Source organism: Actinomadura formosensis NBRC 14204, from assembly GCF_001552155.1.
GTDB lineage: Bacteria > Actinomycetota > Actinomycetes > Streptosporangiales > Streptosporangiaceae > Spirillospora > Spirillospora formosensis.
This window is the reverse complement of record NZ_BCQQ01000028.1, coordinates 1-57,671: the sequence shown is the minus strand read 5'-3', so window position 1 is coordinate 57,671 and position 57,671 is coordinate 1. Positions and strand designations below refer to the sequence as shown.

50 protein-coding genes (1 of these 50 running past the window's edge) are annotated in these 57,671 nt (G+C 72.3%); 36 read left to right on the top strand and 14 right to left on the bottom strand.

Annotated elements, in window-relative coordinates; translation table 11 throughout:
- Positions 1 to 317, bottom strand: partial view of a hypothetical protein gene (locus AF1_RS10170; protein WP_131732650.1) — the 5' portion only. Its footprint begins 205 nt before the window's first position; the window shows 317 of its 522 coding nt (coding positions 1-317); the start codon lies at positions 315 to 317; its stop codon lies off the left edge, out of view.
- Positions 318 to 479: 162 nt separating this feature from the next.
- On the opposite strand from AF1_RS10170, the gene AF1_RS10165 reads away from it, so the two are divergent.
- Entirely contained in the window at positions 480 to 2,246 is a 1,767-nt protein-coding gene (locus AF1_RS10165; RefSeq protein WP_207394053.1) for an HSP90 family protein, read from the top strand.
- Positions 2,243 to 4,903 (top strand): hypothetical protein, encoded by a 2,661-nt coding sequence (locus tag AF1_RS10160; RefSeq protein ID WP_131732649.1) that lies wholly within the window; start codon positions 2,243 to 2,245, stop codon positions 4,901 to 4,903. The genes AF1_RS10165 and AF1_RS10160 overlap by 4 nt, the downstream gene beginning before the upstream one ends.
- On the opposite strand, the gene galK is transcribed toward AF1_RS10160, so the two are convergent.
- Both galK and galE read right to left on the bottom strand, forming a co-directional pair.
- Complete coding sequence (gene galK, locus AF1_RS10155) at positions 4,884 to 6,044, bottom strand: galactokinase (protein WP_067795631.1); 1,161 nt, start codon at positions 6,042 to 6,044, stop codon at positions 4,884 to 4,886. The two genes, AF1_RS10160 and galK, sit on opposite strands and share 20 nt — an antisense overlap.
- Positions 6,041 to 6,994, bottom strand: a complete 954-nt coding sequence (gene galE / locus AF1_RS10150) for a UDP-glucose 4-epimerase GalE (RefSeq protein WP_067795628.1) — start codon at positions 6,992 to 6,994, stop codon at positions 6,041 to 6,043. The genes galK and galE overlap by 4 nt, the downstream gene beginning before the upstream one ends.
- A gap of 83 nt (positions 6,995 to 7,077) precedes the next feature.
- Between galE and AF1_RS10145 the strand changes: the two genes are divergently transcribed.
- The 4 genes from AF1_RS10145 to AF1_RS10130 are packed head-to-tail and all read left to right on the top strand — an operon-like array spanning position 7,078 to position 10,944.
- Positions 7,078 to 8,067 (top strand): hemolysin family protein, encoded by a 990-nt coding sequence (locus AF1_RS10145; RefSeq protein WP_067795625.1) that lies wholly within the window; start codon positions 7,078 to 7,080, stop codon positions 8,065 to 8,067.
- 18 nt (positions 8,068 to 8,085) lie between these two features.
- Entirely contained in the window at positions 8,086 to 9,159 is a 1,074-nt protein-coding gene (gene trpS, locus AF1_RS10140; RefSeq protein ID WP_067795688.1) for a tryptophan--tRNA ligase, read from the top strand.
- A gap of 34 nt (positions 9,160 to 9,193) precedes the next feature.
- Complete coding sequence (locus AF1_RS10135) at positions 9,194 to 9,811, top strand: 2'-5' RNA ligase family protein (protein WP_242608829.1); 618 nt, start codon at positions 9,194 to 9,196, stop codon at positions 9,809 to 9,811.
- Between the two features lie 53 nt (positions 9,812 to 9,864).
- The gene (locus AF1_RS10130) at positions 9,865 to 10,944 is read left to right on the top strand and encodes a YihY/virulence factor BrkB family protein (RefSeq protein WP_084262731.1); all 1,080 of its coding nucleotides are present in this window, start codon (positions 9,865 to 9,867) and stop codon (positions 10,942 to 10,944) included.
- A 15-nt stretch (positions 10,945 to 10,959) separates the two neighbouring features.
- Here the strand turns inward: AF1_RS10130 and AF1_RS10125 are convergent, their stop codons facing one another.
- On the bottom strand, positions 10,960 to 12,198 hold the full coding sequence (locus tag AF1_RS10125; protein ID WP_242608828.1) for a D-alanyl-D-alanine carboxypeptidase family protein: 1,239 nt from the start codon (positions 12,196 to 12,198) through the stop codon (positions 10,960 to 10,962).
- A gap of 484 nt (positions 12,199 to 12,682) precedes the next feature.
- On the opposite strand from AF1_RS10125, the gene AF1_RS10120 reads away from it, so the two are divergent.
- The 9 genes from AF1_RS10120 (at position 12,683) to AF1_RS10080 (ending at position 24,397) form a co-directional block, all read left to right on the top strand.
- Positions 12,683 to 13,849: a glutamate--cysteine ligase gene (locus AF1_RS10120; RefSeq protein ID WP_067795677.1), complete on the top strand. Its 1,167-nt coding sequence runs from the start codon at positions 12,683 to 12,685 to the stop codon at positions 13,847 to 13,849.
- Between the two features lie 145 nt (positions 13,850 to 13,994).
- The gene (locus AF1_RS10115) at positions 13,995 to 15,443 is read left to right on the top strand and encodes an amidohydrolase (RefSeq protein WP_407642215.1); all 1,449 of its coding nucleotides are present in this window, start codon (positions 13,995 to 13,997) and stop codon (positions 15,441 to 15,443) included.
- A 244-nt stretch (positions 15,444 to 15,687) separates the two neighbouring features.
- Complete coding sequence (locus AF1_RS10110) at positions 15,688 to 16,749, top strand: BMP family lipoprotein (protein WP_242608827.1); 1,062 nt, start codon at positions 15,688 to 15,690, stop codon at positions 16,747 to 16,749.
- 160 nt (positions 16,750 to 16,909) lie between these two features.
- Positions 16,910 to 18,448 carry an ABC transporter ATP-binding protein gene (locus AF1_RS10105; RefSeq protein ID WP_131732648.1) on the top strand — a complete coding sequence of 513 codons (1,539 nt, stop codon included), beginning with the start codon at positions 16,910 to 16,912 and terminating at the stop codon, positions 18,446 to 18,448.
- On the top strand, positions 18,445 to 19,701 hold the full coding sequence (locus AF1_RS10100) for an ABC transporter permease (protein WP_084262729.1): 1,257 nt from the start codon (positions 18,445 to 18,447) through the stop codon (positions 19,699 to 19,701). The genes AF1_RS10105 and AF1_RS10100 overlap by 4 nt, the downstream gene beginning before the upstream one ends.
- Positions 19,698 to 21,053, top strand: a complete 1,356-nt coding sequence (locus tag AF1_RS10095; protein WP_067795619.1) for an ABC transporter permease — start codon at positions 19,698 to 19,700, stop codon at positions 21,051 to 21,053. Before AF1_RS10100 ends, AF1_RS10095 begins: the two co-directional genes overlap by 4 nt.
- 86 nt (positions 21,054 to 21,139) lie before the next feature.
- Positions 21,140 to 21,544 (top strand): cytidine deaminase, encoded by a 405-nt coding sequence (locus AF1_RS10090; RefSeq protein WP_067795617.1) that lies wholly within the window; start codon positions 21,140 to 21,142, stop codon positions 21,542 to 21,544.
- A 3-nt stretch (positions 21,545 to 21,547) separates the two neighbouring features.
- Positions 21,548 to 22,822, top strand: coding sequence for a thymidine phosphorylase (locus AF1_RS10085; protein WP_067795614.1), 1,275 nt, complete (start codon positions 21,548 to 21,550; stop codon positions 22,820 to 22,822).
- Positions 22,823 to 22,960: 138 nt separating this feature from the next.
- Positions 22,961 to 24,397 carry a M28 family metallopeptidase gene (locus AF1_RS10080; protein ID WP_207394052.1) on the top strand — a complete coding sequence of 479 codons (1,437 nt, stop codon included), beginning with the start codon at positions 22,961 to 22,963 and terminating at the stop codon, positions 24,395 to 24,397.
- Between the two features lie 63 nt (positions 24,398 to 24,460).
- Here AF1_RS10080 and AF1_RS10075 read toward each other — a convergent pair whose 3' ends face one another.
- Positions 24,461 to 25,114: a maltokinase N-terminal cap-like domain-containing protein gene (locus AF1_RS10075; RefSeq protein WP_067795611.1), complete on the bottom strand. Its 654-nt coding sequence runs from the start codon at positions 25,112 to 25,114 to the stop codon at positions 24,461 to 24,463.
- A gap of 287 nt (positions 25,115 to 25,401) precedes the next feature.
- Between AF1_RS10075 and AF1_RS10070 the strand changes: the two genes are divergently transcribed.
- The 6 genes from AF1_RS10070 (at position 25,402) to AF1_RS10045 (ending at position 30,304) form a co-directional block, all read left to right on the top strand.
- The gene (locus tag AF1_RS10070; protein ID WP_067795608.1) at positions 25,402 to 25,965 is read left to right on the top strand and encodes a hypothetical protein; all 564 of its coding nucleotides are present in this window, start codon (positions 25,402 to 25,404) and stop codon (positions 25,963 to 25,965) included.
- 132 nt (positions 25,966 to 26,097) lie between these two features.
- Positions 26,098 to 26,718: a class F sortase gene (locus tag AF1_RS10065; RefSeq protein WP_131732647.1), complete on the top strand. Its 621-nt coding sequence runs from the start codon at positions 26,098 to 26,100 to the stop codon at positions 26,716 to 26,718.
- A 33-nt stretch (positions 26,719 to 26,751) separates the two neighbouring features.
- The gene (locus tag AF1_RS10060) at positions 26,752 to 28,008 is read left to right on the top strand and encodes an MFS transporter (RefSeq protein WP_067795602.1); all 1,257 of its coding nucleotides are present in this window, start codon (positions 26,752 to 26,754) and stop codon (positions 28,006 to 28,008) included.
- A gap of 55 nt (positions 28,009 to 28,063) precedes the next feature.
- The gene (locus AF1_RS10055) at positions 28,064 to 28,423 is read left to right on the top strand and encodes a cupin domain-containing protein (protein WP_174548837.1); all 360 of its coding nucleotides are present in this window, start codon (positions 28,064 to 28,066) and stop codon (positions 28,421 to 28,423) included.
- Between the two features lie 137 nt (positions 28,424 to 28,560).
- Positions 28,561 to 29,652 (top strand): adenosine deaminase, encoded by a 1,092-nt coding sequence (locus tag AF1_RS10050; RefSeq protein WP_067795596.1) that lies wholly within the window; start codon positions 28,561 to 28,563, stop codon positions 29,650 to 29,652.
- Between the two features lie 7 nt (positions 29,653 to 29,659).
- Positions 29,660 to 30,304, top strand: coding sequence for a PH domain-containing protein (locus tag AF1_RS10045; RefSeq protein WP_067795593.1), 645 nt, complete (start codon positions 29,660 to 29,662; stop codon positions 30,302 to 30,304).
- A 14-nt stretch (positions 30,305 to 30,318) separates the two neighbouring features.
- Here AF1_RS10045 and AF1_RS10040 read toward each other — a convergent pair whose 3' ends face one another.
- Genes AF1_RS10040 through AF1_RS10030 form a run of 3 tightly spaced genes read right to left on the bottom strand, consistent with a single transcriptional unit; the run spans position 30,319 to position 33,218 of the window.
- Complete coding sequence (locus tag AF1_RS10040; RefSeq protein WP_067795590.1) at positions 30,319 to 31,941, bottom strand: phospho-sugar mutase; 1,623 nt, start codon at positions 31,939 to 31,941, stop codon at positions 30,319 to 30,321.
- A complete protein-coding gene (locus tag AF1_RS10035) occupies positions 31,938 to 32,738 on the bottom strand; it encodes a purine-nucleoside phosphorylase (protein ID WP_067795586.1) in 801 nt (266 codons plus the stop codon). The genes AF1_RS10040 and AF1_RS10035 overlap by 4 nt, the downstream gene beginning before the upstream one ends.
- Positions 32,739 to 32,765: 27 nt before the next feature.
- Positions 32,766 to 33,218 (bottom strand): gamma-glutamylcyclotransferase, encoded by a 453-nt coding sequence (locus AF1_RS10030; protein WP_067795664.1) that lies wholly within the window; start codon positions 33,216 to 33,218, stop codon positions 32,766 to 32,768.
- Between the two features lie 213 nt (positions 33,219 to 33,431).
- Here AF1_RS10030 and AF1_RS10025 point away from each other — a divergent pair, with 213 nt between their 5' ends.
- Together AF1_RS10025 and AF1_RS10020 are read left to right on the top strand one after the other, a co-directional pair.
- Positions 33,432 to 34,817: an NAD(P)H-quinone dehydrogenase gene (locus AF1_RS10025; RefSeq protein WP_067795583.1), complete on the top strand. Its 1,386-nt coding sequence runs from the start codon at positions 33,432 to 33,434 to the stop codon at positions 34,815 to 34,817.
- A 126-nt stretch (positions 34,818 to 34,943) separates the two neighbouring features.
- Entirely contained in the window at positions 34,944 to 35,603 is a 660-nt protein-coding gene (locus tag AF1_RS10020) for a response regulator (protein ID WP_067795581.1), read from the top strand.
- Here AF1_RS10020 and AF1_RS10015 read toward each other — a convergent pair.
- The 3 genes from AF1_RS10015 to AF1_RS10005 form a co-directional block, all read right to left on the bottom strand.
- The gene (locus tag AF1_RS10015) at positions 35,600 to 36,637 is read right to left on the bottom strand and encodes a HAMP domain-containing sensor histidine kinase (RefSeq protein WP_067795576.1); all 1,038 of its coding nucleotides are present in this window, start codon (positions 36,635 to 36,637) and stop codon (positions 35,600 to 35,602) included. The two genes, AF1_RS10020 and AF1_RS10015, sit on opposite strands and share 4 nt — an antisense overlap.
- 162 nt (positions 36,638 to 36,799) lie before the next feature.
- A complete protein-coding gene (locus AF1_RS10010; protein WP_067795574.1) occupies positions 36,800 to 38,206 on the bottom strand; it encodes a hypothetical protein in 1,407 nt (468 codons plus the stop codon).
- A gap of 122 nt (positions 38,207 to 38,328) precedes the next feature.
- Positions 38,329 to 40,098 (bottom strand): acetyl/propionyl/methylcrotonyl-CoA carboxylase subunit alpha, encoded by a 1,770-nt coding sequence (locus AF1_RS10005; RefSeq protein WP_067795570.1) that lies wholly within the window; start codon positions 40,096 to 40,098, stop codon positions 38,329 to 38,331.
- A gap of 206 nt (positions 40,099 to 40,304) precedes the next feature.
- On the opposite strand from AF1_RS10005, the gene AF1_RS10000 reads away from it, so the two are divergent.
- From AF1_RS10000 to AF1_RS09965, 8 genes are all read left to right on the top strand, one after another.
- Entirely contained in the window at positions 40,305 to 41,351 is a 1,047-nt protein-coding gene (locus tag AF1_RS10000; RefSeq protein ID WP_242608826.1) for an SPFH domain-containing protein, read from the top strand.
- Positions 41,352 to 41,363: 12 nt separating this feature from the next.
- The gene (locus tag AF1_RS09995) at positions 41,364 to 41,693 is read left to right on the top strand and encodes a hypothetical protein (protein WP_067795567.1); all 330 of its coding nucleotides are present in this window, start codon (positions 41,364 to 41,366) and stop codon (positions 41,691 to 41,693) included.
- A 135-nt stretch (positions 41,694 to 41,828) separates the two neighbouring features.
- On the top strand, positions 41,829 to 42,371 hold the full coding sequence (locus tag AF1_RS09990) for a hypothetical protein (RefSeq protein ID WP_067795565.1): 543 nt from the start codon (positions 41,829 to 41,831) through the stop codon (positions 42,369 to 42,371).
- 194 nt (positions 42,372 to 42,565) lie between these two features.
- The gene (locus AF1_RS09985; RefSeq protein ID WP_242608825.1) at positions 42,566 to 42,874 is read left to right on the top strand and encodes a WXG100 family type VII secretion target; all 309 of its coding nucleotides are present in this window, start codon (positions 42,566 to 42,568) and stop codon (positions 42,872 to 42,874) included.
- 103 nt (positions 42,875 to 42,977) lie between these two features.
- Entirely contained in the window at positions 42,978 to 43,211 is a 234-nt protein-coding gene (locus tag AF1_RS09980; protein ID WP_067795560.1) for a hypothetical protein, read from the top strand.
- Position 43,212: 1 nt separating this feature from the next.
- Complete coding sequence (locus AF1_RS09975; RefSeq protein WP_067795557.1) at positions 43,213 to 45,378, top strand: hypothetical protein; 2,166 nt, start codon at positions 43,213 to 43,215, stop codon at positions 45,376 to 45,378.
- A gap of 176 nt (positions 45,379 to 45,554) precedes the next feature.
- Entirely contained in the window at positions 45,555 to 45,959 is a 405-nt protein-coding gene (locus tag AF1_RS09970) for a hypothetical protein (protein ID WP_131732646.1), read from the top strand.
- A complete protein-coding gene (locus tag AF1_RS09965) occupies positions 45,938 to 46,453 on the top strand; it encodes a hypothetical protein (protein ID WP_067795551.1) in 516 nt (171 codons plus the stop codon). Before AF1_RS09970 ends, AF1_RS09965 begins: the two co-directional genes overlap by 22 nt.
- Here AF1_RS09965 and AF1_RS09960 read toward each other — a convergent pair whose 3' ends face one another.
- The 3 genes from AF1_RS09960 to AF1_RS09950 are packed head-to-tail and all read right to left on the bottom strand — an operon-like array spanning position 46,454 to position 52,419.
- A complete protein-coding gene (locus tag AF1_RS09960) occupies positions 46,454 to 50,950 on the bottom strand; it encodes an FtsK/SpoIIIE domain-containing protein (RefSeq protein ID WP_067795548.1) in 4,497 nt (1,498 codons plus the stop codon). It lies immediately after the preceding gene.
- Between the two features lie 37 nt (positions 50,951 to 50,987).
- A complete protein-coding gene (locus AF1_RS09955; RefSeq protein WP_067795545.1) occupies positions 50,988 to 51,929 on the bottom strand; it encodes an NAD-dependent epimerase/dehydratase family protein in 942 nt (313 codons plus the stop codon).
- A 19-nt stretch (positions 51,930 to 51,948) separates the two neighbouring features.
- Complete coding sequence (locus AF1_RS09950; RefSeq protein ID WP_067795542.1) at positions 51,949 to 52,419, bottom strand: SRPBCC family protein; 471 nt, start codon at positions 52,417 to 52,419, stop codon at positions 51,949 to 51,951.
- A gap of 112 nt (positions 52,420 to 52,531) precedes the next feature.
- Here AF1_RS09950 and AF1_RS09945 point away from each other — a divergent pair, with 112 nt between their 5' ends.
- The 5 genes from AF1_RS09945 to AF1_RS09925 all read left to right on the top strand — a co-directional run bounded on the left by AF1_RS09945 (position 52,532) and on the right by AF1_RS09925 (position 57,524).
- Positions 52,532 to 53,233, top strand: coding sequence for a TetR/AcrR family transcriptional regulator (locus AF1_RS09945; RefSeq protein WP_067795540.1), 702 nt, complete (start codon positions 52,532 to 52,534; stop codon positions 53,231 to 53,233).
- 228 nt (positions 53,234 to 53,461) lie between these two features.
- Positions 53,462 to 54,328, top strand: coding sequence for a hypothetical protein (locus tag AF1_RS09940; protein WP_174548836.1), 867 nt, complete (start codon positions 53,462 to 53,464; stop codon positions 54,326 to 54,328).
- A gap of 2 nt (positions 54,329 to 54,330) precedes the next feature.
- The gene (locus tag AF1_RS09935; protein WP_067795537.1) at positions 54,331 to 55,212 is read left to right on the top strand and encodes a hypothetical protein; all 882 of its coding nucleotides are present in this window, start codon (positions 54,331 to 54,333) and stop codon (positions 55,210 to 55,212) included.
- A gap of 1 nt (position 55,213) precedes the next feature.
- Positions 55,214 to 56,515: a CpaF family protein gene (locus tag AF1_RS09930; protein ID WP_067795534.1), complete on the top strand. Its 1,302-nt coding sequence runs from the start codon at positions 55,214 to 55,216 to the stop codon at positions 56,513 to 56,515.
- Between the two features lie 16 nt (positions 56,516 to 56,531).
- Positions 56,532 to 57,524, top strand: a complete 993-nt coding sequence (locus AF1_RS09925; protein ID WP_067795531.1) for a type II secretion system F family protein — start codon at positions 56,532 to 56,534, stop codon at positions 57,522 to 57,524.
- The last annotated feature ends 147 nt before the right edge of the window (positions 57,525 to 57,671 follow it).

The following is a 57,671-nucleotide window of genomic DNA, read 5'->3' as shown; positions in this document are numbered from 1 at the left end:
GGCTCCGCATGCGCGTCGGCTGCCTGGAACAGGTTCGCGGTCATGACCTCCCGGCCGGTGCGCTGCAAGGTCGCGATCCGGGCACCGGAGCCGTCCTCGATCCAGAGGAGATCGATGTCCCGCGTCCGCTGCGACGGCATCCGGAACAGCAGGGTTCCGTCCGGGGACACGACCCGTACCTCCTGGGCGGAGGATCGGAACAGGTCGCGGAAGGACCACCGCGGACGTTCGATGACCGCGAACTCGCTCCCCCTCCAATCCACGAACTTGTCGCTGGTCATCAGGAATTGACGCCGGTCGGTCTCCTGGGAGGTCATCGTCCGCCTTCGGGTCGGCCCGTCCATGCCCCGATCATCCGGGTCGGCGACCGAGCATAGTGGCCTTCGCCCGGCGTGCCGGGCGAAGGCGGAAAAGCCGGACGTCCTGTCCCTGCCGCTCGTTAGGGTGTGATCGCCCAAATGGTGATCAGGAGGCGGATGGTGGCGGAACAGGCATTCCAGGTGGATCTGCGCGGGGTGGTGGATCTGCTGAGCCGCCATCTCTACGCGAGCCCGCGCGTGTACCTGCGTGAGTTGCTGCAGAACGCGGTGGACGCGATCACCGCGCGGGGTGAAGGCGGCCGGGTCGAGATCGAGACCGGTGGCGGGATGCTGCGGGTCCACGATGACGGGGTCGGGCTGACCGAAGACGAGGTCCATACGCTGCTCGCGACGATCGGACGGTCGTCCAAGCGGGACGAGCTGGGGTTCGCGCGGCACGACTTCCTCGGCCAGTTCGGGATCGGGCTGCTGTCGGCGTTCCTGGTCGCGGACGAGATCGAGGTCGTGACGCGGTCCGCGAAGGGCGGCGGCGCGGTCCGGTGGACGGGCCGGTCCGAGGGCAGCTACCAGGTCGAACCCGCTGAACGCGGCACGCCGGGCACGACGGTGACGCTGCGGGCGCGTCCGGGGGCGGCCGAGTTGCTCAGCCCGCCGGTCGTGGCCGAGCTCGCTCGCACCTACGGGTCGCTCCTCCCGGTCGATCTCATCGTGGACGGCGTCCCCGTGACCGGGGAGGGGCCGCCGTGGCGGGCGTCCTACCGGGATCCGGCCGCGCGGCGGCGGGCGCTGGAGCGGTACTGCGAGGAGCTTTACGGGTTCACGCCGTTCGACGTGGTTGATCTCGACGTGCCGGAGGCGGGGCTGACGGGTGTCGCGTTCGTCCTGCCGGAGCCGGTCTCGCCGACCGCGCGCGGTGCCCACCGCGTCTACCTCAAGCGGATGCTGCTGGCCGAGAGCGTGGCGGGCCTCCTGCCCGAATGGGCGTTCTTCGCCCGCTGCGTCGTGGACGCGGGGGAGCTGCGCCCGACCGCGAGCCGCGAGGCCCTGTACGAGGACGAGCTGCTCGAATCCACCCGGCAGGGCCTCGGTGACGTGCTGCGGCAGTGGCTGGTGAAGCTGGCCGAGACCGACCCGGCGCGGCTGCGGGCGTTCCTGCGGCTGCATCAGCTCGGCGTGAAGGCGATGGCGCTGCACGACGACGACATGCTGCGGATCGTGGACCGCTGGCTGGAGTACGAGACGTCCGCCGGGCCGATGACGCTGCACGAGTTCCGCCGCCGGCATCCGGACGGCCGGTTCACCGCGAGCGTGGAGGAGTTCCGCCGGCTGTCGGCGGTCGCGGGCGCGCAGGGCGTCGGGCTGGTCAACGGCGGCTACGTCCACGACACGGAGATCATCGAACGGCTGCCCGACCTGGACCCCGGCATCCGGCTGGCCCGGCTGGACGCGGCGGAGCTGACCACCACGTTCGGGGTCCTCGACCCGGCGGCGGAGCTGGCGCTGCGGCCGTTCCTGGCGGCGGCGCAGCGGGCGGTGGAGCGGCTGGGCTGCGAGGTGGTCGTCCGCGAGTTCGATCCCGCGTCGCTGCCCGCGCTGTACCTGACCGGCCGGGACGCGCAGTTCCGCGAGGAGCTGACGCGGGCGCGGGAGGAGGCCGGCGAGCTGTGGGCGGACGTGCTCGGCGCCGTCAACGCCACCGCCGGCGTCGAACGCCCGCAACTGGTGCTGAACCACCGCAATCCGCTGGCCCGGCGGGTCACCTCGCTCGGCGATGACGGGCCCGTCGAACTGGCCGTCCAAGCCTTGTACGGGCAGGCGCTGCTGCTCGGCCACCATCCGCTGCGGCCCGCCGACACGGCGGTGCTGAACCGTTCCTTCATCGGCCTGCTGGAGTGGGCCGTCCACTCCCCGGAGGCCCCCGAATGAGCACGGACGACGTATATACGCTGATGGCGCGGTCGCAGGAACTGCCCTACGGGGAGGCCCGCACCGTCCTGGTCGAGGACGCGCTGCGCCGCGCGGAGGCGGCCGGTGACGAGGTGCTGGCGTTCCACGTGAGGGTCCGCCTGACGGACGCCTACCGGTACGGCGGCGAGCCCGCGAAGGCGTTCGCGACGTTCAGCCGGACGCTGGCCGACCATGACCGCGACCCGGGCCGGTTCGACGACGCGCACGGCCTGCTGTGGCAGATGAAGGCGGTCGTCAGTTCCCTCACCCTGTTCCCCGAGATCCCGCTCGACCGCACCTACGCCGTCCTGGACGACATGGAGCGGCGCTACAAGGCGGGTGGGCACAGCCTTCAGGCGGTGTATCACTACCGGAACGTGGTGGCGCGGCACGTCGGGGACGGGTCCGCCGACGAGTGGTACCTCAAGTGGCGCGCGGCCGAGCGCGACGAGCTGTCGGACTGCGAGGGCTGCGACCCGACCGGCATGGTCCGCCACCTCGTGGAGGCCGGACGCCACGAGGAGGCGTTCGAGATCGCCGCGCCGGTGCTGAGCTCGCGGCTGTCGTGCAACGAGCAGCCGCAGTCCATCCAGACCGCGCTGCTGCCGGTGTACCTGCGGACGGACCGCGCCGAGCAGGCCGCCGACGCGCACCGCCGCGCCTACCGGGTGCACCGGTCCCGGCTGGCCGACCTCAGCGACATCGCCGAGCACCTGGAGTTCTGCGCGGTCACCGGCAACGAGGCGCGCGGGCTGGAGATCCTGCAGCGGCATCTCGGCTGGCTGGACCGGGCACCGAGCGCGCACGCGGACATGGACTTCTGCGCCGCCGCGGCTCTCGTCCTCCGCCGGGTCGCGGCGGCCGGGCACGGCGCGGCGACGGTCCGGCGTCCCGCCGCGGACGGCCGCCCGGCCGCCGACGTGCCGGTGGCCGACCTGCACGCCGAGCTGGCGGACCGCGCGACGGCGCTGGCGGACCGGTTCGACGCCCGCAACGGCACGTCCCACCAGGGCGACAAGGTGCGTGCCACGCTGGCGGCCGAGCCGGTCGCGGGCTTCGTCCCGCTGGCCGCCCACCATCGCCGTCCGGAGCAGGCCCCGGCTCCCGTGCCGCCGCCCGTCCCGCAGGACGACGACCTCGCCCGCGTGGACGACCTCGACGAACTCCTCGGCATCGCCGACGAGCGCCGCACGGGCGGCGACATCCCGCGGGTGCTGGCGGCGTGGCGGCGGTTCGACGTCCTCGCCGGGAAGACCGAGCCGACGCCGCTGCAGAAGGCCCGCCGCCTGGACGGCCGGGGCGTCGAGCACGCCGTGGCCGGCGACGGGCCGAGCGCGGTCGCGTGCTGGGAGGAGGCGGCCCGGCTGTTCGGTGAGCTGGGCGACGAGACGCGCCGGCACCGCACGCTCGGCCGGCTCGGCATGGCACGCGTCGACCTCGGCGACGAGGGCGGCCTGGAGCAGGTGAGCGCCGCGGCCCGGCACCTGACCGCGCATCCGGGGGAGGACGGCGACGCCGCGGCCGCGCTGCTCCGCCTCGCGACCGCGCACATCAGGCTGGAGCATCCCGCCGAGGCCCTCGCCGCACTGGACCAGGTCGTCCCGGACGAGGCGCCCGACCGCGTCGGCGAGCTGTGGTTCCTGCGGGGGCAGGCGTTCCTGCTGGCCGATCGGGCCGGCGAGGCGGTGGCGGCGCTGCGCCGTTCGGTGGCGGCGGCGCGAGCGTCCGGCGATCCCGAGCTGGTCGCCGCGCCCGCGCTGCTGCTGGCCCGGACGCTGGCGCGGCGGGACAGCGGCCCGGACGAGGAGACGTTCGCCCTGCTGGACGAGGTGATCGCCGCGCTGCGCGACGCCTCGCCGATGCGCGCCGCGGCGTACTCCGAGCGCGGCCTGGCGTTCCTCGCCGTGGACCGCCCGGCCGACGCCGCCGCCGACCTGGTGGAGGGCGTCGCGGGATGGGCGGCCGAGGGCCTGCACGAGCAGGCCGTCCACCTCCGGGTGGATCTCGCCGCCGCCTACCTGTCCACGGACCGGGCCCTGGAGGCGGCGGAGGCCGCCGAGGAGGCGCTGCCGAACCTCGACGACGACGCCGCGCGGCGCTGCCGCCTCATCCTCGCGCACGCGCAGAAGCGGCTGGGCGAGAAGGACGCCGCCACGCTGTTCACCGCCCTCGCCGAGGAGGCCGGGCAGGCCGGCCGGCACGACGCCGCCGCGCACTTTTTCACCGAGGCCGCCGACGTCCTGACGGGTCTCGACATGGACGCCCCGGCCGCCGAACGGTACGCCCAGGCCGCCGAGGCGTGCGAGAAGGCCGGCGACCCCTACGGCGTGGCCCGCACCCGCCGCCGGGCCGCGATGTGCCTGATGTGGAGCGGCAACGCGGACGAGGCGGTGACCGCGATGGACACGGCCCGCGCGGCGCTGGCCGGCCTGCCGCCGGACGACGAGCCGACCCGCGTCTGGGAGACCGCCCTGACCTCCTTCGAGCAGGCCCGCGTCCTGGCCCAGGTGGGCCGCCTCGACGAGGCCGCCTCGCACGCGTCCGCCGCCGTGGACGGTTTCACCGCCATCGACCAGACCGCCCCGGCCGAGGACGCCACCCGCCTCCTGGAGGACATCAGGGCCGCGCTCGGCTGACGCGCCGCGCCCCGTCCGACGGAACCGCCTCCAGGAACTCCGGCGGCGTCCAGCCGCGGCCGGCGTAGGCGGCGATGATCGCCTCCCGCACCTGCCCGGCGCGGGAGGCGGCCGTCAGGACGATCACGGAGCCGCCGAAGCCGCCGCCCACCATCCGGCCGCCGCGGGCGCCCGCCCGCAGCGCCGTGTCCACGGTGACGTCGGCCTCGGGCCACGACACCTCGAACTGGTCCCGCAGCGACAGGTGCGACGCGTTCAGCATCCCGCCGAACTCCGGCAGGGCGCCCGCGCGCAGCAGGCCGACGCTCGCCTCGACGCGGTGGTTCTCGGTGACGACGTGCTGGACGCGCCGGCGCAGCACGGGATCGCGCAACCTCGCCAGCGCCCCGGCCAGATCCTTGACGTCGCGGAGGGCGTCGACGCCCAGCAGCGCCGCCGCCTCCTCGCATTCGGCGCGGCGGCGGCCGTACTCGCCGCTGGTCAGCGCGTGCGACGCGCGCGTGTCCACGACCAGGAGCGTCAGCCCGGCCGCGGCCGGATCGAACGGCACCTGCGCGGACAGCCCGCTCCGGCAGTCCAGCATCAGCGCGTGCCCGGCCGTGCACAGCAGGGACGCCGACTGGTCCATCAGCCCGCACGGCATGCCGACCTGCTCGTTCTCCGCGCGCTGCGTCAGCCGCGCCAGCGCCGGGCGGTCGATCTCGACGCCGTGCAGCTCGCAGAGCGCCAGCGCCGTCGCGCATTCCAGCGCGGCGGACGACGACAGCCCCGCCCCCTGCGGCAGGTCGGAATCGAACAGCAGGGACGCGCCGCCCGTCCCGTGCTCGCGCAGCACCCGCGCCACCCCGACCGGATACGCCGCCCAGCCGCGCTCGGCGGGCCAGCCCTCGGAGACGACCGGCGGGCCGTCCACGGGCGCGGCGACGGCGGTGGCGGCCTGCCGCGACCGCACCTCGATCACGCCGTCGTCCCGCCGGGCGGCGGCCACCGAGACCCCGAGCGACGGTGCGAACGGCAGCACGAACCCGTCGTTGTAGTCGGTGTGCTCGCCGATCAGGTTGACCCGGCCGGGCGCGCGCCAGACGCCGTCCGGCGCGCGCCCGAACGCCCGGGTGAACGCCTCGGTGATTCCCTCGGTCATCGCGAGCGCAGGAACGTCCACGCGTCGCCGATCATCGTGCGCAGGTCGCGCTCGGGCTTCCAGCCGAGTTCGGCCTGGATCTTCTCCGACGAGGCGATCAGCGCGGCCGGGTCGCCGGGCCGGCGCGGCACGACCTCGGCCGGGATGTCGCGGCCGGTGACCTCGCGGCACGCCTCGACGACCTCGCGGACGGAGTAGCCGCTGCCGCAGCCCAGGTTGAAGATCTGGTGCGTGCCCGGCGCGCAGGCGTCCAGCGCCAGCAGGTGGGCGCGGCCGAGGTCGACCACGTGGACGTAGTCGCGGACGCAGGTGCCGTCCGGCGTCGGGTAGTCGTCGCCGAACAGCTTCACCGCCGCGCCGTCGCCCTGCGCGATCTTCAGCACGTTCGGGATCAGGTGGGTCTCGACGGTGTGCCGCTCGCCGAGCCGCCCGTAGGCGCCCGCCACGTTGAAGTACCGCAGCGACACGCCGCCGATGCCGTGCAGCCGCGCGTACTCGGCCAGCGCCGTGTCGATCGCCAGCTTGGACGCGCCGTAGGGGTTGGTCGGACGGGTCGGGTCGGTCTCCAGGATCGGCGTCGACTCCGGCTCCCCGTACGTCGCGGCGGTGGAGGAGAACACGATCCGGGGGACGCCGGCGCGGCGCATCGCGTCCAGCAGTGCCAGCGACTCGCCGAGGTTCTTGTCCCAGTACAGGCCGGGCTTCTCCACCGACTCGCCGACGAGGGACTTGGCGGCGAAGTGCAGCACGGCGTCGAACCCGGCTCCGGCGAGCAGGTCGGCGGCCGTGTCGCGCAGCGTGCCGCGCACCAGCCTGGCGCCTTCGGGCACCGCGTCCTCGTGGCCGGTGGACAGGTCGTCCAGCACGACGACCTCGTGCCCCGCCTCCAGGAGCAGAGCGGAGACGACGCTGCCGATGTAGCCGGCGCCTCCGGTGACGAGCAGCTTCACTGACGGACCTCCATGATGGGACTCTCGGGCCGGGCGGGGTGCGTCCAGGCTATCCGGAACCGCGGACGGGGAAGGGTGAACGTATGGACCGCACGCCGTCCCTGCCGCCGGGCGCCCTCGCGCGGCCCCTGGTGTGGCTGCTGTCGAGATCGACCGACCTCGTCGTGCGGCTGTCGGGCGGCGACCCGGAGGCGCTGCGCGAGGAGATCACCGCGGAGCGGATGCGGGCGCTGGTGGCCGGGAACACCCAGCTCACCGCGGACGAGCGGACGCTGATCGGGGAGGTGTTCGCGGCGGGGGAGCGGCCGCTGCGCGAGGTCCTGGTCCCGCGCACCGAGGTGGTGTTCCTGGACGCGGCGCTCGCGCTGGCCGAGGCGGCCCGGCTGGCGGCCGCGAGCCCGCACTCCCGGTTCCCCGTCTGCCGCGACTCCCACGACGAGGTCGTCGGATTCGTCCACATCCGTGACCTGCTGGCCCCGGACCCGCCGGAGCGCGATGCCCCGGTGGGCGAGCTGGTGCGCCCCGTGAAGTTCCTTCCGTCCTCCAAACGGGTGCTGCCCGCCCTGTCGGAGATGCGCCGCGAGGGCTGCCACCTGGCGATCGTCATGGACGAGTACGGCGGCGTGGCGGGAATCGTGACCCTGGAGGACCTCGTGGAGGAGCTCATCGGGGACATCCGCGACGAATATGATGTGCAGGACGCGCAGGCACGGCGCCTGCACGGCGGGGTTGTCGAGGTCGACGGCCTGCTCAACCTGGACGACTTCGCCGCCGAGACCGGCATCCGGCTGCCCGCCGGCCCGTACGAGACGGTCGCCGGGCACATCATGGCGGTACTGCGCCGGGTCCCCGCCGAGGGCGACTCGGTGGAGGTCGCGGGCCGCCGGCTCGCGGTGGCCCGGATGGACGGCCGGCGGGTGGCCCGCGTGCGCGTCATGCCCCGGGCGATGCCGCAGGCCGTACCGGTGCCGCCCGGCACGCCGTCCGCGACCCCGCGGGCGGTGCTCGGCGACGCCGTCGCCGGCCCTTCCAGCGGGCGGGCCGTGGGCGGCGGAGCCTCCGGTGACACCTGAGAGAATCGGTCCGTGCAGATGCCCGAAGCGCCCAACCCCGAAGCGTCCGACGCCGGAACCACCGCGGCCCCGCCGCGGGTGTTCTCCGGCATCCAGCCCACCGCCGACTCGTTCCACCTCGGCAACTATCTGGGCGCGCTCCGGCAGTGGGTCGCGATGCAGGACACGCACGAGGCGTTCTACTGCGTGGTCGACCTGCACGCGATCACCGTCGAGCAGGATCCCGCGCAGCTGCGCCGCCGCACGAAGGTCGCCGCCGCGCAGCTGTTCGCGATGGGCGTGGACCCCGCCCGCGCCACGGTGTTCGTGCAGAGCCACGTCCCCGAGCACGCCGAGCTGGCGTGGATACTGGGCTGCCTCACCGGGTTCGGCGAGGCCGGACGCATGACCCAGTTCAAGGACAAGTCGTCCAAGCAGGGCACGTCCGGGACGAGCGTCGGCCTGTTCACCTACCCGATCCTGCAGGCCGCCGACATCCTGCTCTACACCCCCGAACCGGTCGCCGGGCGCCCGCTGCGCGTCCCGGTGGGGGAGGACCAGCGGCAGCACCTGGAGCTGACCCGCACGCTCGCGCAGCGGTTCAACCACCGCTTCGGGGAGACGTTCGTGCTGCCGGACGCCCACATCCCCGAGGGCGCCGCGAAGATCACCGACCTGCAGGAGCCGGCCGCGAAGATGAGCAAGTCGGCGTCCTCGCCGCAGGGGATCATCGACGTGCTGGAGGAGCCGGGACCGATGCGCAAGAAGATCATGCGCGCGGTCACCGACACCGGCACCGAGGTCGTCTACGACGAGGAGAAGAAGGCCGGCGTCACCAACCTGCTGCGGATCTACTCCGCGCTGGAGGGCACGTCCATCCCCGATCTGGAGGCCCGCTACAAGGGCTCCGGCTACGGGCAGTTCAAGAAGGACCTCGCGCAGGTCGTCCTCGACACGTTCACGCCGATCCGGGAGCGCACGCTCAAGCTGCTGGACGACGAGGAGCACCTCGAACGGCTGCTCGCCCAGGGCGCCGGGCGCGCCTCCGAGGTCGCCGTGCGGACGATGGAGACCGTGCGCGAACGGGTGGGATTCGTGGGACGTGGTCGCTGACCGCTCACCCCGAGGCGATGCCGCGGAGGGCCGGGTGCGGGCCCCCTCCGCGGCCGAGACCACGATGGTCGGGGGCCTGCCCGGCGCCCGCCCGGCCGGGGCCCGCGCGATCGGCGTCGCCATCCCGATCCCCGACCCGCACGGGACGTTCCTGCAGTCCAGGCGCGCCTCGTTCGGCGACCCCCTCGCGCACGCGATCCCGACGCACATCACGCTGCTGCCGCCGACCGAGGTGCACGAGTCCGCGCTGGACGCCATCGAGGAGCATCTGCTCGCCGTCGCCCGCACCGAGCGCCCGTTCCCGATCAGGCTGCGCGGCAGCGGAACGTTCCGGCCGGTGTCCCCGGTCGTGTTCGTGGCGCTCGCCGAGGGGATCGGCGGCTGCGAACGCGTCCAGGCGAAGGTCATGTCGGGGCCGCTGTCCCGGCCGCTGCCGTTCCCGTACCACCCGCACGTCACGATCGCCCACCGCCTGCCCGACGACGTCATGGACCGCGCGTTCAAGGAACTCGCCGGCTACGGCGCCGACTTCCAGGCGTGGGGGTTCTCGCTCTACGAGCACGGGATGGACGGCATCTGGCGGCGGCAGTGCGACTTCGTGTTCGGGGACGGCGCCGTCCCCGCGCCCGGACACCGATCGCCCGGACGTTAACGGTTGATTACCGTCCGCGGCATCGACTTGGCGCCTCTGGGTACGTTGCGTACATGCGGCAGGTGATCAATAGGGCGCAGGGACGGATCGAGTCCCTGTTCGGCGAGGGAAAAGACCTGCTGCGGGGCGCACGCGACCGCTGGCGCTGGCTCGACCACCAGGCCCGCGCGTTCGAGCGGTACCGGGAGCGGCGCGGCGACCGGCTCGCCGCCGCCCTCACCTGCTACGCCTTCCTGTCGTTCTTCCCGCTGCTGGCGCTGGCGTACTCGCTGCTCGGCTACCTCGTCGGCGTCAGCGCGCAGGCCCGCGACTACTTCGTGCGGGCGGTCAACTCCCAGCTGCCCGGCCTCGCGGGGCAGCTCCAGGTGGAGCAGATCGCCCAGTCCAAGACGGCCGTCGGGGTCGTCGGCCTGGTCGCGTTGCTGTTCACCGGGCTCGGCTGGGTGCAGGTGCTGCGCGAATCGCTGCGCGACATCTGGGGCAACGAGCCGGACGGCGGCGGCAACTTCTTCCTGATGCGGCTGTGGGACTTGGCCGTGCTGGCTTTCCTGGGCGTGATCCTCATCTGCGGCGTGGCGGTGACGACGGTCACGACGTCCGCGACGCACACCGTCCTCGGCTGGCTCGGTCTGGAGCACGTCCCCGGCGCCGGGACGGGCCTGCGGCTGCTGTCGCTGGCCTGCGCGATCGTGTTCGACACGGTCGTGTTCCTGGTGCTGTTCACCCGGCTGTCGGGGACGCGGGCGCCGTGGCGGCGGATCATCCGGGGCGCGCTGTTCGGCGCCGTCGGCTTCGAGGTCCTCAAGCAGATCGCGACGCTGCTGCTCGGGCGGACGACCCAGAACCCGGTCTACGGCACGTTCGCCGTCCTGGTCGGGCTGATGGTGTGGATCAACATCGTGTCCCGGTTCTCGCTGTTCACCGCCGCGTGGACGGCCACCCGCCGGGTCGTCCTCACCGCCGACGCCACGAATCCGGAGAACTGCGCCGACCGTGCGGAGGCCGAAGCGCTCCAGGAGCGCGCCGAAGCGGAGCAGAACGGGGCGGAGCAGAACGGGGCGGAGCAGAACGGGGCCGGCCGGAACGGGACGGGGGCGCCTTCGGAACACCGGAAGGCGCCGTCCCCGCGCTGACGTCCCCGCGCTGATCTACCGGCCGGAGTCGTGGCCGGAGCGGGCCGCCTCCAGGCGCCGGCGGCGGCGCAGCACCACGAACAGCACCACGATCGCCAGCAGCGCCCCGGCCGCGCCGCCGCCCACGAGCAGCCACCTGCGGGTCGAGTCGTCCGAGGCGAGCGGGGCGTCCGGCAGCAGGCCGGAGTCGCCGTCCTTCTTGGCCCGCTCGGGCGTGCCGGGCGGGACGAGCGTCCCCACCGGCCGCACCTTGCCGCGGGTGGCGAAGCCCCAGTTCAGCAGCTTGGCCGCGTAGGGGGACGGCGGCATGTCCGCGCCCATCAGCGAGATCACGATGGTGTGCCCGCCGCGCCGCGCCTGGGCGACGAACGTCTGCCTGGCGGCGATCGTGTAACCGTTCTTGCCGCCGATCATGCCCGGGTAGGCTTCCCGCTCGCCCGGCATCATGTGGTTGTGGGTGTGGATCGGGTATCCGCCGACCTTCTTGCCCTTCTTGCGCTCCTTCTTGGTGGGCGGCGCGGGGAAGTGGAAGTCGATGGCCTGCATGTACCCGCGGTAGGCGGGGTTCTTCATCCCCTCGCGCAGGATCAGCGCCAGGTCGTACGCCGAGGTGTGCTGCGTGCGGACGTTCAGCCCGAGGTCGCGGTCGAGCCCGTTCGGTGACCCGGCGAGCGTGTCGCGCGCGTTGATCCGCCGGGCCTCGGCGTTCATGTCGGCGAGTGTCCTGCGCATCCCGCCGTCCGTCTCGGCGAGCGTCACCGCCGCGTCGTTGGCGGACATCATCAGCAGCGCGTGGAACAGGTCGGAGACCTTGTACTGCATCTTCGGCGTCATCCCGACCTTGGTGCCCTCGACGTCGCACGCCTTCTGCGAGGGCCGGACGAGCCGGTTCGGGTCCAGCCTGGGGACGAGCGCCAGCGCGGTCAGCGTCTTGAGCGTGCTCGCCGGCAGGTAGTGCCCGTGCGGGTCCTTGGCGGCGAGGACGTCCCCGGTGTCGGCGTCCGCGATCAGGTACGAGGCGGCCTTGATCTTGGGCAGGGGCGGCAGGCCGGGGGCCGGGTTGACGACGATGCCGCGGCCGGCGAGCTGCGGCCCGCCGACGGTCTCGGCCGGCGGTGCGGCGGCCGGGGCCGCGGCGGTGGCGGGCGGCGCCACCAGGACGGGGCCGGCGGCCAGCGAGACGGCCGTGACCGGAACCGTGATCACCGTCAGGGCGCGGCGGACGCCGGCCGGCCCTGGTCGCTCAGCTCGCAAGCTCTCGACGCTCCTTTTTCCCCTGGAAGCGCGATCGCTCCCGACGCGCATGCGCCCAACGCCCATGACTCCCCCGAAGACTAGGCGACGTGTCCGGCGAGGAGGTACCCGACCGCGCAGGCGGCAAGCTCGGGACGGGAGCGACACACGGTGCATAAGTGATCTTACGGTACGTAGGCGGCAGGCTGGATTGGTTACAGTCCGTCATTGACGGTATTTTGGGACGGGCTGACTAGTTCGATCTAGTGATGCCCTGGACGAGACCGATGATCGAAAAGGATGACGCCCGAGCTTCCGCCGACCGCCCGCATGAGTCAAATGATCCGCAAAGGGCAGGGACACCCGGCAGGGTGGCGGGCACGGGCGCCATCATGGAGCGAACACGTGACCCTGGACCGGCGTTTGTCCAGGCTTAGGGACCCGCTGGCTGAATTGCGCCACGTGCCACGCAACGACCTGCAAGGATTGTGGACGGAGGTTGGCCGTGGCCATTGACTTCAACGCATCGAACGGGGCGACGCTCGGCGTCGAGTGGGAGATCCAGCTCGTCGATGCGGGGACGAGGCACCTGCGGCAGGACGCACGCGAGGTGCTCGCCGCCTTGCCTTCGCTCAGCTTGGAGGGAGACAACCCCCGCATCCGGCACGAGCTGATGGAGTCGATGGTCGAGGTCGTGACCGGCATCTGCGACACCGTCGGCGAGGCCAAGGCCGACCTGTCCGGCACGCTCACCGCGCTGCGCGCCGCCGCCGCCGAACGCGGCATCGCGCTGGCCTGCACGGGCACCCACCCGATCAGCGACTGGCGGGACGCGGTGATGGCGCCCATGGGCCGCTACGCCAAGCTGATCGAGGAGATGCAGTGGCTGGCCCGGCGCATCCAGACGTTCGGCGTTCACGTCCACGTCGGCATCTCCGACGGCGCCAAGGCGATCCCCATCGTCAACGCGCTCTCGTCCTATCTTCCGCACTTCCTCGCGCTCACCGCGTCCAGCCCGTTCTGGAGCGGCGGCGACACCGGCCTCGCGTCCTGCCGGGCGGTGGTCTTCGGTCAGCTGCCGACGGCCGGACCGCCCCACTTGCTTGACGACTGGGGGGCCTTCGAGGATTACATGGACACACTGATGCGTTCTGGAACCATCCGGAGCATCAAGGAAGTGTGGTGGGACATCCGCCCGCATCCCGACTTCGGGACGGTTGAGATCAGGATGTTCGACGGCATTCCCACCATGCGTGAGGTGGGGATGGCCGCGGCGCTGTGCCAGAGCCTGGTCACGCTGTTCGATCAGCAGCTCGACCGGGGCTACACGCTGCCGAGGCCGGCCGCCTGGGTGGTGCGCGACAACAAGTGGCGCGCGACCCGGTACGGGCTCGACGCGATCGTCATCACCGACGACGCGGGCAACACCGCGCCGCTCCGCGACGAGCTGTACGAGCTGATCCGGGAGCTGGAGCCGGTCGCCGACCGGCTCGGCTGCGCCGAGGAGCTCAAGGTCGCGGGCGAGGTCCTGGAGCACGGGGCCCCGTACGAGCGGCAGCGCGCGATCCGCGCCGGAGGCGGCACGCTGGAGAACATCGTCGACGCGGCGATCACCGAGCTCGCGGAGGACCGGTTCGTCACACCGGGGGAGGTCGTACATGCCGGACCGTGAGAGGCCGGAGCGGACGACCCGTCCCGCGAACCCGACCGTGAACCCGAACGAGCCGAAGAGCGAACAGGGTGCAGAGAACGTTCTCGAAAACGAGGACACCAACGGGCGGACGCCGTCCGGCTCCGCCGTCGCGCAGGGGGCGCACATGACACATCCGGGACCCGGGGTGATGCCCGGCCTTGAACCACCCACCGCCGCGAGCCCCGTCGGCCGGGACGCCGGCACCGCCGACGTGAACGGCATCGCCGACGTGAACGGCATCGCCGGCATGAACGGGGCCGTGGCGCCCGGCGAGGCGGTGAACGCGGTGACGGTGCCCGGCGCGAGCCGGCCGGTGGCAGTGCCCCCGGTGCTCGGCGGCGCGGCCCTCCAGCCGCAGCTCGACGCGTTCCTGGCCGACCACGAGGACGAGCTGATCGCGTTCCGCCGCGATCTGCACATGCACCCCGAGCTGGGCTACGCCGAGCACCGCACGACCGGGAAGATCGCCGAGCGGCTGCGCGCGGCGGGCCTGGACCCGGTGATCCTCCCCAAGGGCACCGGCCTGTTCTGCGACATCGGCCCGGCCGACGGCACCACGGTCGCGCTGCGCGCCGACATCGACGCGCTCCCGCTGGAGGACGAGAAGGAGGGCGTCCCGTACCGGTCGACGGTCCCGGGCGTCGCGCACGCGTGCGGCCACGACGTCCACACCGCGATGGTGCTGGGCGCCGGCCTGTTCCTCGCGCAGCAGGCCGAGGCGGGGCTGCTGCCCGGCCGGGTCCGGCTGCTGTTCCAGCCCGCCGAGGAGACCCCGGGCGGCGCGCTGGACGTGATGGCCGCCGGCGGCCTCGCGGGCGTGGACCGCGCGTTCGCGCTGCACTGCGACCCCCGCATCGAGGTCGGCCAGCTGGGGCTGCGCACCGGCCCGATCACCGCGGCCTGCGACAAGGTGCATGTGAAGGTCACCGGGCCCGGCGGGCACACCGCCCGGCCCCACCTGACCGCCGACCTGGTGTACGCGCTCGCCAAGATCGTCACCGAGCTGCCGTCCGCGCTGTCGCGGCGCGTCGACCCGCGCTCCAGCCTGTCGCTGGTGTGGGGGCGGATCTCGGCCGGCTCCGTCGCCAACGCGATCCCCGACGACGGGATCGCCGAGGGCACCGTCCGCTGCCTGGACGACGAGGCGTGGCACCGGGCGCCGGAGATGATGAAGGCGCTGCTGCAGTCGGTCGCCGCCGCCTACGACGTGGAGGCGTCGCTGGAGTACGTCCGGGGCGTCCCGCCGACCGTGAACGAGGCGACCAGCGTGCAGATGCTCCGGGACGCGGCGGCACAGGTCATGGACGAGGACGGCGTCGTCCCGACCCCGCAGAGCCTCGGTGGGGAGGACTTCGGCTGGTATCTGGAGTCGATCCCCGGCGCGCTCGCCCGGCTCGGTGTCCGCACCCCCGGCTCGTCCGGCGAGTACGACCTGCACCGCGGCGACTTCGACGTGGACGAGCGGTGCATCGCGGTCGGCCTGCGGGTGCTGAGCGCGACCGCGCTGACCGCGCTGTGGGAGGGCGGACGTCCCGGCGATGCCGAGCCGATCGAGGGCGCGGCACTGGCCTGACCACGCGGTCACGGCACGTGACCGCCTGTCCCCCCGAACACCTCCCGTCCCCGGTGTGACCGGGCCCCACCCGCGGTGCCGACGTCGCCGCTGACCTGTGGCGATATGTCTACGCATTGGTAACGGAGCTATTGCGAATCCGTGCAAGCGGGAGGTTTGCCCTTGTTCGCGAGGTAGCGTCCGATCGATTTCGGTGATCGGATCGGTCGCCGGACCGTGGGTGGGGAACGGAAGGAGCGCTACCTTGCGCCGTGGACTGAAGACTTCGCTCGTCACCGCGACGGGGGCGGCGCTGCTGCTCAGCGCCTCCGCCTGCGGTGGCAAGAAGGCCGACGCCGGTGGCGATGGCGACGGTGGCGGCAAGAAGACCCTCAAGATCGGCCTGGCGTTCGACATCGGCGGCCGCGGCGACCAGTCCTTCAACGACTCGGCCGCCGCGGGCCTGGACAAGGTCAAGAAGGACCTGAACGTCCAGACCGAGGAGATCTCGGCCAAGCCGGACGAGCCCGACTCCGACAAGGAGTCGCGTCTGCGGCTGCTCGCCAACAAGGGCTACAACCCGGTCATCGGGGTCGGCTTCGCCTACACCTCCTCGCTGGTCAAGGTCGCCAAGGACTTCCCGAACACCAAGTTCCTCGTCGTCGACGCCGACCAGTGCAAGGTCGAGGGCGCGAACGTCAGCGGCGCCTGCTTCGCCGAGGAGCAGGGCTCCTACCTGGTCGGCGCCGCCGCGGCGCTGAAGTCCAAGTCCGGCAAGATCGGGTTCATCGGCGGCGTCAACGTGCCGCTGATCACCAAGTTCTTCGCCGGCTACCAGGCGGGCGCGAAGCAGGTCAAGCCGGGCATCAAGATCCTGCCGGCGAAGTACCTGACGCAGCCGCCGAACTTCAACGGCTTCAAGGACACCGGCCTCGGCAACGAGGCCGCCAAGGGCCAGCTCGACGAGGGCGCGGACGTCATCTACCACGCCGCGGGCGGCGCCGGCATCGGCGTCATCAAGACCGTCGGCGCGGCGGGCAAGTGGGCCATCGGCGTCGACTCCGACCAGTACAACCAGCCCGCGGTCGCCGGGGTGAAGGACCACATCCTCACCTCGATGGTCAAGCACGTGGACGTCGCGGTGTACGACTTCGTGGAGAGCGTCGCCAACGGTTCGGTCAAGGCGGGCACCAAGCAGTACGACCTCAGCAACGACGGGATCGGCTACGCCCCGACCGGCGGCCACGTCGACGACATCAAGGCCAAGCTGGACGAGCTGAAGGCCAAGATCGTCAGCGGTGAGATCAAGGTCCCGACCAAGGCCTGACCCGGCGGACCGGAAGTGCGGGGACGTCCCCGCACGGTGACGTGAGGGCCGTTTCGCCCGGCCGTAACCGCGCACCGGGAGTCACCTCGGCGGGTGGCTCCCGGTGCGGCGTCACGTTCCCCCTGTACACAGCACGTTCGAGGCAGGAGGAGGGGCACCCGTGCCTGACCAGGTGCCGGCCGTGCGGCTGACATCGATCACCAAGCGGTTCCCCGGAGTGGTGGCCAACCGCGACATCAACCTCACCATCGAGCGCGGCGAGGTGCACGCGCTCTGCGGGGAGAACGGCGCCGGCAAGTCCACGCTGATGAAGATCCTGTACGGGATGCAGCGGCCGGACGAGGGCACCATCGAGCTCGACGGCGAGCAGGTCTCCTTCCGGACCCCGGCCGACGCGATCGGCCGCGGCATCGGCATGGTCCACCAGCATTTCAAGCTGGCCGACAACCTGACCGTCCTGGAGAACGTGGTCCTGGGCGCCGAGCCCCGCGCCAAGGGCCGGCGGCGCGGCCGGATCGACTTCGCCGCGGCCCGCGTGAAGATCGAGGAGATGTCGCGGGCGTACGGGCTGCACGTCGACCCGGACACGCTGGTCGAGTCGCTCGGCGTCGGCGAACGGCAGCGCGTGGAGATCCTCAAGGTGCTCTACCGGGGCGCCCGCGTGCTGATCCTGGACGAGCCGACCGCCGTGCTCGTCCCGCATGAGGTCGACGAGCTGTTCGGCAACCTGCGGGAGTTGCGCGCCGAGGGCCTGACCGTGCTGTTCATCTCGCACAAGCTGGACGAGGTGCTGACCGTCGCCGACACCATCTCGGTGATCCGGCGCGGCACCACCGTCGCGACCCGGCTCGACCCGCGGGAGGTCACCTCGCGGCGGCTGGCCGAGCTGATGGTCGGGTCCGAGCTGCCCACCCCGGAACTGCGCGAATCGACCGTCACCGAGGAGGTCGACCTGGAGGTCGGCGGGCTGACCGTGCTGACCCCCGAGGGCCGTCCCGTGGTGGACGGCGTGTCGCTGCGCATCCGCCGCGGCGAGATCGTCGGGCTGGCCGGCGTCGAGGGCAACGGGCAGACCGAGCTCATCGAGGCGATCATGGGCATCCGGCAGCCGGACGCCGGGACGATCGTCTACCGCGGCGACGACATCACGCACTGGCCGACCCGGCGGCGCCGCGAGGCCGGCATCGCCTACATCCCCGAGGACCGGCACCGGCACGGGCTCGTCCTGGAGGCGACGCTCTGGGAGAACCGGATGCTGGGCCACCAGACCCAGCGGCCGAACGTCCGCGGCCCGTGGATCGACCGGCGCGGCGCCCGCGGCGACACGACCCGGATCGTCCGGGAGTACGACGTCCGGACGCCGGGGATCGAGGTGCCCGCCGCCGCGCTGTCGGGCGGCAACCAGCAAAAGCTCATCGTCGGCCGGGAGATGTCCGGCGACCCGCACCTGCTGATCGCCGCGCATCCGACGCGCGGCATCGACGTCGGCGCCCAGGCCGCCATCTGGGACCACCTGCGGCGGGCCCGCGCGGACGGGCTGGCCGTGCTGCTGATCAGCGCCGATCTTGAGGAACTCATCGGTATGTCCGACACCCTGCACGTGATCCTGCGGGGGCGGCTGGTCGCGGAGGTCGATCCGCGGACCGTCACCCCCGAGGAGCTCGGCTCCGCCATGACCGGCGCCGGTGGCGCCCCATGAGCGAGGAGAAGGAGCCGAAACCGGCCGGCGCCGAGCCGAAACCGCCGCCCGGCGGCGCGGCGGCCGGGCCGGAGCCGGCGGTGCCCGAGCCGGTGCCGTCGTGGAAGGCCGTCCTGCGCGGGCTCGGCCCGCGGGGGCTGGGGCTGAAGATCGGCGCGCCGGTGCTGGCGCTGCTGATCTCGCTCGGCATCACGATGATCCTGCTGCGGGTCACCGGCGCCGACCCGTTCAGCTCGATCCAGAGCATGATCGAATACGGCACGACCGAGAACTCGATCGTCGACATCGTCAACCGCGCGACCCGCTACTACCTGTCGGCGGTCGCGGTGGCGATCGGGTTCCGGATGGCGCTGCTGAACATCGGCGTGGACGGCCAGTACCGGCTCGCCGCGTTCCTCGCCGCCGCGCTCGGCGGCGCGGTCGCGCTGCCCGCGCCGTTCGGGCAGCTGCTGGTGATCGTGGCGGCGATGGCGGTCGGCGGGCTGTGGGCCGCGATCGCGGGCGTGCTGAAGGTGACCCGCGGGGTCAGCGAGGTGCTGTCCACGATCATGCTGAACGCGATCGCGACCGGGCTGATCGCCTACCTGCTGAACGACCAGCGGCTCGCCGAGGTCCGGCCGGGCAGCAACAACGTCGCGACCGCGCCGATCCCCGAGTCGGGCCGGGTCGGCGGGCTGAACGGCTTCCTGGCCTCGATCGGGATCGACCTGCCCGGCGCCGTGTACGGGCTGCTGCCGCTCGCGGTCCTCGTCGGGATCGTGTTCTGGGTCGTCATCAACTACACGCGGTTCGGCTTCGACCTGAAGATCTCCGGGCTGTCCACGTCCGCCGCGCAGGCCAGCGGCGTCAACGCCCGCCGCATGATCGTCTACACGATGATCGCGTCCGGGGTGGTGGCCGGCCTGATCGGCATGCCGGAACTGCTCGGCGCGTCGTATGAGTACTCGCTGAACTTCCCGGCCGGGCTCGGCTTCACCGGCATCACGGTGGCGCTGCTCGGCCGTAACCATCCGGCCGGCATCGCGCTCGCCGCGCTGCTGTTCGCGTTCCTCGACCAGACCTCCGACGTGCTGCAGGAGGTCGACGTGCCGAAGGAGATCGTCGGGGTCATGCAGGGCGTGGTCGTGCTGACCGTCGTCATCGTGTACGAGCTGGTCCGGCGCTGGGAGATCCGGCGGCAGCAGCATGCCGTCGCGGCGGAGCTGGCCACCGGCAACGATCTGGCCCGCGAGGCCGCTGGGAGCGCCTCATGAGCGCGGTGACCGAGACGGCGGCGCAGAAGAAGGCCGTGAACGGCGCGTTCCGGCTGCGCTGGCCGCACTACCTGCTGATCTCCGCCGGGATGCTGGTGCTGCTGTCGCTGGTCCGGGTGATCGACGACGCGGAGCCGGTGACCTCCAGCGGGACGGTCAGCGCCTCGCTGCGCCTCGCCGTGCCGATCTTCCTGGCCGGCCTGGGCGGGCTCTGGTCCGAACGGTCCGGCGTGATCAACATCGGTCTTGAGGGCATGATGATCCTCGGGACGTGGACGGGCGCGTGGGCCGGTTACCAGTGGGGCCCGTGGATCGGCGTCCTCGCCGGGATCATCGGCGGTGCCCTCGGCGGGCTGCTGCACGCCGTCGCGACGGTGTCGTTCGGCGTCGACCACATCGTGTCCGGTGTCGCGATCAACATCCTCGGGCTGGGGCTGACGCAGTTCCTCGCCGGGCTGATCTTCGACACCGGGGAGGCGAAGGCGCTGGGCGGCGGGCCGCGGCAGTCCCCGCCGGTCGACCCGATCGCGACGCTGACGCTGCCGGTGCTGTCCGGTGGCAAGGTCGGCGGCTGGCAGAGTCCCGACTGGCTCGGCTCGCTGGAGGGCCGCCACTGGTTCCTGGTGTCCGACATCGCGGGCATCACCCGCGGGCTGACCAGTGACATGTCGCTGCTGACGCTGGTGTCGCTGCTGCTCGTCCCGCTCAGCTTCCTGATCCTGTGGCGGACGCCGTTCGGGCTGCGCATCCGCTCCTGCGGCGAGGACCCGTACGCCGCCGAGTCGCTCGGCGTGCAGGTCTACCGGATGAAGTACGCCGCGGTGATCATCTCGGGCGGGTTCTCCGGCCTGGCCGGCGCGTTCCTCGTCACCGTCGCCGCCCCCCTCTACCAGGACGGGCAGACCAACGGGCGGGGCTTCATCGGCCTCGCCGCCATGATCTTCGGCAACTGGCGGCCGGGCGGGCTCGCCGCGGGCTCGCTGCTGTTCGGCTACACCGACGCGATGAACGTGCGCGGCGGCGGGCAGTCCGTCCACGCGCTGCTGCTGTTCGTGGCGATCCTGCTGATCGGCGTCGCGGTGTGGCAGGCGGTGCGCGCGGGCCGGCTGCGTTCCCAGGTGGTCACCGACCTGGGTCGCCGCGAGGTGCGCAGCGCCTACCTCGGTGCCGCGCTGTCGCTGGTCGCGGCCGTCGGGCTGCTCGCCTGGTTCATGATGAGCGAGATCGTCCCCGGTGAGCTGGTCTCGTTCACGCCGCACCTGACGACGCTGCTCGTCCTGGCGCTGGCCAGCCAGCGGCTCCGCATGCCCGCCGCCAACGGGCTGCGGTACCGCCGCGGCGAGGCACGCTGACCGGGGGGCGAAGCGGAGTGGAGGCCGCCGGTCACCGGTCCTGCCGGGGGGTTTGGGGGATCGTCCCCCCAGAAAGGTAGATCCGTATGGAGATCGACTGGCCTGCCCTGCGCGACGCCGCGCGGGAGGCGATGACGCGGGCGTACTGCCCGTACTCCGGTTTCCCGGTCGGTGCCGCCGCGCTGGTGGACGACGGCCGGATCATCACCGGATGCAACGTCGAGAACGCCTCGTACGGGGTCGGCCTGTGCGCGGAGTGCGCCATCGTGTCGGCGCTGCACGGCCCCGGCAAGTCGGAGCGGCCGCGGCTGGTCGCGATGGCGGTCGTCGACCGGCACGGGAACCCGCTGATGCCGTGCGGGCGCTGCCGCCAGCTCCTGTGGGAGCACGGCGGCGCCCCGATGCTGCTGGAGACCGTCCGCGGCATCCTTCCCATGTCGGAGGTCCTGCCGGACGCGTTCGGCCCCGACGACCTGATCGAGAGGGCGTGACCCGTGGACGCGATCGATGTCATCCGCGCCAAGCGGGACGGCGGGGCGCTGACCCCGGAGCAGATCGACTGGGCGGTCGACGCCTACACGCGCGGCGCCATCGCCGAGGAGCAGATGGCGGCGCTGGCGATGGCGATCCTGCTGAACGGCATGACCCGCCCGGAGGTGGCCCGCTGGACGGAGGCGATGATCCGCTCCGGTGAGCGGATGGACTGGTCGTCCCTCGACCGTCCGACCACCGACAAGCACTCGACGGGCGGCGTCGGCGACAAGATCACCCTGCCGCTGGCGCCGCTGGTGGCGGCGTGCGGGGCGGCCGTCCCGCAGCTGTCGGGCCGCGGCCTCGGCCACACCGGCGGGACGCTCGACAAGCTGGAGTCGATTCCGGGCTGGCGGGCGTCGCTGTCGAACGCGGAGATGCTGGACGTGCTGCGCTCGGCGGGCGCGGTGATCTGCGCGGCGGGCGGCGGCCTGGCCCCCGCCGACCGCAAGCTGTACGCGCTGCGCGACGTGACCGGCACCGTGGAGTCGATCCCGCTGATCGCGTCCTCGATCATGTCGAAGAAGATCGCCGAGGGCACGGGCGCGCTGGTGCTGGACGTCAAGGTCGGCTCGGGCGCGTTCATGAAGACGGTGGACAGCGCCCGCGAGCTGGCCGAGACGATGGTCGCGATCGGCACCGACCACGGCCTGCGCACGGTCGCCCTGCTGACCGCCATGGACCGTCCGCTGGGCAACGCGGTGGGCAACGCCGTCGAGGTGGCCGAATCGGTCGGGGTGCTCGCCGGGGGAGGCCCCCGCGACGTGGTGGAGCTGACCCTAACCCTGGCCCGCGAGATGCTCGCCGCCGCCGGGATCGCGGGCAAGGACCCGGCCGACGCGCTGAAGGACGGCTCCGCCATGGACGTCTGGCGCCGCATGATCACCGCCCAGGGCGGCGACCCCGACGCGCCCCTGCCGTCCGCCCGCGAGACCCACACGATCACGGCCCCGTCCTCCGGCGTCCTGACCAGCCTGGACGCCTACGGCGTCGGCGTCGCCGCCTGGCGCCTCGGCGCCGGCCGCGCCCGCAAGGAGGACCCGGTGTCGTTCGGCGCGGGCGTGACCTGCCATGCCAAGCCGGGCGACACCGTCCACCGGGGGCAACCCCTCCTCACCCTGCACGCCGACGAGGAGGCCCGTTTCGCCCGCGCCCTGGAATCGCTGGAGGGCGCCTACGAGATCACCGAGAACGGAACCCCGTCCCTCCACCCACTGGTCATCGACCGCATCGCCTGACCAGGGTCGTTCAAGAAGCGCCGGCCGAGCCCGGACGGCTCGGTGAGGAAGACCTCATAATTCTCGACAGCCGGGCGGTCCGAAGACTGGTGCCTCTGGCCGTGGGACAGGCGCGGGACGTCGCGGATCATCGGTGTCGTGACTACCGACGCGTCCCCCGCCATCCCGAACCGCCGCACGTTCCTCTCCCTCTCCACGGCGGCCGCCGCCATGGCGACCGCCGGCGTCGCGCTGACCGCCTCGCCCGCCGCCGCGGCCGAGCCCGGCTGGCCGGACGGCCCCGGCAGGCCCATCGCGGACCAGCCGCCGGACGCCGAGTTGCGCGCGCTGCTGCGCGAGATCGATGAGGACCGCATCGAGGCGAACGTCCGCAGGCTGGTGAGCTTCGGCACCCGGCACACCCTGTCCGCCCAGGACGACCCGGACCGCGGCATCGGCGCGGCCCGCGACTGGATCCTCGCGGAGATGACGCGGTACGCCGCCGCGTCCGGCGGGCGGATGACCGCCGAGTTGCAGTCCTACATCCAGGAGCCCGCGTCCCGTATCCCCGCCCCGACCCGGATCACCAACGTCGTCGCGACGCTGCGCGGGTCGGCCGCCCCCGACCGCGTCTACGTGGTGTCGGGCCACTACGACTCGCGGGTCACCGATGTCATGAACGCCACGGCGGACGCGCCCGGCGCCGACGATGACGCGTCCGGTGTGGCGGTCGTCATGGAACTCGCCCGGGTCATGGCGAAACGGCGGCCCGAGGCGACGATCGTGTTCACCGCCGTGGCCGGCGAGGAGCAGGGCCTGTACGGCTCCAGGTATCAGGCGAAGCAGTACAGGTCCGCCGGTGCGGACGTGCAGGCGATGTTCACCAACGACATCGTGGGCAGCAGCACCGCCGACGACGGCACGCGCGACCCCCGCTCCGTGCGGTTGTTCGCCGAGGGCGTGCCCACCGCCGAGACTCCGGACGAGGCGAGCACGCGGCGCGCGGTCGGCGGCGAGAACGACTCTCCCGCCCGGCAGCTCGCCCGGTTCGTCTCTTCCGTCGCCGACAACCGGGCGACCGGCATGCACGTCCGGGTGATCTACCGCCGGGACCGCTACCTTCGCGGCGGCGACCACATCGGCTACCTGGAGCAGAGATATCCCGCCGCCCGCTTCACCGAGCCCAACGAGAACTTCGACCACCAGCACCGGGACGTCCGCGTGGAAGGCGGAAAGCAGTTCGGCGACCTCCCCGAGTTCTGCGACTTCCCCTACATCGCCCGCGTCGCCAAGGTGAACGCCGCCGCCCTCTGGTCGCTCGCGCGGGCCCCGGGGACACCCAAGAACGTCCGCGTCCTCACCCGCCGGCTCACCAACGACACTGACCTGGCCTGGGACCGCGGCCCCGAACCCGACCTCGCCGGATACGAGATCGTGTGGCGGGAGACGAGCAGCCCGGACTGGACCCACGTCATCCCCGTCGGAGACGTCACCGGAGTTCGCATCGACCTGTCCAAGGACAACGCCTTCTTCGGCGTCCGCGCCGTCGACAGGGACGGGCATCGCAGCCCGGTCGCATTCCCTGTACCGGGCTGAGCACACCAGAGATCGCCCGCTGACGTAACCCCGAGGCAGGCTTCGCGGCGGGGCCGAGCCGGCTCAGTGAGGACCGTGCAGGACGGCGAACGGGGCGCGGTTCTCGGTGCCGTCCGGTGTCCGCCAGGGGGCGGTGACATGGCCCTGGGCGTCATCGGCCGTGTGCGGTCGCAGTACGCGTGACACGCCGATGGTCAGGGTGCCGCGCGGTTCGGCCGTCACCACGATGTCGGTGCGGTCCCGCCCGTGCTCGACGGCCGTCACGGCGGCCGGCGTCCCGAAAGGGGCGCCGGTGAAATGCGGCACGACGGACGGGTCGGGGGTGTTGCTCACGCTTTGGTGCTGCGGCTCGGCGCGCCCTTGGAGGAGGGCGAGGAGCTGGGCCACGAGCACCGGGTCGTGGGTGCCGTCGTACACCCATCGCCGTCCCAGGACCCCGTGCTCGGACGTGCCGACGAGCGCCCGCTCGGCGCCGTCCAGCGGCGCGCCGCGGTAACTGAGCGGCACGTGGTAGGAGACCGGGCGGTCACCGGAGGTGTCCGTGACGACCATGAACTCCATGCCGACCTCGCCGTCCGGGTCTTCGAGCCGGAAACCGCCCGCCTTGGCCAGTTCCGGCTCGCGCCCCGTACCGGCGTACCACGGCTGCGCGGGGAGCCACGAGGTGAGCAGCTCCAGCTTGCCGGGCGCCATGGACGTGTTGTAGATGACCGCCATACGGCTTTTCTACAGGATTACCTGGGTTAGGAACGTCGGTGGTGGTGAGGTTCTCCCCGAAAACGCTCCCCTCAGGTGCGACAGGTTTTCGGGGGCGAGGGCGGGGTGTGTCGAGTGTGATGGCTATCACACCAACTTTTGGGGCCGAATTCTGATCATGTGTGGCGTCGGCGGTGCGGGGAAAAGGGCCGAACCAAACCGGAGTGCGCCTCATCGTATAAGAGCATAAGGGGGCACGGATCCGGAGCTGAAAGTCGAGTAAGCCGCCGTGTCGTAATGGAGGGGACATGCGACTCGGAAAGGCGTCCGTCTTCGGGCTCGTCATCGGCACCATGACGATCGGTCTCGCCGCGACGCCCGCGATGGCCGACCCCGGCGATGTGGTCGTGAAGCCGGGGCAGGCGCGTCCCGGTGAGCAGGTCACCGTCGTCGGCAAGAAGTGCGAGGTGGACGGCGAGACCGGGTCGCTGGCCTTCGTGGGCGGGGCGGTTCCGTTGAACGGCTCGGAGGAGGTCGAGGGCCGGGCGGGTCTCGCGACCATCAAGCAGGACACCTTCCCGGGCGACTACACGGTGCTGGTGCGGTGCGGTGCTCACAAATCGGTGGGCACGATCCACGTGCTGGAGGCGAAGACGCCTTCGAAGACCCAGCAGCCCACGCCGGGCGGTTCGGCGCAGCCCACGCCGATGGGCAGCGCGCGCCCGACCCCGAGCGGCGGGCCCAAGACCGGTGTCGGCGGCGGCGCCGGTGGCGCGGACACCGCCCTGCTGGCCGGTGGCGGCGTCCTGCTGCTGGGGGCGTTCGGTGCCGGCGCCGTGGCCGTCCGCCGGCGGAGCGACGCGGACGCCTGAGGCGCGGCATCGGTGGCCGTCTCCTTCCGGGGGCGGCCACCGGCCTTTTCCGCGACCCTTCAGGGAGCCGCGAACCAAATTTCAGACGAGCGCATCTCAATGGGCAGTGGTGAATTCTCGCCGAGTGGGTGGATGACAATGCTGGGAAAGGGCGGCCTGTGGGCGCTGGCGGTGGCACTGCTGGCCGCCGGCCTTTTCACGGTGGGGCTCGGGCTGCGCGGTCCGGGCGGCCCGCCGCAACCGCCCGCGTGGGCGGCGGACGCCCGGCCGGTCGCGCACGACGGGCCGGTGCTGCCCCGCTCCCTGCCCGTCCAGGTCGCCGTCCCGTCGATCGGGGTCCGGGCCCCGCTGATCCGCCTGGGGCTTGACGCCGGCGGCTCGGTCCGGGTCCCCTCGGCGGATCGTCCGGGCGAGGCCGGCTGGTACGACGGCGGCCCCACCCCGGGCGAGCGCGGCGCGGCCGTGATCCTCGGCCATGTCGACTCCGCGAAGGGCGCCGCGGTCTTCTACGACCTGGGGCGGCTGAGGCCCGGACATCGCATCGAGGTCGTCCGCGCGGACGGCAGGGTCGCGGTGTTCACCGTCGAATCCGTCGAACGGGTCGCCAAGGACCGCTTCCCCACCCGGCGCGTCTACGGTCCGCTGGACCACGCCGGGCTCCGGCTGGTGACCTGCGGTGGTTCGTTCGACCGGGCGAAGCGCAGCTACCGCGACAACATCATCGTCTACGCCGCCCTGACCGCCGTCCGGTAGTAGCTTGGCCCTCGGTCAACGCGAGGGGGCGGGGTGGGCGGACGGTCACTGGGGCGCGGGTTCCGGTGGCTGTGGACCTCCTACGCGATCAGCGCGGCCGGCACATGGCTCGCCCTCGACGCCTTCCCGATGATCGCGATACTCGTCCTGGACGTGGGGCCGGCCCAGGTGTCGCTGCTGGCCTCGGTGGGGCTGGCGGTGGGCGCGGTGGCCGCGGTGCCGCTCGGGCCGTGGGTGGAGTTCCGCCGCAAACGGCCCGTCATGATCGCGATGGATCTGCTCCGGTTCGCGGCGCTGCTGAGCGTGCCCGCCGCGTTCGCCCTCGGATGGCTCACGTTCGGCCACCTCCTGGTCGTGTCGGTCATCGTGGCGGCCGCCGGCATCGCGTTCCGGGCGGCGAGCGGAGCGTGCCTGAAAGCGCTCGTGCCGCGCGCGGACCTCCTCGTCGCCAACGGGCGGTTCGAGTCCACCACCTGGACGACCACCCTGCTCGGCCCGCCGCTCGGCGGCGCCGCGATCGGGCTGCTCGGCCCGGTGGCGACCGTGGTGGCCGACGCGGTCAGCCACCTGCTGTCGGCGGGGGCGGTCCGCGCGATCGGCGGGACGGAGCAGCCCCCCGCCCGCGCGGGCGCGAAGAGGTTCCGGGCCGGTGACCTGCTCGAAGGCTGGCGCTACATCCTGACGCACCCGGTGCTGCGCCCGCTGTTCCTCCACACGGTCATGGTCAGGGGGCTGATCCTGGCCACGTCGCCGCTCCTCGTCGTCCTCATGCTCGGCGACCTCGGGTTCGCGCCCTGGCAGTACGGCCTCGCGCTGGGCGTCCCCTGCGTCGGAGGTCTCATCGGCTCGCGGCTGGCCCACCGGCTCGCCGCGCGGTCCGGGCGCCGGAAGGTCATGCTCACCGCCGGGACGCTCCGCGCGTGCTGGCCCCTCGGCCTGGCCTTCGTCGGCCCCGGTGCCATGGGGCTCGCGCTCGTCATCGCCGTCCAGTTCGGGTTGATTCTCTGCATAGGCGTGTTCAACCCGATCTACGCCACCTACCGGCTCGACCAGACCCCGAACGACCGGGTCGCCCGCACCCTGTCCGCGTGGTCGGTGACCGACAACGCCGCCGTCGCGGCCCTGACCGCCCTGTGGGGCGTGCTCGCCGGACTCACCGGCCCCCGCGCCGCGATCGCGATCGCGGGCGTCCTCATGCTGGCGACCCCGCTGCTCCTCCCCTGGAAGGATCATGCGCCGCGGCCCGAGCCGGAGCTCGCAGGCGCTCCGGCCTCGTCCGGCACGCCTTGACGCAGGTTCGGCGCCGGTGCGAGCGTGGGAGGTGATGGCGAAAGGGGGGACCATCATGACCGAGATCAAGAGCATCGAGAAGCCGGACGACCGGAGGGACTTCCCCAACGGGCACCTGGAAGTCGTCAACCTCACCGGCCTCGTCTTCGGGAAGGCGACGTTCGAGCCCGGCTGGCGCTGGACGGAGTCCGTGAAGGACATCGCGGGCACAGACCTGTGCGAAGTCCACCACAACGGCTACGTCGTCCAGGGACGGATGCGGATGCGGACGCGGGACGGCGCCGAGAGCGAGGTCGGCCCCGGGGACGTGTTCGTGCTGGCGCCCGGCCATGACGCCTGGGTCGTCGGCGACGAGGCCTGCGTCATGTTCGACTTCGCCGGCGGCATGGGCGAATACGCCAAGGCCACCGGCTGACCGGATCCATCCCGGCGGGGACACCGGACGTGCCCCCGCCGGACCACACCCCTTCCGTCACGCGCGTGCTCGCGGGCACCGAGGTGTTGGTGAGAGTTGACGACGTGGGGCGGGACGGCGCCGGGTAACGTCAAGGGATGAACAAGCGGCCGACTCTTGAGGACATCCGGCGTGCGCCGAAGGTGCTGCTGCACGACCACCTGGACGGCGGGGTCCGGCCCGCGACCATCATCGAGCTGGCGCGGGACATCGGCTACGAGGGGCTGCCCGCCACCGATCCGGAGAAGCTGCGGACGTGGTTCGAGGAGGCCGCCAACTCGGGGTCGCTGGAGCGCTACCTGGAGACGTTCTCCCACACCGTCGGGGTGATGCAGACCATCGACGCGCTCACCCGGGTCGCGTACGAGTGCGCGGAGGACCTCGCGAACGACGGCGTCGTGTACGCGGAGGTCCGGTACGCGCCCGAGCAGCATCTCGGCATGGGCCTGACGCTGGAGCAGGTCGTCGAGGCCGTCCTGGACGGTTTCGCGCGCGGCCACCGGGACTTCGGCATCCGGGTCGGGACGCTGGTCACGGCGATGCGGCACCAGGCGCGCAGCATGGAGATCGCGGAGCTGGCCGTCCGGTACCGGGACCTCGGCGTCGTCGGGTTCGACATCGCGGGCGCCGAGGCGGGGTATCCGCCGACCCGGCACCTGGACGCGTTCGAGTACCTCCAGCGGGAGAACGCGCACTTCACGATCCACGCGGGCGAGGGGTTCGGGCTGCCGTCGATCTGGCAGGCGATCCAGTGGTGCGGCGCCGACCGGCTCGGGCACGGCGTCCGGATCATCGACGACATCGAGGTGGACGGTGACGACGCGCGCCTCGGACGGCTGGCGAACTATGTCCGGGACAAGCGGATTCCGCTGGAGATGTGCCCCACGTCCAACATCCAGACGGGCGCGGCGAAGTCGATCGCGGAGCACCCGATCGGCCTGCTGCGCCGCCTCAGCTTCCGCGTCACGGTCAACACCGACAACCGGCTGATGAGCGGGACGTCGGTGTCCGAGGAGTTCGCGAAGCTCGTCGAGGCGTTCGGCTACGGCTGGGACGACCTGCAGTGGTTCACGGTGAACGCGATGAAGTCGGCGTTCGCGCCGTTCAACGAGCGGCTCGAGTTCATCAACGGCGTCATCAAGCCGGGCTTCGCGCAGCTCAAGTGGAGCGGTGCCAGGCCGCTGGCATGATCGAGCCATGACCATTCGTTCCACCCTCGGGCGCGTCGTCGCGTACGCGTGGCTGGTGTTCGCCGGGCTGAACATCATCGACCTGTTCACCGGCATCACCGGTGACCCCGACTATTCGCTGATGACGATCTCGATCACGTTCGTACTGCTGCTCGGCTGCGGGATCGCGTACACGATCGGCCTGCGCCCGGCGATCGTCGGGGACGAGGAGGCGCTCACGATCCGCAACCCGCTGCGGGACGTCCGGGTGCCGTGGGCCGCGATCCACAAGATCGAGGGCACGAACGCGGTCACCGTGCGGTTCACCGGCCCGGACGGAACGGACCTGGAGACCCGCGCCTGGGTGCACCAGACCTCACCGCGCGCCCAGGCCAAGGCGGAGGCGCGCGCCGAGCGGCAGGCCCGCAAGTCCGAGGCCCCGGCCCTCGACCTGCGAGGCCGCACCCCCACGGGCTTCGCGGCCCGGCAGCTCAACGAGATGCGCGACCGCCACCGTCCGGAACCGGGCTCGGGCGCCCCCGGCAAAGCCGCCGCGGTCAAGACGGACGCCCCCGCCAGGGGAACCGTCCAATGGTCCCTCCCCGCGGTGGCCTCCCTGGTCGTCCCCCTGGTCGCGCTGGTCGTGCTCCTGATCATCTCCATGCTCGACTGACCGCCCACCCCCCGCTAGGTGAGGGCGGCGGATAGGGCGGTGCGGAGGGCTTCTAGTTCGGTGGTGGCGCGCGCGCGGACTTCGGTGATGTCCCCGTCAACGGGGAGGACGACCTCCAGGTAGCACTTGAGCTTTGGTTCCGTCCCTGACGGGCGGATGACCACGCGTGCGCCTCCGGCCAGGCGGAAGCGGAGGCCGTTGGTGGGCGGGAGGCCGCCCGCGCCCTGGGACAGGTCGTCGAACGACTCGACGGAGCGTCCGGCCAGTTCCCGCGGGGGAGCGGCGCGCAGGCGGGTCATCGCGGCGGTGATCAGGGAGAGGTCGTCCACTCTCATCGAGAGCTGGGACGTGGCGTGGAGGCCGTACGCGCGGGCCTGATCGTCCAGCAGGTCCAGGAGCGTGCGGCCGGCTCGTTTCGCGCCGGCGGCCAGCGCGGCGATCGCGAGGGCGGCGCCGATGCCGTCCTTGTCGTTGACGAGCACGCCCCGGTCGTCGCCGACGCTGTAGCCGAGCGCCTCCTCGTAGCCGAAGACGAGGCGGTCGGCCGGGCCGCCCGCCTTCATGATCCACTTGAAGCCGGTGAGCGACTCGGCGAAGCGGACCCGGTGCGCCGCCGCGATCGGGCGCAGCAGGGACGACGACACGATCGTGGTGACGACCAGGCGGTCATCGCCGGTGGTGTGCCGCAGCACGTGCTCGGCCAGCAGCCCGCCGACCTCGTCCCCGGTCAGCGTCCGCCAGCCGGACGGGGACGGGACGGCGACGGCGCAGCGGTCCGCGTCCGGGTCGTTGGCGATCACCAGGTCGGCGCCGCGGGCCTCGGCCAGCGCCAGGGCCAGATCGAGCGCGCCCGGTTCCTCCGGGTTCGGGAACGCGACGGTCGGGAAGTCGGGGTCGGGCTCGGCCTGCTCGGGGACGACCAGGGGAGCGGGGAAACCGGCCCGTTCGAAGGCGGCGAGGAGCACGTCCCGGCCGACGCCGTGCATCGGCGTGTAGACGATCGAGACGTCGCGGTCGCCGCCGAGCCGGAGGGACGACACCGCGTCCAGATAGCGGCCGGTGCCGGTGTGGACGGGCCAGCCGGAGCCGAGGGGGAGTTCGTCCACGCGGCCGACGGCGTCGATGGCCGCGGAGATCTCCGCGTCCCGCGGTGGGACGATCTGCGCCCCGTCCGCCCAGTACACCTTGTAGCCGTTGTCGCGGGGCGGGTTGTGGCTGGCCGTCACCATGACGCCGGCCACGACGTCGTCGAACGTCCGGGTGAAATGGGCCAGGACGGGCGTTGGAACGGGATCGGCGAACACCTCGGGACGCAGGCCCGCCCCGCTGAGCACGGCCGCCGTGTCGTCGGCGAACCGGCGCGAGCCGTGCCGCGCGTCGAAGCCGATGATCACCCGGCCGCCGGCGGGCAGGCGGGCGGCCAGGCCCGCGGCGGCGCGCATGACCGTCACCCGGTTCATCCGGTTCGGGCCGGCGCCCAGTTCGCCGCGCAGGCCCGCCGTGCCGAACTCCAGCCGGGAGCCGAAACGGGCGGAAAGGGCATCGTCGTCGTCCAGGATCGCCCGGAGTTCGGCGCGGGTGGCGGGGTCCGGGTCCTGCGCCAGCCACTCCTCGGCCCGTGCTCGCAGGTCGCTCACAGCTTGGCCAGGACGGTGGCGAGCAGCGTGCCCATGCGGCCGGCGGACGCGCGGCCCGCCGCGAGGACCTCCTCGTGGTCGAGGGGCTCGTCCGACAGGCCGGCGGCGATGTTGGTGACGAGGGAGATGCCGAGGACCTCGGCGCCGCCGCGGCGCGCCTCGATCGTCTCCAGCACGGTCGACATGCCGATCATGTCGGCGCCCAGCGTGCGCAGCATCCGGATCTCGGCGGGCGTCTCGTAGGTCGGGCCGCGGAACGCCGCGTACACGCCCTCCGAGAGCGTCGGGTCGACCTCCTTGGCGAGGTCCCGCAGCCGTTCCGAGTACGCCTCGGTCAGGTCGAGGAACGTCGCGCCGGTGAGCGGGTTCGCGCCCGACAGGTTCAGGTGGTCGCTGATCAGGACGGGGTCGCCGACCCGCTGGTGCTCGGGCCGCAGCCCGCCCGCCGCGTTGGTCAGCACGACGGTCTGCACCCCGGCGGCGAGCGCCGTCCGGACGGGGTGGACCACGGCGTCGACGCCGCGCCCCTCGTACAGGTGCGTCCGGCCGAGGAACACGAGGGCGCGGTGCCCGGCGACCTCGACGACCCGGATCCGCCCCGCGTGGCCCTCCACGGCGGGAGGCGCGAAGCCGGGCAGTTCGGTCACCGTCACCTCGGTGACGGGCTCGCCGAGCTTGTCGGCCGCCGGAACCCAGCCCGAGCCCATCACGAGGGCGACGTCGAAGGAGTCGATGGACGTGCGGTCGCGCAGCGCGTCCGCGGCGGCCCGCGCCAGTGCAAAAGCGTCGTTGCTCACGACGCCGACACTACCGGCGCGAACCGGTCAGTCGCCGAGCGACGTGCAGGGGCGTGTCCGCAGGTCCTTGACGTAGTCGTCGGGGGCGCCGGCCTTCTCCGCCGCGTCCGCGAGGATGCCGAGGTAGCGCGCGGACGGCAGCCCGCCCTCGTAGTCGTCCAGGACGTAGATCCAGCACAGGACGTCGCCGTCCAGCGTCTGCACCCGCACCCTGATCTTGCGGTAGACGCCGAGCGCGGCCCCCTCCCACGCGTCGAGTTCCTTCTCGTCCCAGGCCGGCACGTCGTACATGACGACGAAGACCTGCTCGGAGTCGTCTTCGACGACCGTTGCGAGGGCCCCCTCCCAGCCCTTGTCCTGCCCGCCGAAGGTCAGCCGCCAGCCGGCCAGCCAGCCGGTGTCGCGCATCGGGGAATGCGGAGCCCGGCTCGCCATCTGCTCGGGATCCATGTTGGAGGCGTACGCCGCGTACAGTGCCACGTTGGCCAAGGCTACGCCACACCTGTCTCGGGGTGTGGGGGTTGTCCCCCACGGGTGGTTCGCCACGCTTGTCTCGGGGGTGTGGGGTCGTCCCCCACAGGTGGTTCGCCACGCCTGTCTCGGGGTTTGGGGACGCCCCAGGTGACACGCCCCGTGCTCTGTCCATGGCGGGGGCGGGACCTTTCACTACCCGGAGTAGGAAACAATGGAGATGTGACCCGCATCGTGATCATCGGAGGAGGCCCGGGCGGTTACGAGGCCGCGCTCGTCGCGGCCCAGCTCGGCGCGGACGTGACCGTCATCGAACGGGACGGTCCGGGCGGCGCCTGTGTGCTCACCGACTGCGTGCCCTCCAAGACGCTCATCGCCACCTCGACCCGTATTTCCGTCATGTCGGAGTCGGCGGGCCTCGGCCTGCGGTTCAACGGCGGCCCGGACGGGATCGTCGGCGCCCTTGAGGCCGACATGCCGACCGTCAACAAGCGGGTGAAGGACCTCGCGCGGGCCCAGTCGTTCGACGTCGCCGAACGGCTCGCCTACGAGGAGGTGAAGATCGTCCGCGGTGAGGGGCGGCTGGTGGAGCCGCACGTCGTCGCGGTCGGCGACCGGCGCATCCGGGCCGACATCGTGCTCGTCTCGACGGGCGCGACGCCGCGTGTGCTGCCGGGCTCCGAGCCGGACGGCGAGCGCATCCTGAGCTGGCGCCAGCTGTACGACCTGCCGGAGCTGCCCGAGGAGCTGATCGTGGTCGGCTCCGGTGTGACGGGCGCCGAGCTGGCGGGGGCCTATCTGGCGCTCGGGTCGAGGGTGACGCTGGTGTCCTCGCGCGACCGGATCCTCCCGACGGAGGACGCCGATGCCGCGGCCGTCCTGCAGGAGGTGTTCCTGCGGCGCGGGATGAACGTCATGTCGCGGTCCCGTGCGGCGGGGGTGGAGCGTTCGGGCAACGGTGTGATCGTCACCCTGGAGGACGGGACGAAGCTTGAGGGCACGCACTGCCTGATGACCGTCGGGATGGTGCCCAACACCAAGGGGATCGGCCTGGAGGAGGCCGGCGTGCGGCTCGACGCGCGCGGTTTCGTGGAGGTCGACAAGGTGTCGCGGACGTCCGTCCCGCACATCTACGCGTCCGGTGACTGCACGGGCGTGCTCATGCTCGCGTCCGTCGCCGGCATGCAGGGACGCATCGCGATGTGGCACGCGCTGGGGGAGGCCGTGCAGCCGCTCAAGCTCGGCTGGGTCTCCTCCAACATCTTCACCGATCCCGAGGTCGCGTCGGTCGGTGTGACGCAGCACATGGTCGACTCCGGGGAGGTCAACGCCCGGACGGTCATGCTGCCGCTGTTCACCAACGCGCGCGCCAAGATGCAGGGCTTCGAGGACGGTTTCGTGAAGCTGTTCTGCCGGCCGTCCACGGGGATCGTGCTCGGCGGCGTCATCGTGGCGCCGCGGGCGAGCGAGCTGATCCTGGGCGTGTCGCTGGCCGTCCAGCAGCACCTCACGGTCGACCAGGTGGCGCACACGTTCGCGGTCTACCCGTCGCTGTCGGGCAGCATCACCGAGGCGTCCCGGCGGCTGATGTCCGAGCACGCCTACTAGGCGACGCGCCCGTCCACACCGGGAACGACCCCCATATCGGCATCACGCATTATGTATCCGCGCAGGTGGGGAAGGGTCCGCGTCGTGCCCCGCGCCTAGGATGAAGGCGAGACCGGAGGTGATCGGGTGCACACGCGCGAGTCCGCCACCCGGATACTGCTGGCCGACGACCACGCGCTGGTGCGCCGGGGGCTGCGCCTGATCCTGGACGCCGAACCCGACCTGACCGTGGTCGCGGAGGCGGCCGACGGCGCGGAGGCGATCGACGCGCTCGCCGCCGGCGGCGTCGACCTGGCGATCCTCGACATCGCGATGCCGCGCATGACGGGGCTGCAGGCCGCCCGCGAGATCTCCCGGCGCTTCCCCACGGTTCGGACGCTGATCCTGTCGATGTACGACAACGAGCAGTACCTGTTCGAGGCGCTGAAGGCGGGGGCGTCCGGCTACGTGCTGAAGTCCGTCGCCGACCGGGACCTGCTGAACGCGGTCCGCGCCGCGATGCGCGGCGAGCCGTTCCTGTACCCGGCGGCGGTGACCGCGCTGATCCGCGAGTATCTCGCCCGGGAACGGGACGGGCACGGCCAGGGCGGCATCCTCACCCCGCGCGAGGAGGAGATCATCAAGTTGATCGCGGAGGGGTACTCGTCCAAGCAGATCGCGGAGACGCTCACGATCAGCGTGAAGACCGTCGACCGGCACCGCGCGAACATCCTCGGCAAGCTCGGCATGCGGGACCGGCTGGAGCTGACGAAGTACGCCATCCGGGTGGGGCTCGTCGAGCCCTAGCCCGCCGCGCGCCGCGAAGCCGCCGGCGGGATCTTCAGCTCGACCTCGGTTCCGCCGCCGCCGGCGGGCCCGATCGTCAGCTGCGCCCCGATGAGCATCGCGCGTTCCCGCATGCCGTGGACGCCGGAGCCGGCCGTGTCCTTGGAGAGCGGACGTCCCCCCGTGCCCCCCGCCGCGCCCGCGGCCGTGATCTCCGCGGGCGGGCCGGAACCGTCGTCCACGACCCGCAGGACGACGCATCCGTCCTCGTCCTGCGTCAGCGACAGTTCGGCGCTGCGTGCGCCGGAGTGCCGCCACACGTTGGTGAGGCTCTCCTGCGCGATCCGGTAGATGACCAGCTCGGTGTCCGGGCCGAGGCCCGCCAGCCCGCTCTGGACGCGGCGGGTCACGCGCGGCCCGCCCGTCCCGGAGAAGTCCGCCGCGAGGGCGTTGAGCGCGCTGGTCAGGCCCAGGTCGTCCAGGACGCCGGGGCGCAGCCGCCGGGCGACGCGGCGCACCTCGTCCAGGCTGGACCGGACGACCTCCTGGACGCCCCGCAGCTCCTCCGCCACCTCCCGCGGTGCCCGGTCCACCACCGACTTCAGCTCCAGCAGCACCACGGTCAGGGACTGCCCGATCTCGTCGTGGAGTTCCTGGGCGATGCGGCGCCGCTCGGCCTCCTGCGCGTCCAGCACCACCGCGGTGCTGATGCTGCGGTCGGCCTCCAGGCGGTCCAGCATCGCGTTGAACTGGTCGACGAGCTGGAACAGGTCGCCGTTGCCGGTGGCGGAGAGCCGGTCGCGGGAGCGCAGCGAGTCCAGCCGCGCCATCAGCGCGGTGAGCCGCTCCAGCGGCGACAGGCTGGCGCGCAGCAGCACCGCGTTCGCCGCCATCATCACGACCAGCCCGATCACCAGGACCGCGAGCTCCCGCAGCAGGATCGGGGAGGAGATGGTGACGGGCGCCACGGCCAGCAGGACCGTCCCGATCGCGAAGATCAGCCCGTTGATGCCGAGGATGCGCCAGTACAGTGCCGAGGCGGGAGTCCTGCTCATGGCACCACGTCACCGCATGAGGCCGTCCCTTGTCCATGCGGGGTGCCTGGACGCCGGCCTGCACGGTGCGCACCCCCGGCCATGGGCACCGGACCCGATGGCACCGCCGCGGGCCGGGGCCGCGCCGCCCGCCGCCGCCCGCGGCACCGGCGTCCGCGCCGCTCAGAAGCCGCCGAAGTCGCCGCCGCCGCCGAAATCACCGCCGCCGAAGTCCCAGCCGCCGCCGACGTCTCCGTCACCTCCGCCGAAGCCGTCACCGCCGAACCCGTCGCCGCCCCAGCCGAGGCCGTGCCCCATCATCGAGCCGAGCATGGTGCCGACCATCAGGCCGCCGAGCATGTCGAACCCCCCGTAGCCGTAGTAGTAGCCGCCGGCGTAGGGCGCGTACGCGCGGCCGGCGTTCCAGTACGGCTGCCGGGCACCCTGGTACGGGACCATCCGGATGTCCGGCTCCGTCCCGTGCAGGACGGCCTCGGCGTCGGCCGCGCACGCGGGGACGGACCGGGCGCTGCCGCCGGGCGGTGCCCACACGACGTCCTGGACGGACGGCCCGTGCTGCGGGTTGAAGAAGCACGGTGCGCGCCGTTCGGGGATGGGCTCTCCGGCCAGCCGGGCGCGGGTCGCCATCATGTAGTAGCGGCCGTCCTCCAGCGCGGTCGTCACGGCCTGCATGTCCTGCGGACGGCCGGCGCGCTCCGTCGCCGTCTTGGCGCTGTCATAGGAGTCCATCGCGCGCTCGTAGTCGGCGCGGATGGCGGGGTCGAGGTCCCTGTCCATGACGTTGAGGTCCAGGCGGGCGATGTCCTCGCCGAGGAGGGTGACATCCTCCTGAACGCCTTGCTTGAGGTCGGCCATCTCCCTGGCCTCGCGCTCCTGGCGCCGCTTGCGCGCGGTAAGGAACACGCCCGTGCCCGCCGCCACGATCAGCACGAGCACGCCGATCACGACGTATCCGACGATCGCACCGGACTGGGCCTTGTCGTCGACCTTCTTCTCGGCGCGGTTCCCGAAGTCGATCAGCCGCTGCTTCAGCGGTGCGCCGTTGGTGCGGGTGATGATCTGGTTGATCTCGCTGCCGTCGAGCTTCTTGGAGACCGCGGCCATCCTGCTGCCGTCGGCGGTGACGGCGACGTACGTCTGCCCCTTGCCGACCCGGTCGGCGACGGCCGGGAGCAGTTGCCTGACCTGGCTTCCCGTGACGTTGTTGCTGACCACCACGGCCCGGATGTCGGCGTCGCCGTCTCCGCCGAGCGATGTCTTGATCTCGTTCTGGTCGGCCGGGGACAGCACGTTCCCGGCCTCGCTCGTCACGTACAGCCGCGAGTCGATGAGGCCCTTGGCGATCTGCCCCACCGTGTCGCGGGTCGCCGCGCCGGGCGCGACCGTGACGTGCGTCGATGCGGCCTGAATCGTGCCGGCCTGGACCGTGCCGGCCTGGGCGGGGGAGGGCTGTGCCGGGGCGGCATGCGCGGGGGCCGTGAGGGCGAACACTGGCACGGCGACGGCGCCGACGATCGCCCAGGCGGTGCCCCGGCGCGCCGCCCGGATGGCCCGGTTCTCGGTGCTCATGTTGCCAGTCTGCCCACGCGAACGGCCTGATGACTCGTTCCCGCGGCGGATTTACGGCCGTCCTCAATGGGGACCGCGCCCATCCGGCCGCCCCGCCCGGTGCCGGGCGGGGCGGTTCGCGCTCAGCTGTCCTTGATCTCGCAGAGGACGGTGCCCGCCGAGACGGTCTGCCCGACCTCGGCGGCGAGGCCGGTCAGCGTCCCGGCCTTGTGCGCGGTGAGCGGCTGCTCCATCTTCATCGCCTCCAGGACGACGATGGTGTCGCCGGCCTCCACCGCCGCGCCGTCCGCGACGAGGATCTTGACGATGGTGCCCTGCATCGGGCTGACCAGCGAGTCACCGGACGCCTGCGCGGCGCCGCCCGTCTTGCCGCCGCGCCGCCTGGCGGGCTGGGCCTTCCCGGCGGCGGACGCGGCCCCGCCGCCGAACCCGGCGGGCAGGACGACCTCGATGCGCCGGCCGCCGACCTCGACGGTGACGCGCTCCCGCTCGCCCTCCTCCGTCTCGTCCCCGGCCGGGGCCGTCTCATACGGCGGGATCCGGTTGTCGAACTCGGTCTCGATCCACCGGGTGTGGACGCTGAACGGGGTCTCGTCGTCCGCCGGGACGAACGCCGGGTCCTCCAGCACCGCCCGGTGGAACGGCAGCACGGTCGGCATCCCCTCGATCACGAACTCGGCCAGCGCGCGCCGGGACCGCTCGACGGCCTGCCGCCGCGTCGCGCCCGTCACGATCAGCTTGGCGATCAGCGAGTCGAACGCCTGCGGGACGCTCTGCCCGGCGCCGTACCCCGCGTCCAGCCGGACGCCCGGTCCGGTCGGCGGCTCCCACGCGGTCAGCGTCCCCACGGCGGGCAGGAACCCGCGGCCGGCGTCCTCGGCGTTCAGCCGGAACTCGATCGAGTGGCCGCGCAGCGCGGGGTCGCCGTAACCGATCTCCTCGCCGTCCGCGATGCGGAACATCTCCCGGACGAGGTCCACCCCGGCGACCTCCTCGGTGACCGGGTGCTCGACCTGGAGACGGGTGTTGACCTCAAGGAAGGAGATCGTGCCGTCCTGCCCGACGAGGAACTCGCACGTCCCCGCGCCGACGTACCCGGCCTCCTTGAGGATGGCCTTGGAAGAGCTGTAGAGCAGTTCGACCTGCTCGCCGGTCAGGTACGGGGCCGGGGCCTCCTCGACGAGCTTCTGGTGCCGGCGCTGCAGTGAGCAGTCGCGGGTGGAGACGACGACCACGTTGCCGTGCTTGTCGGCCAGGCACTGGGTCTCCACGTGCCGGGGCCTGTCGAGATACCGCTCGACGAAGCACTCCCCGCGCCCGAACGCGCCCACGGCCTCGCGGACGGCGGACTCGTACAGCTCGGGGACCTCCTCCAGCGTCCGGGCGACCTTCAGGCCGCGTCCGCCGCCGCCGTACGCCGCCTTGATCGCGATGGGCAGGCCGTGCTCCTCGGCGAACGCGACGACCTCGTCCGCGCCCGACACCGGGTCCTTGGTGCCGGCCACCAGCGGCGCGCCGACCCGCTGCGCGATGTGCCGGGCCTGCACCTTGTCGCCCAGCGCGATGATCGCGGCGGGCGGCGGACCGATCCAGGTCAGCCCGGCGTTCTCGACGGCGGTGGCGAAGTCGGCGTTCTCGGCCAGGAACCCGTAGCCGGGGTGGACGGCGTCCGCGCCCGCCTCCGCCGCGATCTTCAGCAGCTTCTCGATGTTCAGATAGCTTTCGGCGGCGGTCTGCCCACCCAGGGCGAACGCCTCGTCGGCGACCCGAACGTGCAGCGCCTCCAGATCCGGTTCGGCGTACACCGCCACACTTGCCAACCCCGCATCGCGGCAGGCACGGGCTATACGGACCGCGATCTCACCGCGGTTGGCGATCAGGACCTTGCGCACGTGGGTCTCCTCCCTGAACCTCGCAGGCAGTCTAGATAACCGCCGTTCCAGCATTTCGTAAGCCCCTCCTTATAGGGGGTCCAGGTCCCAGATATCGGGAGGATTCGCGGGATAACGGTCTGGTGACCGCCGGAGCCCCGCCGGCCCCTCCTCCGTCTCATCGTGAAACCCGGGCGCCGAGTGGCACGGGTACGAGAGGAGTGGTCGTGGCCAACAAGGAGTCGTCCGCCGGGAAGAACCGGTCCGCGGGCAAGAGCCCGCTCACGGCGCTGAGCAGGCCGCGCAGGCGCACCGCGATCGTCACCGCCGTGCTGCTCGTCGTCGTTGGCTGGCCGGTGCTCAGCGCCCTGTTCGGCGGCTTCGAGCGGACCAGCGGCGGCGAGATCGCCGTCGTCCGCAACGGCGGGTTCTTCGACAACAACAGGATCCGGCAGGTCATCGACCCCGGCTCCGGGCGCGTCTGGATCGGCCTGTACTCGCAGGTCCACAAGTACCCCGCCCAGCAGCGCTTCTACACGATCACCTCGGACGCGAACAAGGGCGACGAGACCGGCGTCGACGTCGTCACCGTGCCCAGCTCGGACGGCGTCAACATGGGCATCGAGGGCACGCTGTACTTCACCCTCAACCTGGACCACAAGACGATCAAGGACTTCGACGACAAGTACGGGACGCGCAAGTTCCGCAGCGCCGGCGGCGAGATGTACAGCGTCTACGACGGCGACAAGGGCTGGTCCGCGTTCCTCGACCAGATCGTCCGGCCGGTGATCGACAACGACCTGCGCAGCCAGATCAACAGCTTCCGGTGCGCCGAGCTCGTCTCGTCCTGCGCCCTGGTGCAGAACTCCAGCGCGCAGCCGAGGAACGCCCAGCCGGCGGGGCAGCAGGCGCAGAGCAACAACGCCAACATCGCCAAGGTGCAGAACGCGATCAACACCAGCCTGGCCGCCGACCTGGAGCAGACGCTCGGCGGCAAGTTCGTCACCAACATCCACTTCAACCTCGTCCGGATCACTCTGCCGTCCAAGGTGCAGGACGCCGTGGACCGCGCGCAGGCCGCGTTCGCCCAGGTCAGCGAGGCACAGGCGAAGGTCGCCACGGCCAAGGCGGAGGCCGCGGCCAACAAGGCCCGCCAGGACGGCTACAACAAGTGCCCGACCTGCGCGAGGATCGAGGAACTGAAGGCGCTCCCGCAGGGCATCACCGTCTACGCGCCCGGCAACCCGAACGGCTCGCTCATGCGGGGCAGGTGACGGGGAGGCGTCATGCGGTTCCTGATCGTCCTGGTGGCGCTGGCGGTGGCCGCCGTGGTGGTCGTCCTGCTGATGTACGCGTTCGCGGACCGGTCGGCGTCCGCCGGGGCCGCGCTGGAGCGGGGTGCCCGCTGGGAGACCCACACCGAGTCGTCCGGCGGCGTCACCGCGGTCGTCGTCCGTCGGGTCTCCCGCAACGGCGCCGGGGACCTGCTCGCCGAGAGCGGGCGGCAGACGGTCGCGGAGATCCCGGACGGCGACCCGGCATGGGAGGAGCGCTATCACGAGGCGATGGCGCAGGCCCGGTCCCGCGTCGCCGCGCTGGAGATCGAAGCGGACTGACCCGCGACTCCCCGGAAGGCCCGCGCCCTTCTCCACCGGGGCGCGGGCCTTCGCGCGGAAGCGGGCCGTCCCCGCCGCGCCGGCCGGTGTAATCTCGGCACGAATCTGCTCGCCCCCGACCAGCGGGAGACGCCGATGGTTCGCCCGTGGCCCCGGGTCGGCCTGGCGGTCGCTCTGGCAGCCTGCCTGCTGACACCCTCGTCGGCCGTCCGCCGGGGGAGCCCTGCCGTCGACGACTACGTCACCCGGCAACTCACCGTCGCCGCGAACACCCTCCTGGAACGCCGCTCCCAGGCGCTCGTGCCCAAACGGGACCGGGACCGCCGCGCCATGCCGGCCGAGGTCCTCGGAGTGCGGATCTCCCCGCGGCTGATGCGCTCGCAGGAACGGGCCGTCCGCGAACTGGAGACCCATAACCGCGCACCCGTCGAGGGAGGCCCCGCCTACACCGGCGCCCGCACCCGCCTCGACCCGAGCCGTGCCGTCCGGACGGGGGACCGCATCACACTGGAGGCGGTCGAGCACACCGAGGTCCGCTACGGCGGAGGCAAGGTCACCCAGGCGGTGCGGCGCCGGTTCGAGTTCCAGACGCGCGGCGAGCAGATCACCCTGGTCGCCGAACGCGTCCTGGACCCGGATGCGCACCCGGTGAACGACCCGGCCCCCGCCGACCGCTGACCGCGCTTTCGGCCCGGAATCGCGCTGAAATTCCCTTGACGAGCAGTAAGTATGCTCGTCACAACTCCGATCTGGCCACATCCGGACATCCCGAGATGGCGGGAATATGGCCGTTCAGGACCGTGATCGGCGTTGTCCGGCTGGATTCACGTGATCGATGGGGCGTAAGCTGACGCCATTCTTTCCGCATCACGGTGAAACGTTCGGCGAGCAGCGACGAAAGGGCCGGAGCGATGGGCGACAAGCGCGGCGCCAACCTGGGCGAACTCGAAGAACTGTCCCGCATCTTCAGCAAGCACTCCCGCAACCTCGACGCCCTGATCAAGGACCTGAACGGCCGCACCGTGAGCAGCAGCGCAGCCTGGTGGGGCCCCGGCGCCGACCGCTTCCGCGCCGCCTGGGCCGAGGCCAAGACCGCCTTCGACAAGATGGCCCTCGCGCTGGAGCAGGGCAGCCAGGACATTCGCAAGTCCCAGCAGAACATCGAGGCCGCCACTCGCTGACCCCCGAGCCGCGGGTCCCGGCCCATCCCCCCGAGGCCGGGACCCGCATCACCTCCCCGGCGTCCCCCGCAGCCGGGCCATGCCCGATGCCAGAGGGACGTACGTGAGCAAGCCCGAGTCGCTGCAACTGCAATTTCTCCTTGGCCGCATTCAGGTGCTGTCCGATCAGCACTGGCACCTGTTCACCTCGGCCCGCCAGGCGATGGACGACCACGCCTGGGTCGGCGGCGGAGCGGCCCGGAGCTTCGCGCACAAGCTCGACCAGAACGACGCCGCCCTGCACGCCGAACTGCGCAAAGCCCTGCAACTCGTCCGGGACGAACTGAACCGGCGGTGACATGGGCGACGCATGGCTTGACCCGGGCACCTGCGGCGTGAAGCTCGCCGAGTTCGAGCACATGACCCAGCAGATGACGCAGGCGGCCCCGAAACTCGCCGAACTCGCCGACCAGCTGTGGCAGGCGCTCAACGCCGCCAAGGTCAGCACGGCGCCCGCGATGGAGATCAAACGCATCGCCGCCTGGGCCGACCGGGCCGCCTCCGACCTGCGCCGCCGCAACCAGCTCGCCCACGACCTCGACCGGCAGAAACTCGCCATGGTCGTCTGCCGTCAGGACGGCACCTACCTGAAGCTCCCCGACCGCTACACCGACCAGGTCGGCTACGCCGCCGGCCGCCGCAGCGCCGACCTGTTCCGCCGCGCCGCGTCCGGCGACCCCGCCGCCAGGGCCGCCCTGCGCCGCCTCCACCCGCAGGACATCACCCCGATGTTCGCCAAGGGCCTCCTGGAGGCCCTCGGCCCCGAGGCCCTCCTCAAGCTCCCGATGGACCTGACCGCCCCGCTCGCCGCCGACGTCCGGCAGCCCCGCGACGGCCTCGACGCCCACGCCGCCGAAACCCGCGCGGCCTTAGCCCTGCTGGGCCGCAGCCTAGCCCTCGCAACCCGCCCCGACACGCGGGCCTACCTGGGCGACGACTACCTGCGCGCCCTCACCGCGGCCGGCCGCGAGAACTTCCCGCCCCTCAGCACCCCGCCGAACGGCACGTCCGGCTACCAGTCCCTCTCCACCCTCCTGACCGCCGCCGGCGACACCCGCTTCTCCGCCCACTTCATCGAGGTCGTCGGCAGCGACATGATCGCCTACGACAGCCGCCTGCGGAAAACCCTCGGCCAGGAACCGCTCCCCACCCTCACCGGCAAGGCCGGCCTGGGCAATGCCTTGGACCCCACCACGACCAAGGTCGTCCCCGGCGACCGCAAGACGGACTTCCTGGCACCCCTCCTCACCGCCGCCGCCCTCTCCGGCAAGGAAACCTCACAGGCCCTCCTGACCCACGTCTACATGGGGCCCTTCGAGAAGGGCACCGAACCCGCCTTCAGAGGCTCGACCCTCCAGTACCTTCTCCACGACCGCCGCCCCGTCTGGGGCGCCACAGACCACGGCGCCGCCCTGGGCGGGACGATCCAGTCCGCCGCCACCGCCCAGGACCCCGAATCCACCCGCCTCGCCTTCGCGGTGGCCAAGATCCTCGCCGCCGACACCCGCAAGAACTTCGAAGTCAAGGATGGCAAGCTCCGGATCCGGGAGAGGGGGCCGTTCGACTCCCTGAGACACGGCCAGGTGAGCGACGCCATCTCCCGTCCCAAGCACTACGACGAACTGTCGGGCCTGCGTCCCGCCATGGCCACGGTCCTCGTCGCCCACCTTGAGAAACTGCACGACATCGTCCGGCTCGACGGCTACACCGACAAACCCGGATCCACGGGAATGACCGGCGAGGACCTGGACTATCTCCTCGTGGACGTGACCCGGGACGCCGGCGCCTACGAACACCTCCTCCTGGGCCAGATCGCCCACTCCAAGCTCGTCATCGACCGGGCGATCGTCAAGAACGCCGATCTGTCGAACGCCATCGCGGGCGAGGGCTGGATGTTCGGCCATCTCCTGGAAGCCCGTCACCAGTCGGTCGGGGCCGAAGAAGGCCGGCTCGCCGAAGACCTCGACCGCATGCGCAAATACGTCGGGGCCGGCCTCGGACTCGTCCCGATCGGCACGACACTGGTCGCGGAGCACGTCCCGGCGGTGGGGAAACCCTACGAGGCCACGATGCTGCAGCTCACCGGAAAACTGACCGACGTCATAGCGAAGAGGCTGGCCGACAAGCCCGACCAGAAGATCTTGGCCCCCACGACCGAAACAGAGGGTGTTGAACGCTTGTTCAGTCAGATGGTCGTGTCCTCGATGGCGAGCCACGGTCGTCTCGATGGTCCGGGCCTGGCGGGGAAATCGTTCGCCACGAAAGGGCCGGACCCCAAGATTCGTCCTATCGAATCGCTGAGCGACGTGGAGCTGGAAAAATTTCTGCACTGGGCCGGTAACAGGCTGAATCTAGGTGACATCAGCGATGATGTGCAGAAATCGATGCGGAACGGGCGAGAGAAGACGGCCGGGCATTACAAGAGCTCGGATGGCAAAAGTGTGACTCCGAGCAGTCAGCGGTGACTTCGGTGCGAAGGGTTCTGGGGCTTCTCTCGGCGATCATGGTGATCTTCGCTGCCGGGTGCGATGGCGGGGGTCCGCGGGGGGCGGATTCATCCCTTGACGTGCGGCCTGTGGCGGATAGTGCCCCCTACCTTTGTGACCTGGTGCCCGAGTCCGCTTTCCGGCGAGCCACGGGAGTGACCTCCCCGCTGAAGAGCGACTGGGATGGACCGCAGACGGATAACGGGCTCTGCCTGGCGTCGCCTCCGAAAGGGCCGTTTTCGTTGGGGGTCGAGTGGTCGTACAACGAGGGGGGAGAGATTCTGCGGACGCAGCGGGAGAACTGGGCGCACGAATCACCTCATCAACTTCCGTCCGAGCTGGGGCGGGGGCTGGCCGGGTATCGGCCGGCCGGTGGACTCGACGGGCTCCCCAACTTCGTGATCGCGTTGTTCCGGTGTGGGAAGAAGAAGCCGTGGATCAGTATTGATTTTGTACCGGTGGTGCGGGGACGGGATGCGGTTCAGGACATGTTCGACTTCATGCGGATCGCGGAGAAGCGGTTCGGGGAGCTTCACAAGTGCACGCCGAGGCCGTCATGAGCAGGGGGCCCGCACTCGGTGTTGCCGAGTTCGAGCGGCGGATTCGTTGTGCGGTGTGGGGGACGGCCGTCACGATGGCGTTGACGGGGTGGACGATGGCGCCGTGGACTGACGTGCGCGGCACCACCTATGTTCTCTGGGAGTTGGCCTTGGCGCCGGAGGTGGACGGGCCGGGCAGGTGGCTGCCCTTGCTGATGATGGTCACTTTGCTGCTGGGGGTGGCGGCGAGTGCCGCGGCGACTCGTGTGATCTCGTGTGTGACATGGTTGGTCGGATGCGTCACCGTCATCTCGACCTTCGCGTTCTCCTTTGATCCGGGTGAGAAGTACGAGATCGAATACGGTGCCGACTATGCGGTGACCATCGCGGTTGCGTTCGTTGTGGTGTTCTTCTGCGTGTGGCGGTCGGCCAAGCACAGGCCGTCGCCGGAGAAGGTCGCGAAGTGGATGGATCCCTCGTTCGGGACGGTCGACAGGCGGTATTCCCGGGGTTGATCAGTCGCTGCCGGCCGGGGGCGGGAGGGCCACCTGGATCTGGGTGGTGACGCCGGTCGCAACGAAGAGGCCGCGGCCGGTGGGGCCGCCGAGCGGGGCGTTGCGGGGGAGGCGGAGGCCGAAGAGGTCGCCGTCGTCGGGGGAGTCGACGGACAGCAGGACGCCGGAGCGGGAGCGGCGGGTGTCGGAGAGGAAACCGCGGTAGCCGCGGCCCAGGTCGTCGGTGGTGCCGCCGATGACGACGGCGTGCTCGCCGTCGCGGGCGGTGCGCAGGACGTCGCGGAGGGCGTCGTCCAGGTCGGTTTCGTCGAGGAGTTCCGCGTCGTCCACGACGACGACGTAGCGGTGTTCGTCGCCGATGGCGTCGGCGAGGTCGTCGGGATCGGAGTCGGACGTCAGGAGGCCGAGGACGCCGGGGCGGCTGGACAGCAGGCGGAGCGGGGAGCGGCGGGGGGTGACCAGCACGACGGGGACGAGGCCGCCGCCGGCGGCCGGGTCGAGGAGGGAGTGGACGATCGTGCGGAGGGTGGTGGAGCGGCCGGAGCGGGGCGGGCCGGCGACGGCGAAGCCGGGGCCCTCGTTGAGCAGGTCGACGCCGACCGGGGTGAGGGTGTCGCCGCCCACGCCCACCAGCGCCCAGAGCGGGGACGGGGCGAGGAACTCGGGGTCGAGCGACATGGCCTCGCGGTAGGTGATGCGGACGGGGAGTTCGTCCACGTGCAGGGGACGCTGGCGGCGGGGCAGGCGGCCGTAGCGGGACACGCAGGTCCGGGCGATCTCCTGGAGGGCGGCCACCTGGGACGTGCCCGACGGGTCGTCCCCCAGCAGGCCGATCTGGGATTCGCGCGGGGGCGCCCCGGGAGCGGTGGGTTCCAGGGCGCGGCCGGGCGGCATCGCGGCGGGGACCTGTTTGTCCTGGAGGCCGCCGTAGCCGTAGTCGTTCGGGTCGGCCATCCGCAGGATGAGGCGGCGGTCGAAGACGGTGGAGATCTGGCCGCCGAGACCGGAGCGGTCGCCGGTGAAGACGGCGCGCAGGCCGACGGCGGCGCCCTCGCGCAGCAGCCGGATGGTCTGGTCGACGAGGCGCCCGTAGTCGTAGTGCTCGAACGCGCCGAGGAAGCCCTCCCAGCGGTCGAGGAGCAGGACCATCCAGGGGAGCCGGTCGGTGGCGGCGACGGCGGCGCGCTGTTCGGCGAGGGAGGCGAACCCGGCCTCGGCGAGGAGCTGCTGGCGGCGGGCGACCTCGGCGGTCAGCGCGGTGAGGAGCCGTTCGCAGCGGTCGAGCTGGTCGCGGGGGACGACGGCGCCGCAGTGCGGCAGGGAGACCAGCGGCAGCAGCGCGTTCGCGCCGCAGTCGATCGCGTACAGGTGGACGTCGTAGGGGGAGCAGGACGCGGCCAGGGAACCGGCGATGGTGCGCAGCGCGGTCGAGCGGCCCGACTGGGCGGACCCGGCGAGGTACAGGTGGCCGCCGGAGGCGAGGTTGAGGGCCAGTTCCTCGCGGGACTGGACGGCGGGGAGGTCGGTGATGCCGAACGGGATCGGCGGGACGTCCACGACGGAGCCGCCGGCGGCGGTGCGGGGCGTCAGCCTGACCTGATCGGGCAGCGGGTTCAGCCAGGGGGACGGCAGGCGGGCGATGCCGGCGCGGCGGGCGGCCTCGTCGATCGCCTGGACGAGGACGCCGAGATCGGTCGCCGTCGAGGCGTCGTCGGCGGCCTCGCGCGGGGCGGGCAGCGGGTGGCCGAGGCCCTGCCAGGGGAGCGGCAGGACGGTCGCGCCCCGGGCGACCGCGCCGGGGCGGCGTCCGCCGATCCGTGCGGACTGGACGGGATGCGGCGATGACACGCCCGAGCGGATGTAGCAGCGTCCCGGTGTCGACTTGGAGATCTGCGCGGCGTCCGGCGTGTCGAGAACGTCGGTGGATTCGTCCGGGTCCGTCACGCGGAGGGCGATCCGCAGGTTGGTGTTGGCGCGGATGTCGGCGGTGACGACCCCGGCGGGACGCTGCGTGGCGAGGATCAGGTGGACGCCGAGTGACCGCCCCCGGCGTCCGATGTCGACCAGCCCGGTGACGAAGTCGGGCAGTTCGGTCACCATCGCGGCGAACTCGTCGATGACGAGGACGAGCCGCGGCATGGCCGGCAGGCCCTGCCGGCCGGGGCGCAGGTCGTTGTAGTCGTCGATGTCCTTGGCGCCCGCTTCGAGCAGGATCTCCTCGCGGCGGCGGAGTTCGGCGGCGAGGGACTCCAGTGCGCGTTCGGTGGCGTGGCCGTCCAGGTCGGTGACCATGCCGACGGTGTGGGGGAGGCGGGCGCAGTCCTTGAACGCGGCGCCGCCCTTGTAGTCGATGAGGACGAACGTCATCTCGTCCGGGCGGTTCGCGACGGCGAGGGACGCGATGAGCGTTTGCAGGAGTTCCGACTTGCCGGCGCCCGTGGTTCCCGCGATGAGGCCGTGGGGGCCGTCAGCCCGGAGGTCGATCTCGTACGGCTGCCCTGAGCCGAGCCCTATGGGGACGCGGGTGGTGCGCCCACCGGTCCTGTGCCACGACTGAAGGATGTGCTCGGCCGTGGGCTCCGGCATGTCGAGGAGGTCGAGCAGCCGTACGTCGGTCGGGATGGCGTCTTCGGCGTCCTCACGGGAGACGTCCCGGACGGGGGCCAGCGCGCGCGCCACCCGGTCTGTCCAGGCCGCAGAAACCTGGTCGGCGAGCACGGGACCGAGCACTTCGAGCCCCTGCCCTTGAAGCCGGACCTGGGAGGGGTGCTGCGGATCCCATGCGGCGACGGCCTGGCACTCCTCCGGGAGGAGGCGCTCCTCGTCGTCCACGCAGATGGCGTACAGACCGTACTCGGCGCCTCGCGACAGAAGCATCGGCATCCCCGGCAGACGGCGCAATGCGCGCGCGCCGTCCAGCACGATCAGGATGTTGTACGGGACGGACGGCGCCCCTTCCCGGCCGAAGAACGACGATTCGGCCTGCGCGGCACGCCGCCGCTCCGTCACCTTGATGGCGAGTTCGGTGATGCGGTGCGCGGCCGACTCTGCGTCCGCCCCGACGAGGGCCACGCAGTCTTCGCCCTCGCGCGGCGCGCAGTGCGGCAGCCAGCGCACCCAGTTCCACTCGTCTCCGGCCCGCTGGTCGGCGGACAGGACGACGATGGCCAGATCGCGGGGGCTGTGCAGGACGGCGGCCTGCGCGACCATCCACCGGGCCAGCGCGCGCGACGCGTGGCGCGGGCCGGTCAGCCCGACGACGCCCAGGTCGGCGAGCGGCAGCGCCACCGGAACCCGCCGCGCCGCCGGGATCGGGATGTCGTGTCCCGGGTGCGGCGGCGCGTCTCCGCCTCGCCCGTGTCCCGCGGCGTCGCCGGTCAGCTTGATCCGGGCGGGCAGATCGGCGAGCCCGACCCGCAGGTGGAGGACGTCGGGGTCGGTGCCCCGGCGCTCCCACAGCCGCCGCCGCGGCCCGGTCGCGGTGAGCAGCACCTCGGCGGGATCGGGGTGCAGGGCGCGCCGTTCGGCCTCGTCCTCGCGCCGCAGCCGCTCCAGCTCGCCGTCGAACTCGCCGGACCTGCGGTGGTAGTCCTTCAGCGCCCGCTTGTACGACTTGCGGCCGTGCAGCCGGTCGCCGATCCACTCGCCGACCGTCATCACCGGCCAGGCGAGCGCGAACAGCGCCCACCACCACTGCCCGAGACCGAACGCCATGGCCAGGCCGAACGCCGAGAACAGCAGCGCGCCGAACAGCCGGAGCCGCTCGCGCGGGTTGCGTTCGGGACGTTTCGGGACCTCCAGCGTCCGCACCCGGTGCGCCGGATGCAGCCGAGGGGGACGGTTGAACGCCAGCCCGCCCTCCGGCAGCGGCTCCAGATGCGTGTCGGGCGCGGTGCTCGGCGCGAGTGCCAGCACGCTGTCGCCCACCGTCAGCAGCGCGCCCGCCGGCCATGCCGTCTTCGCGCCCAGCGGTGTTCCGTCCAGCGCGGCGGAACCCCGCATCGTCAGCGCGGACGCCTCGACCTGGACGGTGTCGCGCCCGACGGTGAGCCGCAGCGACCGTGCCGGGACGGACGGGTCGTCGAGCGTCACGTCCACGTCCCGCCCGGACCCGATCGTGCTGGTCCCGAGGCCGAGCCGGTGCACCGACCCGGCGGCCGGGCCGCCGACGGCCCGGACCTCGACGAGCCCCGTCGGCTCGGTGAGGACGGTGGCGGCGGCGCCGCGCCGCTCGACCGCCACGACGGCGCCGTCGCGCAGTTCCTTGACGGCGAGGGCCTGCGGGTCGAGCATCCGGCCGTCCATCCAGAGGGCCTTGCGGGAGCCGTCCTTGGCGAGCAGGGCGGCCTTGGAGAAGCGGGGGGCCGATGCGGGCGGCGGGCCGTTCAGGGTGGCGGCGAGCGACTGGGCGACCCCGTCCACGGTGACCTCGGCGTCGACGTTCAGCACGACATCCCGGGGGCCGCCGCCGGTCAGCGCCGTGAACGAGATCCGCATCCGAGCCTCCGACGTCCTCCGGGCGAGCGCGTTCAGCTTAATTACCACTACCCTCCGACTTCCGCGAGGCGGCGACGATGGTCCGCAGCGCGTCGTCCAGCGGTGTCGGCGCCATCCCGAACGTGGATTCGAACGCGGAAGAGTCCAGGATGAACGGCTTGTCGAACTGGTAGCGGGTCTCCCGCAGTTCTTTCGCCATCGGCAAGAACCACCCGGCCGCGTGGACGACGGGGTACGGCACCTCGTAGAGGCGCGGCTTCGGCGCCCCGGCGATCTCGCACAGCCGCTCCGCGACCTCCAGCGCGGACACGGCCGGGCCCGTCGGGATGTGCCACGGGCGCCCCCAGGCGCGCTCGTCCGTCCCCGCGATGGCGAGCGCCTCGGCGACGTCCGGCAGGTACGTCCAGGCGTGCGGGACGGACGGGTCGCTGAGGTACGACACCCGCTTGCCCGCGAGCAGCGGCTTCACGAACCGCGTCTGGCCGATGTAGGACTGGTCGGTGCTGTGGGGCCCGTAGTAGTCGGAGCCCCGCAGCTCGGTGGCCCGGATGCGCCCCGCCTTGTGCGCGGCCAGCGCGTCCTCCCACATCTTCGCCCGCACCCGTCCCTTGGTGCCGGTCGCGGCGAGCGGCAGGTCCTCGGTCATCGGCCCGTCCACCGGCCCGTACCCGTAGAGGTTGCCCAGCATCACCAGGACGGTGCCCGTCTCCTCGGCGGCGCCCAGGAAGGACGCCGCCATCGGCGGCCAGTCCTGCGCCCAGCGGTGGTACTTCGGGTTGACGCAGTTGTAGAGGGCGTCGGCGCCCTGCGCGATCCGGGTGAGCCGGGCCCGGTCGGTGACGTCGGCGGCGACCCGCTCGACGCCCTCGGGCCCGGAGCCGGAGCGCGTCACGACCACGACGTCGTGCCCCTGCCCGGCCAGCCGCTCGGCCAGGTGGCCGCCGGCCTGTCCCGCTCCGACGATCACATGCTTGCCCATGGTGTCTCTCCTTCTGCCGTCAGCGGGTCTCGATGTGGGATTTCAGGGCGGCGAGCCGGATCTGGTGGGCGGCGCGCAGCCGCCGCTCCCCGAACAGGATGCGCACGAGCGGGCCGTCCAGCGACTCCTGCAGGGTGACGCGGGTGCGCCCCTCCTGCGGGGCCAGCGTCATGCGGTCCACGGCCCGGTAGAGGGCGAGGAAGGCGCCCGTCCAGCTCAGCTCGCGGCCGGGGTCGACCACGGCGAACCGGGAGCGCAGCGGCGTGCCGTTCTGGGCCCACCGGAACTCGCGGCCCGGTTCGACCGCTTCCAGCGCCCGCAGCCGGAAGCCGGGCGCCCAGGTCTCCCAGCCGCGCAGGTCGGCGAGGACGTCCCAGACCCGCGCGGCGGGCGCGTCGATCAGGACGCTGGACGTGCTGGTCACGGGCGCGGACTCGTCGATGCGCCCGCGCAGCGCGTACTCGTCGTGCAGGATCGCCGGGCTCGGCATGAGCGGCTCCTTCGTTTCAGTGCTCCGTTACGAGAGCAATGCTCTCTCTGGAGAGCACTGTTGTCAAGAGCAGTGCTCTCGCTTCGGTGCGATGCTCTGTTAAGCTCGCACCATGAGCGCTGGTCGTACGGCACGGGAACGGGTACGGGCGGAGTTGATCCGGGAGATCACCGAGATCGCGCGGCGGCAACTGGCCACCGAGGGCGCGGCGGGGCTGTCGCTGCGCGCGGTCGCCCGCGAGATGGGCATGGTGTCGTCGGCGATCTACCGGTACTTCCCGAGCCGCGACGACCTGCTCACCGCGCTGATCATCGACGGGTACAACGCCGTCGGGGAGGCCGTCGAGCGGGCCGACGCGAACGCACCGTCCGGCGACTTCGCCGGACGGTGGCTCGCCGTGTGCAGGGCCGTCCGCGGGTGGGCGCTGGAGCATCCGCACGAGTACGCGCTGCTCTACGGTTCGCCCGTCCCCGGCTACAAGGCGCCACAGGACACCGTCCCCGCCGCCGTACGCGACACGGTCGTCTTCACGCGGATCGTCACCGAGGCGTACCAGGCCGGTGCGCTCGACCCTGTCGGCCCGTGCCCTCCGGCGCCGCCTTCACTTGCCGAGGACTTGGCCCGCGCGCGCGCCGCGCTCCCCATGGACATCCCCGATGACGTGATTGTCCGAGCCTTCACAGCATGGGCCGGTTTGTACGGGACGGTCAGCTTCGAATTGTTCGGGCAATTCAACAACGTGATCGAGGAGAGGGCCGCCTACTTCGACCACACGATGACGCTGCTCGGCCACCTCGTCGGCCTGAAGCCGTGACCGCGCGGGGCCTCCGGACGCGTCCAGCATGTGGTCAGTGACAGAAGTGACTTGTGGTCAGTAGCCAAGTGGTCGGCGAATTCCCAGGTCAACGAGGTGCGCCCGGATACGGAACGGCTACACCTCACCGAATCCATTGACGGGACCTTGCCGCCCCCGCAAGCATGGAACGCTCGGTGACGTGGGAATCTCGCAGGACGAGGTCCGCGGGAGGGCGGGAAGGAGCGCGTGGGCAGCGCGATGAAGTCCAACCAGTCGACCATCTCCGGCGGTGGTGGGGCGGGCTCCTCCGGCGGGACGGCGGGGCTCGGCCGGTCGGGGCTCGGCACCTCCGGTGGGCAGCGGCTTCCCACCTCCCCTCGCGAACGCAAGCCCGCGCTGGCGGCGCTCGCGGTGCTGCTCATCCTCGGCGGCGCCCTCGCCAGCGCCTACCTGGTGATGGCGAGCGGCGAGCGGGTGTCGGCGATCCGCATCGCGCAGCCGGTCGCGGCCGGGCAGCAGATCCCGGCGAGCGCCCTGGAGGAGGTGCAGATCGGTGACACCGGAATCGAGTACCTCCGCTGGTCGGAGCGGGCGAAGGTGACCCGGCACGTCGCGGCCGTCCGGCTGGTGCGGGGCGCGCTGCTGACCAACTCCATGATCAGCTCGTCGGACGCCCCGGAGAGCGGGCGCGTCATCGTCGGGCTCGCGCTCAAACCCGGCCAGACGCCGTCCGGCGCCCTGGCCAGGGGGCAGCACGTCATCCTCTACGCGGTCGGCGGCGGGCAGAACGGCGGCCCGCGCGCCGGGACCGTCCTCGCCCAGGACGCCATCGTGATGAGCTCCGGCGGCGGGGACGGCGGCGGCCCGACCCGGCTGCGCTCCGACCAGACCAGCATGGACGTCGCCGTCCTCCCGGCGGACGCGGCGCAGGTGACGCAGGCGGCCTCGGCCGGGGCGGTCGCGGTCGCGCTGATCCCGGACGGGACGAAGGTGTCCGCGCCGCCCGTGAACCCGCAGCAGACCGGCGGCCGGCGGCCCGGCGGCGTCGAGCCCGTCCCCGGCGGCACCCGGGGAACGGGCGGCACGCACGGTTCGGGCGCGGGCGGTGACTGACGGTGGCCCTCATCGCGCTCGCGGCCGACAAGGGGGCGCCGGGCGTGACGACCGCGGCGGTGGCGCTCGGCGCCGTGTGGCCGCGTCCCGTGCTGGTCGCCGAGTGCGACCAGGCGGGCGGTGACCTCGTGTACCGGCTGCCCGCCGCCGCGGAGGGCGACGGGCGCGGCGGGACGCTCAACCCGTCCCGCGGGCTGCTCAGCCTCGCCGCGACGGCCCGCCGCGGCCTGCGCCCCGACCAGATCGCCGAGCACTGCCAGCGGCTCGTCGGCGGCCTCGACGTCCTCGTCGGGATCACCAACGCCGAGCAGGCGCAGGCGATGACCTGGCTGTGGGGGCCGCTCGGCCGGGCGTTCGCGGGCCTCGCCCCGGTGGACGTGATCGCCGACTGCGGACGGCTCGGCGCGGGGACGCCGCTGATCGAGCTGATGCGGGAGGCCGACCTGGTCGTCCTGCTCACCCGCGCCACCCTCGAACAGGTCGCCCACCTGCGAGAACGCGTCGCCGCACTGACCGAGGAACTGCGCGGCGGCCCGCCGGTCGGGGTGCTGGTGCTCGCCGATCCGCGCGACTTCCGCGGCTCGATCGCCGAGGTCGACCGCATCATCGCGCGGAACCGGGGCCAGGCGCCCGACCCGGCACAGGGGCCGCCGCAGCCCGGGGTGAGCGTCCTCGGCGGCCTGGCGCTCGACCCGAAGGGCGCCGAACTGCTGTCCGGGCGGTGGGGCGGCCGGCTGGACCGCTCGCTGCTCATCCGGTCGGCGCGCGAGGTCGCCGCCGACCTCACCGGGCGGCTCCCGGCGGTGCCGGACGCGCCGCGGGAACCCGCCGCGCCGGACGTCCCGCCCGCGCGGGTGCCGGCCGGCGAGGAGGGGAGGCGCTGAGATGGACCACGGGCTCGTCAAACGCCTCCGCCAGGAGGTCGGCGACCGGCTGGCGCAGCAGCGCCGGCTGGACGCGGCGAGCGGGCTGCCGCCGATGTCCGGGGAGGACGAGCGGCAGTTCGCCCGCGCGATCATCGGCCAGGTGCTGGAGGAGTTCGCCCGCGGCGAGATCACCTCCGGGCGCCGCCCGCCGAACGCCGAAGAGGAGGAGGCGCTCGCCGCCGGGGTGCACGCGGCGCTGTTCGGCGTCGGCCGGCTCCAGCCGCTGCTCGAAGACCCCGAGATCGAGAACATCGACATCAACGGCTGCGACCGCGTGTTCATCGGGTACGCCGACGGACGCGAGGAGATGGGCGAGCCGGTCGCCGAGAGCGACGAGGAGCTGGTCGAGCTGATCCAGATCCTCGCCGCCTACAGCGGGCTGTCGTCGCGTCCGTTCGACACCGCGAACCCGCAGCTCGACCTGCGCCTGCCGGACGGGTCGCGGCTGTCGGCCGTGATGGACGTGACGGTCCGCCCCGCGCTGTCGATCCGGCGCGCCCGGCTCGGCAAGGTGTTCCTCGCCGACCTGGTCGGCAACGGGACGTTCAGCCAGGAACTCGCGCGGTTCTTCCGCGCCGCCGTGCGCGCCCGCAAGAACATCATGATCGCGGGCGCGACGAACGCGGGGAAGACGACGCTGCTGCGCGCGGTCGCCAACGAGATCCCGTCGAACGAGCGGCTCATCACCGTCGAACGCGCCCTCGAACTCGGCCTGGACGCGTTCCCCGAGCTGCACCCGAACTGCGTGGCGTTCGAGCAGCGGCTGCCGAACTCCGAGGGGCAGGGCGCGATCTCGATGGCGGAGCTGGTCCGCCGGTCGCTGCGCATGAACCCGTCCCGGGTGATCGTCGGCGAGGTGCTCGGCGACGAGATCGTCACGATGCTGAACGCGATGACGCAGGGCAACGACGGGTCGCTGTCCACGATCCACGCGAACTCGTCGGTGGAGGTCTTCAACCGCGTCGCCACGTACGCGATCCAGTCGCAGGAGCGGCTGCCGGTCGAGGCGACGCACATGCTGATCGCGGGCGCGATCGACTTCGTCGTGTTCATCGAGAAGCGCAACGACTACGCCTCCGGGGGCCGGCTGCGCCGGTTCGTGTCCAGCGTCCGGGAGGTCACGGGCGTGGACGGGCGGGTGCTGTCGTCGGAGGTGTTCGCGCTCGCTCCCGGCGGGGCCGCCGTCCCGGCCGCGCCGATCGCGTGCGCCGCCGAGCTGGCCGAGCACGGCTACGACCCGTCCGCCGCAGGTGCCTGGTGAGCGGGGGAGACGGGTGATGTACGCAGCGGACGTCCTGCTCGCCGTCATCGCGGGCGCCGCGGCCGGCGGCGGGATCGCGCTGCTGGTCGTCGCGCTGCGCGGGCTGCCGGCCCGCGCGCGGCCCGCCCGGGGACGCAGCCGCGAGGACCTCGTGCGCACCCTCACCACCCGCACCGCCGTCGCCGTCATCGTCGGCGTCGCCGTCCTGGTCATGACGCGCTGGCCGATCGCCGCCGCCGGCACCGGCGCGCTCGTCCTCGCCTGGAACGGCCTGGCGGGCGGCGCCGCCGAGGAACGCCGGGGCATGGCGCGGCTGGAGGGCCTCGCCGGCTGGACCGAGTCGCTGCGCGACACGATCGCCGGCGCGGTCGGCCTCGAACAGGCCATCCCCGCCTCGCAGCGCGCCGCCGCGCCCGCGCTGCAGCGGCCGCTGCGCGATCTGGTCGACCGGCTGCACACCCGCGTCCCGATGCCGGAGGCGCTGCGCCGGTTCGCCGACGACCTCGACGACCCGTCCGCCGACCTGGTGGTCGCCGCGCTGATCCTGAACGCCAAGCTGCGCGGGCCCGGCCTGCGCGACATGCTGGGCGCGCTCGCGACCTCCGCCCGCGCCGAACTGGACATGCGGCGCCGCGTCGAGGCCGACCGGCGCGCCACCCGGCGCAGCGTCCGCATCGTCGTCGCCGTCTCCGTCGGGACGGCCCTCGCCCTCGCCGTGTTCAACCACTCCTACGTCGAGCCGTACGACGACTTCCTCGGGCAGCTCGTCCTTTGCGTCGTCGTCGCCCTGTACGGGGCGGCGTTCCTGTGGCTGCGGCGGCTGGCGCGGTACGAGCTGCCGGGCCGGTTCCTCAGCGAGCCCCGCAAGCCCGCCGAGCCGGGCGTCCCCGGCGAGGTGCCGAGCACGGTCGCGGGCTGGCAGGACCCCGCGGCCCGCGAGCAGGGCCCGCAGGAGCTTCCGCTGCGCGGCCGCCACACCATGGACGCCGGAGGGGGTGGCGCGTCGTGAACGCCGCGATGCTCGCCGGTGCCGCCGTCGGCCTCGGCCTGTACGTGCTGGTCCGGGCGCTGTTCCCGGCCCGTCCCGGCCTCGCCGCCCGGATGTCCGCGCTCGACGCGGCCCGCCGCCGCGACCTGGAGGAGCAGCGGCTCGGCC

What these genes read in the sequence shown, in the direction of transcription:
- AF1_RS09990 (WP_067795565.1), top strand. Translation starts at nt 41,829, where the DNA reads ATGGTTCGCCCGTGGCCCCGGGTCGGCCTGGCGGTCGCTCTGGCAGCC.
- AF1_RS10130 (WP_084262731.1), top strand. Translation starts at nt 9,865, where the DNA reads ATGCGGCAGGTGATCAATAGGGCGCAGGGACGGATCGAGTCCCTGTTC.
- galK (WP_067795631.1), bottom strand. Translation starts at nt 6,044, where the DNA reads ATGACCGAGGGAATCACCGAGGCGTTCACCCGGGCGTTCGGGCGCGCG.
- AF1_RS10070 (WP_067795608.1), top strand. Translation starts at nt 25,402, where the DNA reads ATGCGACTCGGAAAGGCGTCCGTCTTCGGGCTCGTCATCGGCACCATG.
- AF1_RS10055 (WP_174548837.1), top strand. Translation starts at nt 28,064, where the DNA reads ATGACCGAGATCAAGAGCATCGAGAAGCCGGACGACCGGAGGGACTTC.
- AF1_RS10045 (WP_067795593.1), top strand. Translation starts at nt 29,660, where the DNA reads ATGACCATTCGTTCCACCCTCGGGCGCGTCGTCGCGTACGCGTGGCTG.
- AF1_RS09930 (WP_067795534.1), top strand. Translation starts at nt 55,214, where the DNA reads ATGGACCACGGGCTCGTCAAACGCCTCCGCCAGGAGGTCGGCGACCGG.
- AF1_RS09925 (WP_067795531.1), top strand. Translation starts at nt 56,532, where the DNA reads ATGTACGCAGCGGACGTCCTGCTCGCCGTCATCGCGGGCGCCGCGGCC.
- AF1_RS10100 (WP_084262729.1), top strand. Translation starts at nt 18,445, where the DNA reads ATGAGCGAGGAGAAGGAGCCGAAACCGGCCGGCGCCGAGCCGAAACCG.
- AF1_RS10115 (WP_407642215.1), top strand. Translation starts at nt 13,995, where the DNA reads ATGACACATCCGGGACCCGGGGTGATGCCCGGCCTTGAACCACCCACC.
- AF1_RS09950 (WP_067795542.1), bottom strand. Translation starts at nt 52,419, where the DNA reads ATGCCGAGCCCGGCGATCCTGCACGACGAGTACGCGCTGCGCGGGCGC.
- AF1_RS09975 (WP_067795557.1), top strand. Translation starts at nt 43,213, where the DNA reads ATGGGCGACGCATGGCTTGACCCGGGCACCTGCGGCGTGAAGCTCGCC.
- AF1_RS10065 (WP_131732647.1), top strand. Translation starts at nt 26,098, where the DNA reads ATGACAATGCTGGGAAAGGGCGGCCTGTGGGCGCTGGCGGTGGCACTG.
- AF1_RS10075 (WP_067795611.1), bottom strand. Translation starts at nt 25,114, where the DNA reads ATGGCGGTCATCTACAACACGTCCATGGCGCCCGGCAAGCTGGAGCTG.
- AF1_RS10160 (WP_131732649.1), top strand. Translation starts at nt 2,243, where the DNA reads ATGAGCACGGACGACGTATATACGCTGATGGCGCGGTCGCAGGAACTG.
- AF1_RS10010 (WP_067795574.1), bottom strand. Translation starts at nt 38,206, where the DNA reads ATGAGCACCGAGAACCGGGCCATCCGGGCGGCGCGCCGGGGCACCGCC.
- AF1_RS10095 (WP_067795619.1), top strand. Translation starts at nt 19,698, where the DNA reads ATGAGCGCGGTGACCGAGACGGCGGCGCAGAAGAAGGCCGTGAACGGC.
- AF1_RS10015 (WP_067795576.1), bottom strand. Translation starts at nt 36,637, where the DNA reads ATGAGCAGGACTCCCGCCTCGGCACTGTACTGGCGCATCCTCGGCATC.
- AF1_RS09960 (WP_067795548.1), bottom strand. Translation starts at nt 50,950, where the DNA reads ATGCGGATCTCGTTCACGGCGCTGACCGGCGGCGGCCCCCGGGATGTC.
- trpS (WP_067795688.1), top strand. Translation starts at nt 8,086, where the DNA reads ATGCCCGAAGCGCCCAACCCCGAAGCGTCCGACGCCGGAACCACCGCG.
- AF1_RS09955 (WP_067795545.1), bottom strand. Translation starts at nt 51,929, where the DNA reads ATGGGCAAGCATGTGATCGTCGGAGCGGGACAGGCCGGCGGCCACCTG.
- AF1_RS09995 (WP_067795567.1), top strand. Translation starts at nt 41,364, where the DNA reads ATGCGGTTCCTGATCGTCCTGGTGGCGCTGGCGGTGGCCGCCGTGGTG.
- AF1_RS10050 (WP_067795596.1), top strand. Translation starts at nt 28,561, where the DNA reads ATGAACAAGCGGCCGACTCTTGAGGACATCCGGCGTGCGCCGAAGGTG.
- AF1_RS10145 (WP_067795625.1), top strand. Translation starts at nt 7,078, where the DNA reads ATGGACCGCACGCCGTCCCTGCCGCCGGGCGCCCTCGCGCGGCCCCTG.
- AF1_RS09945 (WP_067795540.1), top strand. Translation starts at nt 52,532, where the DNA reads ATGAGCGCTGGTCGTACGGCACGGGAACGGGTACGGGCGGAGTTGATC.
- AF1_RS10090 (WP_067795617.1), top strand. Translation starts at nt 21,140, where the DNA reads ATGGAGATCGACTGGCCTGCCCTGCGCGACGCCGCGCGGGAGGCGATG.